Genomic DNA, 55,278 nt, shown 5'->3' with positions numbered 1-55,278 from the left:
CTCGGTCTGCTGGGCACCGCAGCGGCCGCCTATTTCCTGCATGAATGGTGGCTGATCGCGGCGATGGGCGTCGTGCTGATCGGCCTCATCTACGACATCGCCTCGAGCCGGGGCGCGCGTTCGAAAGGAGCCTACGCATGAACCGCAAGACCGTCTCGCTCGCCTTCGCCCTCGCCTTCTTTGCTGCCGCCGGCTACGCGCAGGACACGACCGCGACCGACAGCACCGCAACCGACAGCGGCACCGCGACCTCTACCGACAGCAGCTCGACCGATACCGGCACTTCGGCGACCACGGACACAGGCACGACGTCCGACACTAGCACCGATCAGCAGGCCGACAATCCCGCGGCCAACGAGAACGCACCGCCCGGCCCCGACGCCAATGCCGATCAGCCCAAGCCGGTCGCAGATAGCGTCGCCCAACCGATGCTCGCCAGCGGTCCGCGTGAGCGCAACGGCACCCCGCTGGTGCCCGAGCAACCCGTCTGGAACAGCTTCCACGGCCAGCTTTCCGCGCAGAAATATTCGCCCCTGACCCAGATCAATCCCGACAATGTGGGCGATCTGGAGAAGGTCTGGCAGGTCCATACCGGCGACGTCTCGGATGGCTCGGGCGACAAGCCCGCGACCGTCTGGTCGGCCACGCCGATCTTCGCCAATGACACGCTCTATATCGGCACGCCCTTCTACCGGGTGCTGGCGCTCGACCCGGCCACGGGCGAGCAGAAATGGGCCTTCGACACGAAATCCAAGCTCGAGGCGCTGACCCAGCCCGCGCTGAAGAACCGCGGCGTCGCCTATTGGCAGGCCGAGAACCCGGTCGCGGGCAAGGTCTGCCAGAAGATCGTCTATATCGGCACGATGGATGCGCAGCTCTTCGCGCTCGACGCCGATACCGGCAAGCCCTGCCCCGATTTCGGCGATGATGGCGTGCTGAACGTGGACAAGTGGAACACGGTCAATGACAGCTTCCCGCTTTCCGTGCTGCAGCCGCCGACGGTTGCGGGCAATCACCTGATCCTCGGCTGGGCCGGGCAGGACTGGGAGTCGGCCGAAGCCCCTCCGGGTGCGGTTTTCTCGGTCGATGCACAGACCGGGGAGCTGCAATGGTCCTTCGAGACCCTGCCCGAGAACATCCGCCGCAAGACCGGCACCGCGAACGTCTGGACCGCGATGTCCGTCGATCCGGGCCTGAACATGGTCTATCTGCCGGTGGCCTCGCCCTCGCCGAACTACTGGGGCGGCAACCGGACCGAGCAGATCCCTTATGCCACCTCGACCACCGCGCTCGATCTCGACACGGGCAAGGTCGTCTGGTCGCGCCAATGGGTGCATCACGACATCTGGGACTATGACATCAACTCGGCGCCGACGCTGATGGACATCACGGTCGACGGCAAGGAAATCCCGGCGCTGATGCAGGGCACGAAGATGGGCTTCCTGTTCGTCGTGAACCGCGAGACCGGCGAGGATGTCTGGCCGATCGAGGAACGTCCGGTGCCGCAAGGCGACGGCACGGTGAAAGGCGAGGTCTATGCCAAGACCCAGCCCTTCCCGACCAAACCCGCGCCGCTTCTCGACCAGTCGAAGAAGCCGGAAGTTTGGGGCATCGCCGATCTCGTCTCGGGCGGGGCCTGCTCGAAGCTGTTCGACAACCTCACCTATGAGGGGATGTACACCCCGCCCACCACCAAGGGCGAAGGCACGCTGGCCTATCCCGACAGTGCGGGCGGCGTGCAATGGGGCGGCGTGGCCTTCGATCCCGACGCGCAGATCGCGGTCGTGAACACGAGCCACATCGTGCAATACATCAAGCTCTGGGAGCGTCAGGACTACGAGCAGAACGCCGGTGGCTCGGGCAACGAGAACGGCTTCTACCCACAGAAAGGCGCACCCTACGGCATGAGCCTCGGCAACGCGCTGAACTCGCTCGGGATGCCGTGCTGGAAACCGCCGTTTGGCGAGCTGGTCGCGATCGACATGCATACCGGCGACGTGAAATGGCGCAAGCCTCTGGGCAGCTCGCAGAAATACGGGTTCTTCATGCCGGAGAGCATGGGCTCGCCCACGATCGGCGGTCCGGCGGTGACCAAGTCGGGGCTGATCTTCATCGGCGCGACGATGGATGCCAAGGCGCGCGCCTATGACATCCAGACCGGCAAGGAGTTGTGGTCCTCGCAGCTCGAAGCTCCGGTCGTCGCGAACCCGGCGATCTACGAGTATAAGGGACGCGAATACGTGGCCTTCATCTCGGGCGGCAACTCGATCCTGAAGCCCACCGTGGGCGATATGGTGGCCGTCTACGCGCTGCCGGAGAACTGATCGCGGCGCGAAAACACATCGCGGGCGGCGTGGCACGACCCACGCCCCCGCCCCCTGACGCGCACCGCGTCCGCTACGCCCTCACCGCAACGTGAGGGTTTTCTCACAGGAACTCTTCCGCCCGCGCGGTGTTCCCCATTAAGCTGGTTTGAACGCCCGCCTCCCCAGACGGCTGCGCCAAACCTGAATTCCGGATAAGGGGGACACCATGAAGGTTTCATTTCACGTCAATGGCGAGGCCCGCGCGCTCGACCTCGATCCGCGCGTGACGCTGCTCGACGCGCTGCGCGACCATCTCCAACTCACCGGCTCGAAAAAGGGCTGCGATCATGGCCAATGCGGCGCCTGCACGGTGCTCGTCGACGGGCGGCGGGTGAATTCCTGCCTGAGCCTCGCGGTGATGCATGAAGGCTGCGAGATCACCACCATCGAAGGGCTCGGCACGCCCGACAACCTCAACCCGCTGCAACAGGAATTCGTCTCCTGCGACGGCTATCAATGCGGCTATTGCACGCCGGGGCAGATCATGTCGGCGACGGGGATGCTGGCCGAGGCCGCCGAAGGCGCGCCTAGCCATGTCAGCGACAGTCTCACCGGCAAGGCCGAGTTGAGCGACGCCGAGATTGCCGAGCGGATGAGCGGCAACCTCTGCCGCTGCTCGGCCTACCCCTTCATCCGCGAGGCCATCTCGCGCGCGGCCGAAGCGGAGGAGAAGTGATGAGACCTTTCGACTATCTTCGCGCAAGCGGGCTCGATGACGCGGCCTCCAAGGCGGGCGAGACCGCGCAGTTCATCGCGGGCGGTACCAACCTGCTGGACCTGATGAAGCTGCAGGTGATGACCCCCGAGACGGTCATCGACATCAACACTATCGACGGGCTGGACAGGATCGAGGCGCATGAGGGCGGGCTGAAGATCGGGACGCTGGTGCGCAATGCCGATCTCGCCGCCGATCCACAGGTGCGCCGCGCCTATCCGGTGCTGTCGCGCGCCCTGCTGGCCGGTGCCTCGGGCCAGATCCGCAACAAGGCGACCACGGGCGGCAACCTGCTGCAACGCACGCGCTGCCCCTATTTCTACGACCCGGCAATGGCCTGCAACAAGCGCGACCCCGGCGCGGGCTGCGCCGCCAAGGGCGGTATCAGCCGCATGCTCGCGATCCTGGGCACCTCGGCCGCCTGCAGTGCCGCGCACCCCTCCGATATGGCGGTGGCGATGCGCGCGCTCGATGCGCAGGTGGAAATCCGCGGCACCGATGGAGCAACCCGCACCGTGGCGATGGACGAGCTCTATCAGCTGCCCGGCGAGACGCCCGAGATCGAGACCTGCCTGAAGCCGGGCGAGATCATCACCGCCGTGATCCTCCCTGCCCCGCAGGCAAACGCCACGCAAAGCTATCGCAAGATCCGCGACCGGGCGTCCTATGCCTTCGCGCTGGTCTCGGTCGCCGCCGTGGTCGAGATGGAGGGCGACACGATCAAGCAGGCCTCGCTGGCCTTCGGCGGCATCGGGCCGCGCCCCTGGGCGGATGCGCAGGTCAATGCGATGCTCAAGGGCGAGACCCCGTCGGAGGCGCTGTTCGGCAAAGCCGCCGATACGCTTCTGGCCGAAGCGGTCACCGATCAGGGCAACGACTTCAAACGCGAAATGACCCGCCGCGCGCTGATCGCGGTGATGCGCGAGGCGACGGGCATGGCCCCGGCCTCGACCGGAACGGACAAGGTGGAGGCGCTGGCATGAGCGACACGTTCACGATGAATGAAGCGCAGCCGCGGCTGCTCGACGAAACCAAACAGGGTCTGGTGGGCGCGCCGCTCGATCGCCCCGAGGGCAAGTTGAAAGTGACCGGCACCGCGACCTATGCGGCCGAATTCGCGCCCGAAGGCATGGTCCATGGCGTGATGCTGCGCGCCACGATCACGCGCGGCAAGGTCACCGGCTTTGATGAGACGGAGGCGAAGAAGCTGCCCGGCTATCTGGGCCTGTTCCGCGGCCCGGAATTCGTGCGCAACCCGGCGCAGGGCATGGCGGGCGCCGCGCCCGTGCAGCCCGGCGACCACGTCGATTATCACGGCCAGCCGATCGGGCTCGTCGTGGCCGACAGCTTCGAGACCGCGCGCGACGCCGCCGCCCGGATCAAGATCAGCTACGAGCAGAACCCCGGCGCGCCGGTCGATCCGGCGGGGGTGGAGCTCGAGCTGAACGAGAAGCGGGAAACCATTCAGGGCGACCTCGACGCCGCGATGGAGAAGGCCGCGCAATCGGTTGATCTCGAATATACCACCGCAGGTCATGTCGCTGCTGCGATGGAGCCGCATGCGGGTATCGCCGAGTGGAAGGACGGTCGCCTCGTTCTACATGGCTCGCTGCAAATGATCCGATTCAACAAGGAAGAGCTGGCCGATGCGGTGGGCGTGGAATCCGACAAGGTCCATATCCTCGCGCCCTATGTGGGCGGCGGGTTCGGCTCCAAGCTGGGCATTTCCGCCGAGCATGTCGGGGCCGCGATCGCCGCGCGCGAACTCGACCGTCCGGTGCGCGTCGTGCTGAGCCGTCAGACCGTCTTCGATGCCATGCTGCGCCGCACCGAAACGTGGCAGCGCCTGCGCCTCGCCGCCGACAAGGACGGCAAGCTGACCGGGATCGGCCACGAGGATCGTGTGTCCAATCTCGAAGGCGAAGGCTTCGCCGAGCCGGTCAACGCCGCGACCCGCTTCATGTATGGTGCGCCCAACCGGGTGATGCGCCAGCATATCTCGCGCAACCACCGCACGCCCTCGGGCTCGGTCCGCGCGCCGGGCGAGGCGGTCGGCACTTTCGCGCTGGAAACCGCGATGGATGAGCTGGCCGAGAAGCTGGGCCTCTGCCCGGTGGAACTGCGCCTGCGCAATATCCCCGAAAAGCACCCCGACACCGGTCAGGCCTACTCGGCCCGCGCGCTGGAAGACAGCCTGCGCGAAGGTGCGAAACGCTTCGGCTGGGATCAGCGCCCCGAGACCGGAACGCGTCGCGAAGGCGAATGGCTGATCGGCATGGGCGTCGCGGCTGCGGGGCGGTCGAACTTCCTCGTGCCATCGGCGGCGCGCGTGACGCTCAGCGCGGACGGTGCGCTGGTCGAGACCGACATGACCGATATCGGCACCGGCAGCTACGCCATCCTCGGCCAGATCGCGGGCGAGATGCTGGGCCTGCCGATCGACAAGGTTTCGGTCCATCTGGCAGATAGCGACCTGCCGGGGGCCTCCGGGTCGGGCGGCTCTTTCGGGGCGTCGTCATCGGGGTCTTCGGTCTTCCTCGCTGCGCGCAAGATCCGTCAGGAGCTTGCCGACAAGCTCGGCTGCAAGCTCGAAGAGTTGAGCCTGGGCAATGGCGAGGTCTCGGGCGGCGGCAAGACCGCGAAACTGGTCGATCTGCTGAGCGATCCGATCAGCGCCGAGTGCAAAATCGAACGCGGCCAAACCGCGAAGAGCCACTTCTCGGCTGGCTTCGGCGCACATTTCGCCGAAGTCGCGGTCAACGAGGTCTCGGGCGAGGTGCGGGTGCGCCGGATGCTCGGCGTGCTCGGCATCGGCCGCGTGCTCAACGAGAAGACCGCGCGCAGTCAGGCCGTCGGCGGCATGGTCTGGGGCGTCGGCTCGGCCCTGCACGAAGAGCTTGGCCACGATCCGCGCACCGGCCATATCGTCACCCGCGATCTGGCGAATTACCACGTCCCGGCCCACGCGGATATTCCGCGCGAGATGGAGGTGGTTTTCCTGCCCGAGCGCGATGACGAAGCCAACCCGATCCAATCCAAAGGCGTGGGCGAGCTGGGCATCTCGGGCGCAGGGGCCGCGGTGATCAATGCGATCCACAATGCGACGGGCGTGCGGCTATACGACTATCCGGCCACGCCCGACAAAGTTCTCAAGAGGTTTGCCAATGGACGGTAGTCCGCTTCGCCAGCGTGCGCGTGTCGAGACCCGGTTGGGCATGGCGGAAATGCCGTTGCCCGCGCCGGGACGGCTCGCCGCGCTGGCCATTCTCACTAGGATCGAGGGGGCGGGCTATCGTCCCCTCGGTGCTGCGATGAGCCTTGACGATCGGGGCAACATTCGCGGCCATCTCTCGGCGGGCTGTATCGATGCCGATATCGAACACCACCTGAACAAGGTCGCGCAGGACGGCTGCGCGCGGCATCTGCGCTACGGCGAGGGCTCGCCCTTCATCGACCTCGTGCTGCCCTGTGGTGGGGCGCTCGACATCACGGTGATCCCTGCCCCGCCCGTGGCCGATCAAGAGCGCATGGCCGAAGCGATTGACGCTCGGATGCCGCTGTCGCTGCACCTGTCGGGCACGCAGGGCACCCTGACGCTCGAGCCCCAACCCGAAACCGATCTGAGCCTGCACCTCGTGCCCGAGCCGCGTTTCGTGATCTTCGGCACCGGGGTCGAGGCCGAGACCTTTGCGCAGCTCGCCGCGGGCGCAGGCTATCAGGCCGATCTCATCATGCCCGAGCCGGTGATCCTGCCCGGCGTGACGAGCCATGAGTTCCGGCGCAGCAATCCGCTTGGAGACATCACGCCCGACCCGCGCATGGCGGCGCTGTTGTTCTTCCACGATCATGATCGGGAAATCCCGATCCTCGCGCAGCTTCTGGAAAGCGACGCCTTCTTCATCGGCGCGCAGGGCAGCCGCCGCACGGCACGCCAGCGCGCGGTGGCGCTGCGTCGCAAGGGGCTGTCGGAGGCCGCGATTTCGCGGCTGCGCGGTCCGGTCGGCCTGATCGAACAGGCACGCGAGCCGCGGCTGCTAGCAGTTTCCGTGCTGGCCGAAGTGCTGCAACTGGCGCGGGTCTGACGCTTGGCGCGCAAGATCATAGGCGTGGTCCTGGCGGCGGGCGCGTCGCGGCGCTTCGGCGCGCGCGACAAGCTGGCCGCGCGCGCGGACGGAGAGGCCGCGCTTGTGCTGCGCTCGGCCAAGACGCTCCGGGGTCTCGGGCTTTTCAAACGCGCCGCGATCACCCGCACTCCCCAGCTGCCGAAAGAGCTCCGCGGCGCGGGGCTCGACCTTCTCTGCATCGGAGCGGGTCGCGCCCAGAGCGCGAGCCTGCACCGCGCGATCCGCGCCGCTCAAGCCAGTGGCGCGAGCCATCTGCTGATCGTTCTCGGCGATATGCCCGAGGTCTCGCGCGCGCATCTGCGCCAGCTTCTCAAGACACCCGGTCACCATCCGGCGATGGCGACTTCAGACGGTCGCCTCGCGCCGCCGGCGCTGATCCCGCGCAGGCTGTTCGCTGCTGCTTTGCGGCTGACGGGCGACCGCGGCGCCGGGGCGTTGCTGCGCCGCGCCCCTGACCTGCGGCGGGTCCCGCTGCCGCCCGGCACGCTCCGCGATATCGACCGGCCCGAAGATCTTCGCAAAGCCCCGCACTAGGCGCGAGACGCGGGACCTGCGCACTCACGACAACTCACGCCCCAGTGCGAAATCGCGAGCGTCGCGTGATCCATATCGCTGCATTCCCCGTATCTCCTGCATGATCCACCACGGGATCTACCCACGATCCAACACAGGGAGAAAGAGAATGCTGAGAAGAACCTTCATGGCCGCAGTCCTCGCCGGAACCGCGCTCGTTTCCGCCCCCGCCTATGCCGACAATCATGGCGGAATGGATATCGTCGACACCGCCGTGAACGCAGGCAGCTTCGAGACGCTCGTGGCCGCCGTGCAGGCCGCCGGACTGGTCGAGACGCTCAAGGGCGAAGGCCCCTTCACCGTCTTCGCACCCACCGACGAGGCCTTTGCAGCCCTGCCCGAAGGCACTGTCGACGACCTGCTCAAACCCGAGAACAAGGACACGCTGACGTCGATCCTCACCTATCACGTCGTGCCCGGCAAAGTGATGTCCGGCGATCTGAGTGATGGGATGATGGCCGCGACCGTGCAGGGCTCGGAAGTCACGGTGAAAACCGACCCCGCCGTGATGGTCGATGATGCCAGCGTGACCCAGGCCGATATCGAGGCCAGCAACGGCGTGATCCACGTGATCGACAAGGTGATCATGCCCAAGTGACGGGCTTGAGTAAAAGCCCCAAGTGACGGGGAGGTTTGCCGGAAGGTCCCCCTCTCGGCAGACCGCTCCCGGGCCGTTCGCGCAGCTTCGGATGCGCGGGCGGTTTCTTTTTTAGGAGTGTCCGCGGGGGCGCGGATCTGGGCCGGTCAGGCGCGGGCGCTCAGAAGAGTGCCGCTCCCGCTCGGATCACCGCCACCCGCGACCATCTCGCTATCCGCTGGCTCATCATCGGCATGAGTGACCGGCGCTCCGGAAATTCGCGACAGGTTCTGCGCGATCGCCTCGATCGCGGCGTGGCACGCGTGATCGCAGTCATGCTTGGGCACGAAGATGCGGGTCAAAGCGTGCGCCTGCATAATGTAGGACAGCACATGCGCGATGGCGCCTTGTTCCTCGGGATCAAAGAGCGCTTCATCTTCATAGGTCAGGAACGACGCACAGATCGGCGTCGCGCCGCAAGCACCCAGCCGGGCGACCAACGCACCGCGCCCGCCGCCTTCCTGGGACAGGCAAACAATGTGCGAGCGGTCGTGCTTGAGCGCCTCCGCAAACGCCCCATGGCACTCGAGATCGCAATTTCCGGGGTGCAGCATCAGGACGAGCGCGCCCTCCTCCGACGCGGTCGTCTCCATATTTCGTGACATCATAGTCATATCAGGCCTCCTCCTTTGAAGTAGAGCGATGCGCGGCGGGGTCGAATTCCCGGCCCTCTTCGCCGCGAAGCCATTCGGCGGCGCGTCCGGTAATGCGCAAAGCGGGTGTGCAGGCGGCGAGCTGATCGAGGAAGCTGCGCGCCCAAGCGCCGGTATCGGTCGCGTGGACAACTTCCATGCAGGCGGCGTGGCGCGCGCGGCGTTCCTCCAGCGGCATCGTCAGAGCGCGGCGGATCGCGGTGGCGGTCTCGTCGACGTCATGCGGATTGACCAGCAGCGCCTCGGTCATGTCCTCGGCGGCGCCCGCGAAGCGCGACAGCACCAACACGCCCGGATCGTCCGGATCCTGCGCTGCGACATATTCCTTCGCCACGAGGTTCATCCCGTCGGCAAGCGGCGTCACCAGCGCAGCGCGTGCGCCGCGCAGCAGCCCCGCGATCTCGTCGCGCGGTACCGGGCGGTGCAGGAAGCGGATCGGCGCCCAATGGACCTCGCCGAAACGCCCGTTCACCTGCCCCGCGATCTGCTGCAGGTCGGCGGTGATCTCCTGATAGGCCCGCACGCTTTCGCGCGACGGTGGCGCGATCTGCACCAGCGAGGCGCGCGGCCCCGTGTCGTAGCTTTCCAGATACCGCTCGAACGCCCGGAAGCGTTGCGGCAACCCCTTGGAGTAGTCGAGCCGGTCGACGCCGATCACATAGGCGTCTCCGAACAATTCGTGCGCGGGCGGCGGCGCGCAGTCCTGCGCCGCCCGGGCGAAGCTCTCAGCTGAAATGCCAATCGGGAAAGACCGGACGGACACCTCCTGCGCGCCGAATTTGATCGCGCCGTTGGGCAGCATTTCTGCCCGTGGATCGGCGCGGAACATCTCGAGGCATCGCGCCACGTCGGCCCGCGTCTGCAGGCCGACCAGGTCGTAATGCGCCAGCCAGCGCGCGAAGGCGGGCGGGTCGGGCAACACGTCGAGATCGGTGATGTTGGGAAAAGGAATATGCAGGAAGAAGCCGATGCGGTTGGTCACGCCCAAACTGCGCAGCTCCTCGGCCAGCGGGAAGAAATGGTAGTCGTGAATCCAGATGTGATCCTCGGGCGAGATCACCTCGGCCATCTGCTCCGCGATCCGGCGGTTCACACGCAGATAGCCCTCGTCGAAGCTGCGATTGATCTCGACCAGATCGGTGCGGTGATGCGCGATCGGCCAGAGCACGGAATTGGCGAAACCGAGATAATAAGCCGCGCGATCCGCATCGGTCAGGCGGAAGGCGAGCTTGTCATATTGCGTCCCGCCCATATCGATGAGTGTGGGTTCTTCGGGGCCCGTCTCGGGATGCGCCCCGATCCAGATGCCGCCTTTCTCACGCAGCGCCTCATGCAGCGCCACCACGAGCCCGCCCGAGGGCGTGGCCTCGGACGGGATACGGTTGGACACGACGATGAGGCGGGCGGACATGATAAGAGAGACCTCCGGATTGGGCGGCTGAATGCGTTTGTCCCTGTTGGGATATTTCGACCGGGCAACGTCTCCTCGGGTCCAGAAGTTCCTCTGCCCGAGGGCGAATTCAGCCCTTCAGGCGAAAAAGTTCATATCTTTAACATAAGACAAACAACCGGCTCACCGGGATGCATTTTTTACACATTTTCAGTCGCTTCCGCGATGTGTTGTGACATCTCGCCCAGCTCGCGCGGATACGGCGCAGGACACATGGCGGGTGACATTTTCTCCGCCGCAACGCGTTTTGGGCACGGAACCACGGCGCGGGCGACAGGTTGGCTGTCACGGAACACAAGCCGCGACGGAGAGCACCATGTCAGACCCCGGACCGCATCGCGCCGACCATGCGGACCCCAAGCCGACCGGCCTGCGCGCAAAGGCCTCGCGCGAGCGGATGGCCTTCTGGCTGCCGATCGCGATCTTTGCGCTTCTGGTGCTGATCGCGCCCGATATTCTACTGCTCGTCTTCGCGGGGCTTCTGGTCGCGGTCTTCCTGCGGATGGGCGGCAATGCCATCGCGCGCAGGCTGCATATCCGCGAAGGCTGGGGCCTCGCGCTTTATTCGATCATATTGGTCTGCCTCGCGGTTCTGTTCTTTCTCTATGCGGCGCAGGGCCTTTCCGATCAGCTCGACCAGCTTACGACCGCCCTGCCCAAGGCAATGAAACAGGTGCAGGACTACATCGACTCGCATGGCTGGCTGCATTCGGTCACGCGTTCGATCGACCTCGGCTCGATCGCGCCGTCGAGCAAAGGGGCCGCCACGACCGTGATGATGTCGATCGGCGTGATCGGGAACGCGATGCTCATCCTGTTCATCGGTGTGTATGGCGCGGTGGAGCCGCAGCTTTATCGGCGCGGGATTGCAGCACTCTTCCCCGCCTCCAAGCGGGACTGGGTCGTCGCGAGCTTCGCGACCGGCTGGGCTGCGCTGTCGGGCTGGCTTTTTGCGCAGCTGATCTCGATGACGGTGATCGGCCTTCTGACCTTCGTCGGGCTGTGGCTGCTGAACGTGCCGCTGGCGGCGATCCTTGCGATCCTCGCGGGGCTTCTGACCTTCATCCCCAATATCGGCCCGGTGCTATCGGCGATCCCCGCGCTGGCGATGGCACTGACGTTGAGCCCCATCACGATGCTCTGGGTGGCGCTGCTCTACCTCGCGGTACAGGCGCTCGAGAGCAACCTGATCACGCCGCAGATTCAGGAAAAGGCGATGTCGCTGCCCCCGGCCCTCGTCATCGCATTCCAGCTTTTGATGGGCAGCTTCTTCGGCCTTCTCGGCCTCGCGCTGGCAACCCCGCTGCTGGCCGTTCTGATGATGATGACACGGCGCCACTACCTGCCGCTGGTCAGGCCCGAGACCGCCTGACCTGACCCACCTTTCCAGTTTCCGGAGCCTCCCGTGACCATTTTCCTGATCCTCCTCGGCGCCGCCATCGTTGCGATCTCGCTTTGGGACATTCTGCTCTGCGCGCTTGGTGCTGGCCAGTCCGGGGCAATCTCGCTGGCCATCGCACGGTTCGGCTTCAAGCGCATCCGCAGCTTCGGGCACACGCGGCTCGCGCATCGCATCTGCGGCCCGGTGACGATGGCATGGCTCGGCGGCGTCTGGATCATCATGGTCGCCTTCGGCTGGAGCCTGATCTTCTTCGCCGCGACCCGGTCTCTGGAGACGACCAAGGGCCTGCCCGCGGCGAGCTTCGGTGACAGCCTCTCTTATGCGGGGCATCTGCTCTCGACGCTGGGTGGCGGCTACGCGACGCCTGCGGGGACCGGCTGGTCGCTGATCTCGGTGATCACGGGGGTGACAGGGATGCTGGTGCTGACGCTCGCGGTAAGCTTCGTCTTCTCCACCACGCAGGCAGCGGCGCAGGGGCGTGCAGTCATGGCTCTGGCCGAGGTCTTCCCGCCCGGCTCCGACGAGTTCACCGGGCAGTTCCTGCCGCAATTATCAAGCTACGTGGCACAGGTAAAATCCATCCCCTTCGCGCTGTTCTACAGCACCGCGAGACCCGAGCGCCGCCTGCCGCGCGGCATCTATCGGCTCTGGCACGACGACCGCCTGACCGAGGACCAGCGCCGCGCGCTGCGGATCATCTTGCATGAGTTTCCCGGGCTCGAAGGCGTCCCGCCCGAGCAGTTCGACGACACGCTTCTGCATTGGGCCAAGCGGCATGATCTCTGCCCGCAGGACATGACGCGCCGCGCGTGATGATGGGCGCGAATGATGTGACCGCAGACCGGCCTTAGCCGAAGGGCGCGATCTCGAAACCGGCCCCAGTCAGATGCCCGCGCAGCGCGCGCGCCATCGCCAGCGCCTCTGCCCCGTCGCCATGCAGGCAGACCGTGTCGATCTTGCAGGGGATTTCCTTGCCGGACGCGGTCACGATCGCACCTTTGCGCAGCATCGTCTCGATCCGCGCGCCGACCTCTTTGGCGTCATGCAGAACCGCACCGGGTTTCGAGCGCGCCACCAGCGAGGCGTCATCCTCATAGGCGCGGTCGGCGAAGATCTCGCCCGCCCAATTGGCCTGCAAGTCGCGCGCGACCTGTTCCATCGCGGTTTGCGGCAGCACGACGAGGATGATCTCGGGTTGCACCTTCAGCGCCGCGGCATAGCAGGCCCGGGCGATCTCGGCGTTCTCCGAGGCCATGTTCGACAGCGCCCCGTGCAGCTTGAAGTGCCGCACCGCGCCGCCCGCCGCGCGGGCCATCGCCTGCGCCGCGCCCAGCTGATAGGTCACCAGATTGGTCAGTTCCTCGGCGCTGAGGTTGAGGCGACGACGCCCGAAACCCTGCAGATCGGCAAAACCCGGATGCGCGCCGATGCCGACGTCATTGGCCACCGCCGTCCGCATCGTCTGCGCCATCACATCCGGGTCGCCCGCGTGAAACCCGCAGGCGACATTGGCCGAGGAGATCACCTCCATCAGCGCCGCGTCGTTTCCCATCACCCACGGGCCGAAGCTCTCGCCGATATCGGCGTTCAGGTCGATCTTAGCCATTCTCTTCCTCCAACTCGCGCCCTGCTGTCACGCCGCTGATCAATTGGTAGCCGAGCAGGTCATGGATGTCGTGCGGATCGCGGATCAGCGGACGCAGCTTGGCGCGTTGCGCGTGAAGCTGCGCCTCCCAGCGCGGCGCCAGCGCGTCGGCCTCGTCCAGCGTCACCGCTTTGAACCGCAGCTTCGTCCCCGGCGCAGCCTGGGCTACGCGCGGCAGATCGCAGGGCAGCACGGTGCCGATCCGAGGGTAGCCGCCGATGGTCTGGCATTCGGCGAGCAGCACATAGGGCGTGCCCGCGCCGGTCATCTGGATGTCCCCCTCGAAGATCACATCCGAGGCGAGCCCCTCGGCCTTGTCCGAGGTGAGCGCAGGCGCATCGCTCTCGAGCGCCACACCCTGACGGTTGCCCTGCCGCGCGCGGGTGAATTCGGTCGTGGTGAGACGCGCGAAGGTATCCTCGTCGAACAGGCCCGTCTGCGGCCCCGGGATGATCCGCAGCGTGCCCCCCGAGAAACGATCCTCCTGCGTGAGAACCAGCGCGGGCGCGTCGGGCTCGGGGTCCGTGCCAAGCGGCAGGCACGCGCCCGATTCCAACACCGATCCGATCCCGGCGGCGAGATGCGCCGAGCGGCTGCCCAGCACCTCGGGCGTCTCGATCCCGCCCGCGAAGGTGAGATAGCCGAACATGCCTGCGCGCGCGGCACCGATCGACAGCACCTCGCCCGGTTCGATCTTGTGGCTCGCGCCCCAGCGCAGGGGGCGTCCATCAAGCTCCGCCTGCATCGGCGCCCCGGTCAGGGCGATCCGCGTCGGGGCCGTGACCTCGAACCGCCCGCCGCTCACCGCCATCTCCAGCGCGGGAAGCGGACTGCGCGACCCCAGAAGCGCCGCCGCCTCGACCAGTGCCAGCGGATCGACCGCGCCTCCGCGCGAGATGCCTTGCGCCATGCGGCCGGGACGGCCCATGTCTTGCACGCTCACGCTTGGCCCGAGGGCACGCAGGATCACCGATCCGCCGCTCATGACCGCACCTCGCAGCGCGCGCCGCCCATCGGATCGCCCGCTTTCAGCAGCGCGTCCATTTCGGTGCCGGAGACCGGCGCGAGGCGAACCTCGTCGCCCGCATGCAGCGGCACCGGGTCGCTTTGGTCGGGACGAAACACGTCGAATGCGGTCCGCGCGATCTGGTGCCAGCCGGTGGGCGAGGCATTCGCGAACAGCACCAATTGGCGCACTGCCACGCAGAGCGCCCCCTTCGGCACGCGCGGGTTCAGCGCGGACCGGCGCGCGAGATTCCAATGCTCGGGCAGCAGGCCGAGATAGGGCTGACCCGGGGCGAAGCCGATGGCGAGGACACTCAGCGGGGTCGCGGTGATCTCGTCGATGGCCGCTTGCGGGGAACGACCCGCAAGCTTCGCCGCCTCTTCCAGATCGGGGCCGTGTTCGCCGCCGAACGCCACGGGCAAATGCCAGACGCGCTGCGCGGGATGCGGCGCCGCACTTTGCCAATCGGCCTCGGAAAGCAGGATCTCCAGCCGCTGGGCCATCTCGGCCCGCGTTACCGCCTCCGGATCGAAACGCAGCAGAACCGACACGAGGCTCGGGACGACCTCGCGCAGACCGGCCAGATCGCTCTCCGTCACGCGCTGATGAAAGCTCTGCGCCGCCGCGATCGCACGCGGCTCCGCGACCAGCGCGAACCGCACGAGCAGCCCGTTCCCGCCAGCCGGCAAAATCTGCGGCCTATGCGCTTGGGCCGTTCCGGGCCGCAATGCTTCTTCGAGCATCATGTCAGGGCATCTCCACTGGCTCAGACCGCGATTTTGAAACTTATCGTTGACTTTGATTTCATTTTACTGACAATTTGTCAACGTTATGAAAAGGAGGCGGACACGAATTCCGCCGCGACCCGACAGGAGAGAGATATGATCAGATTTGCTGCAAGCTTCGCGGTTGCGCTGGGGCTGGGCACGGCCGTTCAGGCGCAGACCTGGGACATGCCGACGCCGTATGGCGACACCACCTTCCACACCGTGAACATCCGCGATTTCGCCGAGGACGTGTCGAAAGCGACCGACGGCAAGCTGGAGATCAAGGTTCATTCCGCGGGCTCGCTCTTCCCGCATTCCGAGATCAAGAACGCCGTGCGCTCGGGTCAGGTGCCGCTCGGGGAGTTCTTCCTCTCGACGCTCTCGAACGAGGATCTGGCTTTCGGCGTCGACAGCCAGCCCTTCCTCGCCACCAGCTACGATCAGGCCGAAAAGCTGTGGGAGGCGCAGAAGCCCGTCATCACCAAGCTTCTCGACAAGCAGGGCCTGATGCCGCTGTTCTCGGTGCCGTGGCCAGCGCAGGGGCTTTATACCAATGGCGAGATCAAATCCGTGGACGACCTCGCGGGTCTGCGCTTCCGCGCCTATAACCCGGCGCTGGAAGAGTTTGCGACGCTCGCCAAGGCCGCGCCCGTGCAGGTCGAAGCGGTCGACATTCCGCAGGCCTTCTCGACCGGTCAGCTGCAGGCGATGATCACCTCGCCCTCGACCGGCGCGAATTCCAAGGCGTGGGACTTCGTCGACACCTACACCAAGATCGACGCCTGGCTGCCCAAGAACATCGTCGTGGTGAACAAGCGCGCCTTCGACCGTCTGAGCGAAGACGAGCAGAAGGCGGTGATGGATGCCGCAGCCACCGCGCAGACCCGCGGCTGGGAGATGTCTGAGAAAGAGGCCGCCGAGAAGACCGCCGTGATGAAGGAAAACGGTATGGCGATCGTCGATCCCAGCCCCGAACTCGAAGCCGGGCTGAAGAAGATCGGCGACGAGATGCTGGCGAACTGGAAAGAGAAAGCCAGCCCCGACGCGCTTGAGGTTCTCAAGGCCTATCAGGGCAACTGAGCCCGCCCGATCCGGCCCTTCCGCGTCCCGCGCGGGAGGGCCTTTTTCGATGCTCATCCCCACTTCAAGCGTTCGGAGCTTTCGCCATGCGTCGCCTGCTCGATCAGGTCTATCTTCTGTCCGGAGGGATCGCGGCCGTCTCGATCCTCGCGATCTGCCTGCTGGTCACGGCACAGGTCGGGCTGAACGTACTCGCCCGTCTGGGCGGTCCCGCCCTCTCCTACACGATCCCGTCCTATGCCGATTTCGCGGGCTATTTCCTCGCGACGGCAAGCTTCATGGCGCTGGCCCACACGCTGCGCCACGGCAGCCATATCCGCGTCAATCTCGTGCTGACCCGCCTGCCCGCGCGCGGCCAATGGGTGGCCGAGATCGTGGCGCTCGCGCTTGGCTTCGTGGCCAGCGTCTACGCTGTGTGGTTCGCAACCTCGCTGATGCTCGAGAGCCTGCATTACGGCGATATGTCCACCGGCATCGTCGCGATCCCGATCTGGATCCCGCAATGCACGATGGTGGTGGGGCTGGGCCTTCTGGCGCTCGCTTTCCTCGACACGCTGATCGAGAGCATCCGCGCCAAGCGCCCCGTGCTCGTCGATGATGTTTCGGAGTAAACCATGTCCGATCCGATGACCTTCGCAATTCTTCTGGGGCTGCTTCTGGTGCTGCTTGCGGGCGGCGTCTGGGTGGCGCTGTCGCTCTTGATCGTGGCGCTGGCGGGGCTGGCCTTCTTCTCCGGCGCGCCGACCGGGCTGGTGATGGCGACCACGCTTTGGGGCCACAGCCATAGCTGGCCGCTGGCGGCTCTGCCCCTGTTCATCCTGATGGGCGAGATCCTGCTCCGCTCGCGGCTGTCCGAGGATATGTTCTCCGGCCTCGCCCCTTGGCTGGGTCGCGCGCCGGGCCGCTTGCTGCATGTGAACGTGCTGGGCTGTGCGATCTTCGCGGCCGTTTCGGGCTCGTCGGCGGCGACGGCGGCCACGATCGGGCGCATGTCGGTGCCCGAGCTCACCCGCCGCGGCTATCCCGAGAGTCTGATCCTCGGAACGCTGGCGGGCTCGGCCACGCTTGGCTTCCTGATCCCGCCCTCGGTGATCCTGATCGTCTATGGCGTCGCGACCGAGCAATCCATCGCGCGGCTCTTCATCGCGGGCATCCTGCCGGGGCTGATGCTGGTCAGCCTGTTCGGCGGCTATGTCGCGCTGCGCGCCTGGATGAACCCCGCCGCGATCCCGCGCGAGGACATCACCCTGAACCTGCGCGAAAAGCTGCGGGCCTCGCGTCGCCTGATCCCGATCGTCGTCCTGATCGGCGGCGTGATCGGTTCGATCTATACCGGCGTCGCCTCGCCCACCGATGCCGCCGCCGTGGGCGTGGTCTTCTCGGTGATCCTTGCGATGGCGACGGGCAGCTTCCGTTGGCGCGACTTCAAGGAAGCGCTGTTCTCGGCCACCCGCACCAGCGCGATGATCGCCTTCATCCTGCTGGCGGCCTCGGTGCTGTCGGTCTCGATGGGCTTCACCGGCATCCCGCGCAACCTCGCGGCGTGGATCGGCACGTTCGGACTGTCGCCCACAGCCCTGCTGGCGGTGCTGACAGTGTTCTTCATCCTGCTGGGCTGCTTCCTCGACGGGATCTCGGTCGTGGTGCTGACCACCTCGATCATCCTGCCGATGGTGGAGGCCGCGGGGATCGACCCGCTGTGGTTTGGTATCTACCTCGTGCTGGTCGTCGAGATGAGCCAGATCACCCCGCCCGTGGGCTTCAACCTCTTCGTGATCCAGGGGCTGACCGGCTACAACATCCTCAAGGTCGCCCGCGCGGCATTGCCCTTCTTCGGGCTGCTGTTGCTGGCGGTGCTGCTGATCACGCTGGTGCCGGGGATCGTGACCTACCTGCCCTCGCTGATGGGCAACTGACCGAACCGACGCGCGGCCTCAGAGCGAGGAGGCCGCGCGGCTCGCCTGATCGTAATAGCCCGAGAGCACGCGCAGGGCCGAGGCGATCTCGCGCAGATCCTCACCCGCCATACCGCCTTTCTGGATCGGCTCGAGCAGGCATTCCTCGCGCACTTTCCGATAGCGTTCGCACAGCTCGCGCCCGCTTTCCGAGGTGCGGTAGAACACTTCCTTGCCGCGCTTCTCGGAATCCAGCAGACCCAGCTTCAACAGCTTGCGCAGCGCATAATTGACCGTATGCGTATCCTCGATATTCAGGAGGAAGGTGATGTCGTTGAGCCGCTTTTCGCGGTCGCGGTGATTGGTGTTGTGCAGCACGAGGATTTCGAGCGGCGACAGCTCCATCCCCGAAGCCGCCATGCAGCGCTGCATCCATCGCGCGAACGAGTTGTAGGCGATGATCATCCCGTATTCGAATTCCGAGGCTTCCCAGCCCGGCCCTTCGGCCAGATGGCGGGATGAGACGATGCGGCGTTCTCCTGCGGGCATGAGCGGCGCTCTCCTTTCGTGCGTTTACGCCCTCACCTTATAGACATTTCGCTGACATTCTATCCTTGAGAGAAATTCGGCGCGCGCTTTTGCAGGTTCGCCATCACCATTTCCATCTGCGCGGGACCGCCGATGATCTCCGCCTGCAACTCGGCCTCCAGCGCCAGCCCATCGCCGGACGGCATCGTCCATGCCTGCTCCACCATCGCCTTGCTCGCCGCCAGCGCCTCGGGGGAGCGCAGGGTAAATTCGGCGGCCATGTCGCGCGCCGCTTGCAGCGGGGCCTCGGCCACGCGCGTGATCAGCCCCAGCTTCTGCGCCTCACCGGCCTCCAGCACCCGGCCCGTCATCATCAGCTCTTTCGCGACATCCGCGCGGGTCAGTTTCGACAGGCTCTGCGAGATGCCCATATCGGGGATCAGCCCCCATTTCGCCTCCATGATCGACAGCCGCGCATCGGGCGCCGCGATCCGGAAATCCGCACCGAGCGCAAGCTGCATCCCCGCCCCGAAGGCCACCCCCTCGATCGCGGCGATCACCGGCACGGGCAGATACGCCCATCGCGTCACCGGGCGCTGAAAACGGTTCGCACCCTGCGCATCGCGTTCGGCCATCTGCGCCTTCACCCCCGCCAGATCGGCCGCGAAGCTTTGCATCACACTCAGGTCCAGCCCGGCCGAGAAACAGCCGCCCGCACCGCTCAGGATCACCGCGCGCAGGCCCTTTTGCTGCGACAGGCTCTGCGCCGCCTCGGCCAGCGCGTCGAACATCTCCAGCGTCCAGGCGTTCTTCTTCTCGGGCCGATTGAGGGTCACCTCCGCCACGCCTTGCGCGCTTACCGAAATCTGCACCGGGTCGGCCATGTCATCCTCCTCGCTTGGGTCTGCGCACTATGCAGACCCGCCGCCCCCTCGCAAAGCGGAACGCGGGGTCATAGGTAGGAGATCAACAGGCGCGCGCGGCGTTGGACAGCGCTGCGCGGCGCGCTAGCTCTGCCCCGACGGAGGTTCCCCATGCAGCAATTCTCACTTCTCGATCTGTCGCCCGTGCCCGAAGGGAAAACCGCAGCCGACGCGCTTGCGGGCACGGCCGATCTGGCACGGATGGCCGAAGACGCGGGCTATCACCGCTTCTGGCTGGCCGAGCATCACAACATGCCCGGCATCGCCAGCGCCGCGACCTCGGTGCTGATCGGCCATGTCGCCTCGGTGACCAAGACGATGCGCGTCGGCGCGGGCGGCATCATGCTGCCCAACCACGCGCCGCTGGTGATCGCCGAGCAGTTCGGCACGCTGGCCACGCTCTATCCCGACCGGATCGACCTCGGTCTGGGCCGCGCGCCCGGCACCGATGGCGGCACCGCCCGCGCCCTGCGCCGCAACATGTCGCCCGAGGACACGTTCCCTGCAGACGTACAGGAGCTGCTCGCCTATTTCAGCGACGAGGCAGAGAACTTCCGGGTACGCGCCATTCCGGGCGCAGGCACCCATGTGCCGATCTGGATCCTCGGCTCGAGCCTCTACGGCGCGCAGCTCGCCGCCTATCTCGGCCTGCCCTATGCCTTCGCGTCGCATTTCGCGCCCGACATGCTGGGCGATGCGCTCGACATCTATCGCCGCGATTTCCGGCCCTCGGCCTATCTCGACAAGCCCTATGCGATGATGGCCGCCGGGGTGTTTGCCGCCGACACCGACGAGGAGGCGCAATATCTGCGCTCGTCTCAGGTGCTGGCCTTTGCGCGGCTGCGTTCGGGCAAGCCCGGCAAGCTGCCGCGCCCGACCGAGGATCTGTCCGAGGTGCCGCCGCAGATGATGGTTCAGGTGCAGCGCGCGCTGTCCTGCTCGGCCACCGGCTCCAAGGACAAGGTGCGCGATGATCTGGCGCGCCTGATCGCGCAATACGAGCCCGACGAGCTGATGGTGACCGGGATGATCCACGACGCGGATGCGCGTCAGAAGTCCTTCAAGATCGCCGCCGAAGTGCTCAGCGAGTTTCGCGAGCAACCCGCCGCCGCCTGAGGCACGGTTCGACACTCAGACATGCAAAGAGGCGGGCCCGAAAGCCCGCCTCTTCTCGTTTCAATCCGTTTCGCTTCAGTGCCCGGTGATCGCCGGGAAGGCCACCAGCAGCCCCACCGCGAGGATCTGGATCGCGATGAAGGGCAGCAGCGAGCGGAAAATCTCGCCCAGAGAGATGTCCTTCGGTGCGACCGATTTCAGGTAGAACGCGGCTGGCCCGAAGGGCGGCGACAGGAAGCTCACCTGCATGTTCATCGCGAACACCACGCCGAACCAGACCGGATCGTAGCCGAGATCTTTCACGATCGGCACGAAGATCGGCATCGTCAGCAGCGCGATCCCCACCCAGTCGAGGAACATGCCGAGGAAGAACAGGATCGCCATCATCGTCAGGATCACGATGATCGGGGTGTCCGAGACGCCCTTCAGCAGCGACGACACGAAATCGATCCCGCCCATCAGGTTGAACACGCCGACCAGAGCCGAGGCGCCGATACCGATCCAGACGATCATCCCGCAGGTCGCGAGCGTCTGCAGCGCGGCCCCTTTGAGCATCGAGAGCGTCAGCTCGCCCCGGATGATGGTCGAGAGCATCACGCCCGCCACACCAAGCGCCGAGGCCTCGGTGACCGAGGCGATCCCGCCATAGATCGAGCCCAGCACGAAACCGATCACCAGCACCGGCAGGACGAGGCCTTTAAGCAGTTTGATCTTCTCGGACCACGGACGGTCGTCGGGCTCCGGCAAAGGCGCCAGATCGGGGTTCAGCTTCACCCGGATGATCACGAAGATCACGTAGAAGGCCGCGAGCATGAAGCCCGGAATGAAGGCCGAGGTGAACAGGTCGCCGATCGAGACATTCGCGGTCAGGCCGTAGATGATCAGAACGATCGAGGGCGGTACCATCGTTCCCAGCGAGCCGCCCGCGCAGATCACGCCGATGGCGAGCTTGCGGTCATAGCCCTGACGGATCATCTGCGGCAGGGCCAGAAGGCCCAGCAACACGATCTCGCCGCCGATGATGCCCGACATCGCCGCGAGGATGACCGAGACGAAGATCGTCTGCACCGCCACTGCACCGCGCATCCGGCCGCCGACGAGTTTCATCGCCTCGAACAGATCGCGTGCGATGCCCGATCGGTCCAGAAGCGCCGCCATCATCACGAACATCGGCACCGAGACGAAGACGAAGCTCGAGACGAAGGAATAGACGCGGCTGGTGATCAGCGGCACGGCCATCGGCCCGAACCAGCCAAGCGCGAAGATCAGCGCGACGAGCAGCGTCACGAAGGCCAGCGGCATGCCGGTCAGCAGAAGACCGATCAGCAGCGCGAAGAGAAGAACCGTGCCATAGCCGATGCCCAGCGCAGAGAGGTCGAAACTCAGCAGATGTTCGATCATTTACCCGCCTCCGATGCGAAGGCGCCGCGCAGGTAGTTCACCGCCATGACGATGAATTGCACGACCATGAGGCAGAGCACGACGAGAAGGAAAATCTTGAGATAGGCCGGGAATGGCGGATCCCAGGCGCTGCCCGAAGTCTCGAAATGGACCTCGCCACCGGGACGGAAGGTCGCCTTCATCACCATGCCATAGGCGGCCCAGGCGAAGAAGCCAGCCGCGAAGAGGCAGATCAGCGAGATGATCGCGTCGAGAACTCGCTTCGCCCGGCCGGTGACCATGTCGTAGATCAGGACGACGCGGATATGGCTGTTGCGCACGACGCAGTAGAGCCCGCCATAGACGAAGGCCATCGCGCAGAGGAAGATCGTCGTCTCATGCGCCCAGATCGTCGGGCTGTCGAAGCCGTAGCGCAGCACGACCTCGTTCAGAAGGATCAGCGCGGAGGCGATGATGCCAAGCGCGAAGACGATGCCCACCGCGTTGATCGCGCGGCCGAGGATGCCCGCCTCGGGGATGGTCGCCGCCTCGTCCTCGTTTTGCACCGGTTCCGGCGTGTGCGGATCATGTGCGGGGTGATCCACCCCGGTCTTATCGGGTTGTGACATTGCAAAAACCGCTGCTGTCAGGAAACAGGAAAAGATGCGGGGCCGCGATCGCAGCCCCGCACCGATAGGGTATCAGAGAAGGTTGTTCTTCTTCAGATAGGCGGTCAGGACGTCATAGACGTGCTGCGCCTTGTCCGACTTCTTGGCAACCTTTTCCCACTGGGTGATCGCGATGCGGCGGAACTTGGCGCGCTCCTCATCCGACCAGTTGTGGATGTGGATCTTGCCGCCCGCTTCGGCCTTGGCCACGGCCTTCTTGTCGGCCGCTGCGAGATCGCTGACCTCGTTGGTCGCGAATTCCTTCACCGACTCCTGGAAGGCTTTCTGCAGGTCGGGCGACAGGCTGTCCCATTCCTTCTTGTTCATCGCGACGCCCACGAGCGGCATCGAGTGGAAGCCCGGATAGACCGGGTTCGGCGCGATGTCGTTGAGGCCCTGCGCCTGGTTGGTCGAGAACACGGTGTAGTCGGCCGCATCGATCACGCCCTTGTCGAGCGCGGTGTAGACTTCCGAACCCGGCAGGTTCACCGGAGCCGCGCCAGCCGCCGCGAAGACGTCCTGCACGAGACCTTCCGGCGCGCGCATCTTCAGACCCTTCAGATCCGCCACGCCGTCGAGCGGCACTTTCGAGACGAGCGACTCGAGGCCCGTCGTGGTCGAGCCAACGTAGTGCACGCCATAGGGTTCGAACAGGTCGTTCGCGAGTTGCTGGCCACCGCCATTGTTCATGAAGTCCAGCAGCTGATCGGTGCTCGACCATGCGCCGACCGGGTTGCCCAGAAGCGAGAAGGCAGGGTCTTTCCCCGCGAAATAGGAGATGTCGGTGACGATACCGTCGATGATGCCGGCGCCGGTCGCGTCCAGCGTCTCGTTATGTTCGACGACGGAGCCCACGGGCATCATCTCGACCTGAATCTGGTTGTCGGTGCGCTCCGCGAGGTCCTTCGCCCAGTTCTGCTGCAGCTCGAAGTTCGGGTTACCCGCCGGGTCCGAGCTTTGGAACTTGTACTTGTGGGTTTCGGCATTCGCGGCGCTGGCCAGCGCCACGATAGCGACGCTCGCGAGGGCGATTTTACGGATCGGTTTCGTCATGGTGTCCTCCCTTAAAAGACGAAATCAAACTTGTGGGGCCGTGAGGCCCCAGGCGTTCAATATCTGCGCACAAAGCGCCTCTGGCGCTTCGCGGATATCGCAGCTCAGCGGGGCCTCGTCGGGCCCCGGCATTTCCAGATCGGCCAGCTGACTGTCGAGCAGCGCGATCGGCATGTAGTGGTTTTCGCGCGCGGCCATCCGCTGGGCGATCAGGTCGCGCGGCCCGGTGAGATGCGCGAGATGCATCACGCCGAGGCTCTGGCGCAGGCGATCCCGGTAGGAATGCTTGAGCGCCGAACAGGCGAAAACGACCGTCCGGCCGTCGCGCCCCGCCTCGATCACGCCCTTCGCCACGAGGTCGAGCCAGTCCCAGCGCATCTCGTCGTTGAGCGGCAGACCGGCGGCCATATGCGCGACATTCTCGGGCGGATGGAAATCGTCAGCATCGAGGAACACGCCGTCCACCGCTTGCGCCACGCGCTGCGCCACCGTCGTCTTGCCGGTGCCGCAAACGCCCATCACAAGGACTGGTATCGCGTTTGCGCTGCTGCTGCTTGCCATCTTGCCTTACCGGGTTCACAGGTGTTTCTTGGACACAGAGGCGTAATGTAAGCGGTTACATTCGTCAATCGCGCTTTTCGAAGAGAGACGCGCCCCAGGGGAGAGGCAATGAATAAAAATAAGGAAAACAAGTCAGTTACGATGCGCGACGTCGCCGACCATGTCGGTGTAAGCGTTGCCACTGTTTCGCGCACCCTGCGCAATCCCGAGGTCGTCTCGCCGGCCGTGAGGGACAAGATCGCCGCCGCAATCGAATCGCTCGGCTACCTGCCGGACCCTGCGGCCCGCGCGCTCGCCTCGACGCGGTCGGACATTATCGGGGTGATCCTGCCCTCGGTGTCGAACAACGTCTTCGCCGATGTGATGGACGGGATCTATTCCGCGGTCGAGGGTACGCATCATTCGGTCCAGCTTGGTTATTCGCGCTACGCGCCGCTGTCGGAAGAGAACCTGATCCGCGTCTTCCTGCGCCAGCGCCCCGCCGGGCTGATCGTGGCCGGGGTCGATCAGACCGAGGCCGCGCAGGCGCTGTTGCGCGAGGCGGGCTGTCCGGTCGTGCAGATTATGGAGACCGGCAGCGCCCCCTATGACCGGATGATCGGGTTCTCGCATTACGACGCCGCCCGTGCCGCCACCGCGCATCTGATCGCGCAGGGTTACCGCCGTCCCGGCTTCCTTGGCGCGCGGATGGACCCGCGCACGCAGCGCCGCCTGCACGGGTTCCGCGACGAATTGCGCGCGCATGGCATTGAGGAAGGCAAGCGCATCCAGACGACCACTCGCCCCTCCTCGGTGACGCTGGGCAGCCATCTACTAGCGCAGTTGATGGATCTCGCCCCCGAGACCGACGCAATCTTCTGCATCAATGACGACCTCGCCCTTGGCGCGATGTTCGAAGCGCAGCGCCGCAACCTGCGCATTCCCGACGATCTGGGCATCTGCGGGTTCAACGATATGGAGATGATGGCCGCCGCGGAGCCCTCGATCTCCTCGGTGCGCACCTTCCGCCGCGAAATGGGCGAGGGCGCGGTGCAACTGATCCTCGATGCGCTCTCGGGGAGTGCCACGCAGGAAAAGATCGTCGACCTCGGTTTTCAGATCGTGCAGCGTCGATCCACGCGCGGGCGCTGAGCGGGCTGATGGCACTGACCGCCTCGACCTCGGATTACGGAATGCTGTGGAGTTCGGTTGTCCTCCTCGCCCTCGTGGCGGTCGCGGCCTATCTCGCAATCGAGCGGGTCGAACGCGCGGTGCTGCGCCGCGACGGGGCCGAGCAACGCGCCAGATAAGATCGGGAGAGACACGACATGACGCCAGCCGTTTTCGCCATTCCGGGCGACATCACGCAACTCACCGGCGGGTTCATCTACGAGCGCAAGCTGCTCGAGGCGCTGCGGGCCGAGGGCCGCCGCGTGGAGCATCTGGAACTGCCGCCCGGCTTCCCCGATGCGACGCCCGAGGAGACCAAGACCGCGCGCCGCCAACTGACCGCCATTCCCGCGGATGTGCCGGTGATCCTCGACGGGCTGGTCTTCGGGTCGATCGACCCGGAGGTGCTCGACGCGATGACCGCGCCCGTGATTGCGATGCTGCACCATCCGCTGGGGCTCGAGACCGGGCTGACCGAGGATCGCGCGCGCCATCTGCTGAAACGCGAGGCGGAGAACCTGCGCCGCGCCGCCCATGTCGTCGTGCCGAGTCCGCATACCAGCGCCATTTTGCAAAAGGAGTTCGGCGTCGCGCCGGAGCGAATCTCGATCGCCCTGCCGGGCTTCGACCGTCCGCCGGTGCTGGAGAGCGCGAAAGCCACGCCGCCGCTGATCCTCGCGGTCGGGCTATTGGCGCCGCGCAAGGGGCATGACGTGCTGATCGACGCCTTGGCGGAGATCGCCGATCTGGACTGGCGCGCGCAGATCGTGGGCAGCGCGCAGGACCCGGAGGTCGCCGATGCGCTCGCGGCGCGGATCGCACGGCTCGGGCTGAGCGAGCGGGTGCAGCTTGCAGGACGGATGGAGCGCGACGCTCTGGACACCGCCTATCGCGCGGCCTCGATCTTCGCGCTGGCGACGCGCTACGAGGGCTACGGGATCGTCTTCGGCGAGGCGATGCAGCACGGGCTGCCCATCGTGACCTGCCGCACGGGCGCGGTGCCCGACACGGTGCCGCCCGATGCCGGGTTTCTCGTGCCGGTCGATGCGCATCTCGACTTTGCGGAAGCGCTGCGACAGCTTCTCCAAGACGCAGAATTGCGGGAGCGAATGGGCGCGGCCTCGGCGGTGGCGGGAACCGCCCTGCCGGATTGGCGCGACACCGCGGCGATCATGGGCGCGGTGCTCGACAGCCTTTCCGCGTAACGAAAAGAGCGGCCTCGCCTCCTTCCTCCGGGCGCGCGAATTCGCGGATCGCGCCCTCGGTTCCGACACGATTTTTTGCCTTATGTGATTGATCCGAAAAGGAACGTGCAGCCTGCGGGTCCGTTTCAGCCTCGTAATTTCAAAAGGAGGCATCTCATGAAATCCAAGACCCGCACCCTCACCGCTGGTATCGCCGCAACCCTGATGGGCACGATGGCGCTCGCAGGCTCGCCCGCCAATGCGATGGACCACGCGAAAGGCGTTCAGCCGCGTCCGGATCTCGACAAGCACGTGGCCGCTGCGCTCCAGCAATGCGCCAGCCTCCAGGAGACCTGCCAGCAGGTCGCGACCAATTCCGCAGCCGTTCTGGTCTTCCCCGAAGTGACCACGGTCGACCTCGGCATCGGCGGTTCGGGCGGCTCCGGCGCGCTGATCGAGAATGGCAAGGTTCAGGGCTATTACGACATCGGCAAGGCGTCGGTCGGCCTCCAGCTCGGCGCCAAGCAGGCGAGCCAAATCTACGTCTTCCCGACCAAGAAATCGGTCAGCGAAGTGCAGAATGGCGGCGAATGGCATGTCGGCGCGGGCGCGGGCATCACCGTCGTCAACGCCAATGCGACCGCGAATATCGAGACCGGCAAGCCGCGCGTCTATGTCTTCGACAGCTCGGGCCTGAACGGCGGCGCGAAGGTCAGCACGCTGCGCATCTGGAAAGACGGCGACAACAGCTAATCGCAGGCGTCTTCCCCATCCGGGGGAGGCCCGCGATGAGGAAGGCCCCGGGGTTTGCTTCACCCCCGGGGCCTTTTGTTTGTCCGACGAAGTGGTGCGGCTCAGGCCTGGCGCGCGTCGCTGATCGCCTTGCGCAGCGTGTCGGCATCGACGGCACCGGGATAGACGTCGCGCCCGACGATATAGGCGGGCGTGCCACGCAGACCGATCGCGACCGCCTGCCCGTCATTGCGCGAGAGCAGCGCGTCGATCTCCTTGCGGTTGGCCTTATAGCCCGCCATCGCCTTGTCGGGATCGACACCGGCCTCGGAGAGCGTCTTGTCGATCAGGTCGTTCGACAGCTTGCCTTGCGTCGCCATCAGCGCCTCGAGGCCTGCTTCGTATTTACCCATGCTCTGCGCGCCCAGCACCAGTTGCGAGGCATAGACCGAAGGCGCGCCGAAGATCGGCCAGTCCTTCATCACGACGCGCAGATTGCCGTCCTCGCGCATCACCTTCTCGACCACCGGGTGGTTCGATTTGCAGTAGGGACACTGGTAGTCGAAATACTCGACCAGCGTGATGTCGCCATCCGGGTTGCCAAGCGCGGGCGCCTTGGGATCGTGGAACACCGCTTCCGGCGAGATGTCGGCCTGCGCGAGGCTCGCCGTCGGCAGGATCAGCGTGGAGCCCGCGGCGACGCCTGCGAGGGTGAGGAAATTTCGGCGATCGATCATGTGTCGTCTCCTGTGGTTTGGGGGAAATCTTCAGGGGAGTAGGGAACGGGCGGCAGCGGCTGGCCCGGCGGCACCGTGCCCTTGCCGCTCTCGGCACGGGTCAGCACGACGACATGGGTGCCGGAGCGGACGCGGTCGGCGAGGTCGATGATGTCCTGATTGAACAATCGGATGCAGCCCGCCGAGGTCGCCTTGCCGATTGAACTGTCATCCATCGTTCCGTGAATGCGGTAGAGCGTGTCCTTGTTCCCCCGATGCAGGTAAAGCGCCCGCGCGCCGAGCGGATTGTCGAGGCCACCGGCGAGCCCGTCCTTCACCGGGCCGTATAGCTCGGGGTCTTCCTTGATCATGCTCTTGGTCGGCGTCCAGCTCGGCCAGTCGCGCTGATAGGGGATATGTCCCTCGCCGGAAAAGCCGCGCCCGTCCTCGCCCACGGCGACCGTGTAGCGCAGCGCGCGGTTGTTCTTCTGCACGAGGTAGAGCTTGCGCGCCCAGGGGTCGACGACGATCGTGCCGGGCGGTTCGTCGGTCCAGTAATCGACCTCCTGACGGGCTTTCTCTTCGCTCAGCAGTTTCGGGTCCACCGCAGGGATCGTGCGCCCGTCATTCTCCATCGCGCCGTAGATCGCCTTCACGCGCGCGCTCAGCTGCGGCGCTTGCGGCGCGGGTTGCGGGGCCGGGCTGGGAGGCTCGGGCGCGCAGGCCGCGAGGGCGATCAACGCGAGCGGGGCGAAGCGGATAAGGTTCATTGAGCGATCTCCGAGAGCGAGGTCGTGAGTTTCGGCGCGGTCACATCCCCGATCAGCCGGGTGCCCTGCGCCTCCGAATGGTCGGGACTGAGGAAGATCAGCGTCGGCGGGCCGATCACGCCCAACTGCTTGAGAAGCGCCTGCTGCGGCGCGCCGGTCTTGGTCACATCGACCGCGATGGGCGTGACGTGGCGCAGCGCGGCCTGCACCTGCGGGTCGGGGATCACCTCGCGCGCAATGGTCGCGCATTCGGTGCACCACTCGGCCGTGGTGATCAGCATCACCGGCGCGCCCTTCGCCGCGGCGAGCGCGGAATCGAGCGCCTCGGGCGTCTCGACATGGGCGAAGTCATCCTCCGTCAGCACGTCCGACGTCGCGGCCATGACTGTCTGGCCTGCCGTGAAGGGTGCAAGCGGCCGCAGCGGATCGGCGGCGCCGCTTGCCGCGCCGATACCTTCGAGCGCACCGGCCAGCAGCGCTGCGACACCCAGCGCGCCGCCCACGCGGCGCAGGCCCGAGCTTTCCGGTCCGAACCGGTCGCGACCGCCCAGGGCCACGCCTGCGCCGATCAGCAGCAGCGCCCAGAGCGCGAGGATCGCAGGCCCCGTGACGACGCGGCTCAACAACCAGATCGCCACGCCAAGGAAGACGAAGCCGAAGGCGCGGTTCACGCCGACCATCCATTCGCCCATGCGCGGCAGGATCGCCGAGCCGAAGAGCCCCACGGCCATCAGCAACACGCCCTGCCCCAGCCCCAGCGCAAACAGCGCCGAGGCCCCGAGCCCCGCATCGCCCGTCTGCGCGATATAGAGGAAGGCCCCTGCCAGCGGGGCCGTCACGCAAGGCCCGACGATCAGCGTCGAGGTGAAGCCGAGGATCGCCGCGCCTGCCAGCGTACCGCGCGGCCCCTGAACGGAACTGACCTTGTTGGTCAGCGCCTGCGGCAGGCGCAGCTCGAACAGGCCGAAGGAAGACAGTGCGAGAACGGCGAACAGCAGCGCGAGCGCGATCACCGTCGCAGGCGCCTGCATCAGGAATTGCAGGTTCTGCCCGGACCACGCCGCGACGATGCCCAGAAGCCCGAAGGCCACCGCCATCGCCAGCACATAGGTCCCGGTCAGCGCCAGCCCGCGCGCAGGCGTCAGGTCTTTGCCTTGCGCGCCAAGCATCCCGGCGACGATCGGCACCATCGGCAGCACGCAAGGCGTGAAAGCCAGAAGCAGACCGAAGCCGAAGAAGGACGCCACGACCAGAGCCCAACCGCCCTTCGCCGCGATCCCCGCGACGAGGCCGTCATCGGAGGAGAGGCTCAGGCTGTTTCCGCTCCCTTCGGAGGCGGATGCGGGGGACGAAGGGCTCTCTGCCTCGGAACGCGCTGCAGGCGCGGAGGACGCGTCGCTCTGCGCATAATCCGGCACTCCGGCGGCCTGGTTCGATTGCGCCGCGCCGGATGCGGGTGCAGTCGCGGCCCCGCCCGGAGGCACAATCTCGCGGCTTTGCGGCGGGTAGCACAGCCCCTTTTCCTCGCAGCCCTGCCAGTGCAGCGTGAACGGGCCGGAAATGTTGCTCACCACGGCCTCGGTGCGATCGTGCCAGACCTCGACCGTGCCGAAATTCGGATCGTCCTTCATCTCGCCCGGCTGCGTCTCGATCACGGGCGCATCGCCGCCCTCGGCGCTCACCGTCAGATGCTCGCGATAGAGGTAATAGCCCGGCGCGATATCGAAGGAGACCGCAAGCGTTCCGTCCTCCTGCCACTCGGTCTCGACCTGAAACGCCTCTTCGGGCGACAGCGGACCGCTGCCTCCCTTGGGCTTCAGAAGATCGAAGCTCTGCGCCGCCGCAAGGCCGGGCAACAGCAATGAGACCAGAAACACGCCCCAGAGGGCGCGCAGCGATGGACGGGAAAGAGCCTTTGCGTTCATGTTGGCCGGATCGCGGGCGAAGCTTAAGTCAGTCTTAAGATTCGTGCGGTGTATCCGCCGCGAAGGAGAAAAGATGCGCATACTCGTCGTCGAAGATGACAGCATATTGGCGGATGGCCTGCGGGTCGGGCTCGGCATGGCCGGGTTCACCGCCGATGTAGTGTCCTGCCTTGAGGACGCCCGCGCCGCGCTGGCCGGGGCGGAGTATCGCGCGCTCGTGCTGGATCTGATGCTGCCCGATGGGTCCGGGCTCGAACTGCTGCGCGAGTTGCGCGCGGGCCGCGCCGGGCTGCCGGTGTTGCTGCTGACCGCGCGCGATCAGGTCGAGGACCGGGTCGCGGGGCTGGATGCGGGCGCGGATGACTATCTCGGCAAGCCTTTCGATCTCGACGAGCTGGCCGCCCGGCTGCGCGCCCTTTCGCGTCGGTCGGACGGGCGGGCCGCGGCGCAGATTTCCCATGCCGGGCTGGAGCTCGACCCCGGCACCCGCAGCGCGGCCTTCAACGGCCAGCCGCTGAAACTCTCGCGCCGCGAATTCGCGGTGTTGCAGGCGCTGGCCGAACGCCCCGGACGGGTGCTCGCAAAATCGGACCTCGAAGACCGGCTATACGGCTGGGACGAAGAAGTCGAGAGCAACGCCGTCGAAGTCCATATCCACCATCTGCGCGCCAAGCTCGGGCGCGATTTCATCGAAACCCTGCGCGGCATCGGCTACCGGCTGCGCCCAGAGGAGACCTCGCCATCTCGCTCCGCCTCCGCCTCTTCCTGATCCTCACCGGCGCGACGCTGGCCGTCTGGCTGTCCGCCGTCTTCTGGATCGAGCACTCCACCCGCGCCGAGGTGACGCGGGTGCTCGATGCGCGGCTGGTGGAGGCGGCGCGGATGGTCTCGTCGCTGGTCTCGAAAAACCAGATCGCGCTGAACCGCGACAACCCCGCGCAGGTCGCGCTGCCCGAGAGCGACAGCTACGAGCATCAGCAATTCTGCCAGATCTGGTCCTTTACCAATGGGCTTGTCGGACGCTCGAACGGCGCGCCGCGTGCGCAGATCGTGCCCGCCGACGCGACCGGGTTTCGCAATGTGACGCAGGAGGGCAAGGCGCTGCGGGTCTATACGATCGTCGATCCCGATTTGGGCGGGCAGGTCACGGTGGGCGACAGTCTCGCGATGCGCAACCGGCTGGTGCGCGACGTGATCGCCGGGTTCCTCTGGCCCGCGCTGGTGATCCTGCCGGTGATGTGGGGGCTGATCTGGTTTGCGATCTCGCGCGGGCTGGCCCCGCTCGACCGCTTCGCCCGCGATCTGGAGGCGCGGCCCAGCGAGGATCTGCGCGCCCTGCCCGGCACGGCGCGACAGCCCCGTGAAATCCGCCCGCTTGCAGGCGCGCTCGACGACCTTCTGGCCCGGCTCGCCGCCGCCCGGTCGCGCGAACGCGAGTTCATCGCCTATGCCGCACATGAGATGAAAACGCCGCTCGCCGGGCTGAAGACGCAGGCCCATATCGCGCGCCATGCGCCCGATACCGACACGCGCGAACACGCGCTCGCCGCGATCTCGACTTCGGTGGACCGGACCGACCGGATGGTGCGCCAACTTCTCGATCTGGCGCAGGTGGACAGCCGCGAGGCACGTGCCACGTCGGTCGAGCTGAACGGGCTCCTGCGGCAGGTGCTGGGCGATCTGGCGGGGCTGGCCACGCGGCGCGGCGTGACGCTGGAACTCGACAGCGCGCCGGACGCGCCGACGGTGGAAGGCGACCCGCTGCTTCTGTCGCTCGCCCTGCGCAACCTGATCGAGAACGCGGTGCAGGCGAGCCCGGACGGGTCGGCGATCAAGGTCAGCGTGACCACCTCCGGCGATACGCTTCTGGTCGACATTCACGACCACGGACCGGGCCTGCCGCCCGAGATCGCGCAGCAGGCAGGGCAGAAATTCGTCAAGGGCAAGGGCGCGGATGCGAGTGGCTCGGGCCTCGGCCTTTCGATCGCGCACGACGCGCTGACCCGTCTGGGCGGCGCGCTCAGCTTCGAGATGCGCCCGGACGGGCATCACACGCGGGTCGATCTGCCTGCCGCGTGAGGCGTGGCGTCGCTCCGGCGCGTCGTGCATCGCCTCGCAATACTGCGCGACATCGAGCTTGGTATGACCCGCACTCGCGAAGCCGATTTGGTCACGGAATGAACTGCGACGGGGATGCTGACCCGCGTCAGTCAAAGCCGGCCTTTGCCGGATAGCGCACGCGGCCATGTCCGCTTCTTATGCTCGCCCCGCGCGGGCACTACCCCCCTGCCGCCTCCGCATAGGGCCGCACCATGTCGATCAGCGGCACCTGCGCGCGCATCCGCACGCTGAGAAGCGCGGTACCGCTGATCTTGCGCTGCACGAAGAGCGTGTGCGCGGGCGGCAGGTGCCAACTGGATCGGTCGGCCATGATCGGGGCGGCGGTCGCGCGCAGCGCCTCCACGAAGCTGCGATCGGAGAAGTCGAACAGCGCGCCGGGCGCACGGCTATCCGCGATATGGGCCACCAGGATATCGATCATCTTGTCAAAAGCAGCGCCATGCCGCGAAAGCTGCGCCTCGGAGACAAAGCCGATCTCCAGCAGTCCCGCCCGCAAACCCGCACGATCCTCGGCCAGCACCGCTTGCAGCAGGCGGCGATAGGCGGCGGCGGTCTCCGGGCCGACGGAGCGCGCAGCCCCGAAGTCGAGAAGCACGATCCGCCCCTCATCGGGCTGCCAGCGGAAATTGCCGAAATTCGGATCGGTCTGCATGTAGCCGAAGGTGAACACCTCGCGCAGCAGCAGGTCCAAAAGCGCGCTCATCACCTGATCGCGCTGCGGCTGATCTGCCTCGGTCAGCGTCTCGATCGGGCGGCCGGGTAGGAAATCCATCGGCAGGATCGTCGGACGCAGCAGATCGTCGATCGGCTCGGGGAGCACGAAACGCGGGTCATCGGCGAGCAATGCGCGATAGCGGCGCATCTGCTCGGCCTCGCGCAGATAGTCCGCCTCCTCATGCAATTGCCGCTTCGCCTCGGCCAGAAGCGGCGCGAGATCGAGCCCCGCAGGCAGCAGCCCCGAATAGCGCAACAGCGTGGCGACATTGTCGATATCGGCGTCGATACTGTCGGCCACGCCGGGATATTGCACCTTCACCGCCAGTTCGCGCCCCGAGGGCAGAACCGCGCGATGCACCTGCCCGATGGAGGCCGCCGCGATGGGCCGGGATTCGAACCGGGCGAACCGCTTGCGCCAATCCGGCCCCCATTCGGCGATCAGGATACGGTCGAGCTGTTTCGGCGGCATCACATCCGCCGCCTCGCGCAGCCGCGCCAGTATCTCGGTCAACTCGGCGGGCAGCACATCGCCCGCATCGAGCGAGATCATCTGGCCGAGCTTCATCGCAGCCCCGCGCAGCCGTCCCAGCTGGTCGCTCACCCGGCGCGCATTGCCCGGTGTCAGCACCAGATCGGAAAGCTGCGGCCGCTCGCCCCTGGCCCAGCGCTTCGCGCCCTCGCCGAGCGCCCCTGCGGCAACCCCGCCTGCCATCTGGCCGAAAGCGGCGAGACGGCTGATCCTTCCCTTGGGCACACGGCGCGCGCGGTCTGTCATGCGGGGTCTCCTGTCACGTGGGTATTCAGGATACGCAAGGCTGGGCGTTTCGGCCCAGTCGTATCCGACACGCGCGCGGAAGGCATCGCGGGACGGGGCGGGCTGGACGTTTGTCGCGCGGGCACATTTCCCTTACGAAGTGGCTGGCAGGCGTGAAGAGGGGCGCGGTCACCGGGTTGTGCGCGTCACGCCCGGAACCCCGCCAAGGCGCCTCGCATTCGGCCAGAAACACCATCACGAACAGGAGCAGAGCATGGCAAAAATCGCATTTCTAGGCATGGGCGCGATGGGCTCGCGGATGGCGCGGACCCTTCTGGATGCGGGCCACGATCTGATCGTCTGGAACCGGACGCCGGAGCGCTGCGCGCCGCTCGTCGAGGCCGGAGCCACGCAGGCCGACACCCCGCGCGACGCCGCAGCACAGGCCGAATTCACGATCTCGATGCTGCGCGACACCGAGGTCTCGCGCGAGGTCTGGTGCGACCCGGAAACCGGCGCTTTCGCGGGACTGCCCGAAGAGGCCGTCGCGATCGAAAGCTCGACGATCACGCCCGAGGGAGCGATCGCGTTGGGCGAATACGCCCGCGAACGTGGTCTGAGTTTCCTCGAAGCACCGGTCTCGGGGACCCTGCCGCAAGCCGAGAACGGAGTGCTGGTCTATTTCCTCGGCGGTGAGGCCGAGACCGCCAAGCGGGCGCATGACGTCCTCGACCCGCTCGCCAAGGCACAGCACCATGTCGGCACATGGGGCATGGCTGCGCGGATGAAGCTCGCGACGAACGCGATACTGGGCGTTCAGGTCGCCGCCTGGGCCGAGATCATTCCGATGCTGGAGCGCGGCGGCATGGACATCGACCTCGCGCTGAAGGCTCTGTCCTCCACCCCGATCTGGACGCCGAACGCGCCCTATATCACCGGCACGATGCAGCGCTCGGATTTCACGCCGCAATTCCCGGTCGATCTGATCTCGAAGGACTTCCGCTATGCCATCGCCGAAGGCGGCGAAGCGCGGATGCCGATGACGGAGGCCGCAAAACGCCTCTTCGCGCGGGCCAGCGAGGCCGGTCATGGCGCAGAGAACATGACCGGCGTCGTGCAGGTGAACCGCGACTGACGCGCCCTCAGCCTGCCGCCTGCGGGATCAGGATGCGGTCGAAGAAATCTGCGACCGCGTCCACCGCGTCGAGCGGCAAGACCTGCGCGACATATTGATCGGGCCGCAGCACCAGCAAGGCACCCTGCGCCCGGTCGATGCCGCGAAGGTCGAAGATGTCGGGGCCGGTGACGGCGGGGCAGAAGGCCTTCTCGTAATCGACCAGCCCGTAGCGCCCCTTCTTGGGACGCAGGAGCGCGGGCAGCGCCTCGATGCGCATCTCGCGATGGGGCGTCTGGAAGACCGCGCGCAGATCGATGACGCTGTCGATATCCGCGCCCTCCGGCGTGAAGCGGTGAATGAGCCCTTCTGGCCCATCGAGCCGGTCGCATAGCTGCGCGATCGGACCATCCGCCTCGCCGGTGTCACCCGTCGGCGCAAACGCCAGCAGCCGCCAGCGCCCATCCGCCTTGAACGCATGGCCCAGCTGCACCGGCTTCGCATCCGCCAAGCGCACCACCGGCGCGGAGTGGAAACGCTTGCCCACGACCTGCCCGGCGGCCAGCGCCTGATGCGCCGCACCGCCGATCAGAAGCCCCGGCGCGTATTGCGTCTCGACCCCGGCGGTATAGCGCCCGTGTTTCTGGAAATAGGCCTGAAACTGCGCCTCTTCCTCCTTGGTCTGCGGCTTCGCGCTGAACAGCCGCGCCATGTCGCGGTCGAAATCGATCAGTTCCTGCGCCTTGGCCTGACGTTCCTCGGAATAGCTCTGCAGCAGGTCTGGCCGCGCCTGTCCGCGCAGCACGGCAGCCAGTTTCCAGCCGAGGTTGAACGTGTCGGCCATCGAGACGTTCATCCCCTGCCCGGCCTTCGGGCTATGGGTGTGGCAGGCATCGCCCGCGATGAAGATGCGCGGCTCGGACGCGCCGTCGCCGTCCCTGTCGCTGTCGTCGAACCCGTCGCAGACACGCTGGCCGATCTCATAGGCCGACCACCATGCGACCTCCTTCACCTCCAGCGTATAGGGGGAGAGGATCGCCTGTGCCTTCTCGATCAGCATCTCGGCGCTGACATTGCGATCTGCGGCGCGCTCGTCGCCATGCAGCGCGTCGAGCTCGATATAGAGCCGCACCAGATAGCCGCCTTCGCGCGGGATGATCAGGATGCTGCCCTCGGTTGCCGACTGGATCGCCGCCTTGAGCCGGATATCGGGAAAATCCGTGACCGGCAGCACATCCATTACGCCCCAGAGCTGGCGCGCGGATTCGCCGTGCAATTCGTGCCCGATGGATTTGCGCACCGTGCTGCGCGCCCCGTCGCAGCCGACGACATAGCGCGCGCGGATCGTCTCGGTCTCGCCCGGCGCATCGAGGCAGTCGAACGTCGCGACGAGCGGAAAATCGGGGTCGTCGGTGCGGGTGAGCGTGGTCAGCGCGCGGTCGTAATCGGGGGTCAAACGGCGCGCGCCGTTGCGCATCGTCTCGAGGTAGAAATCATGGACCCGCGCCTGATTGAGGATGACATGCGGCATCTCGGACAGGTCATCGGCCACGTCCTGAATCCGGTCGGCGCGCTGCAGCCCCTCGCCTTGCGCACCGGGCCGCCAGAAGGCGACCTCGTTCACCCAATAGCCCTCTTTCATCACCTTCTCGGCGAAGCCGAAAGCCTCGAACATCTCGACCGAGCGGCAGGCGATGCCGTCCGCCTGCCCGACTTCGAGCGGGCCGGGTTTGCGCTCGGTGATGCGCACGGAAATCTCGGAGAAGGCCGCAAGCTGCGCCGCGAGCGTCAGCCCGGCGGGGCCGCAGCCGACGATGAGAACGTCGACCGCGTCGAGCGCCTCACCCGCCTGCGGATGACGCGGCGCGATGGCCGGATCGCCGGTAGTGAACCCGTTCAGATGAAACTGCATAGCGCGCCCTCCCAATTGATATGCATACTTACCATTAGCGGAAAGGCTGGCGTCACGTCAATATGGTAAGTATACATATCGAATAGGACCCCAAAACCGGAGCGCCCTCGATGAAACGCGATCTCGAAACCCTGCCCGGCCACCTGATCCGGCGGCTGAACCAGCGCTCGACGGCGGTGTTCCAGAAGCGGATCAAGGACGCCCCGGTGGAACTGACCTCGGTGCAATTCGCGGCGCTCGACGCGCTGTCGCGCGAGCCGGGAATGGATCAGGCGCAGCTGGCCGCGCGCATCGCCTATGACCGCGCGACGATCGGGGACGTGGTGAAACGGCTGGTGCAGAAGGGGCTTGTCGCGCGGGCCGTCAGCGAGACGGATCGGCGCGCCCGCAGCCTGCATCTGACGCCGGAGGGGACAGCGGCCCTGGAGGGCGCGCGGCCCGTGGTGACGCGGCTGCAGGCGGAGATTCTGGAAGGGTTGAGCGAGGAAGAGGCCGCGCAGTTCATCGCGCTCGCCCGCAAGGCTGTCGCCTCGCAGGACTGAAAAGGGAGGCGGATCACGCCGCCTCCCCCAGTTCTTTCCGTCCGGACGGGCTCAGCCCTTCTTCAGGTCGAGCTTGTCCATCGGCATCGAACGCACGCGCTGCCCGGTCAGCACCGAGACCGCATTGGCAATCGCCGGCGGCACGGCGGGCAGCGGCGGCTCGCCCACGCCGCCCATCTTCGCGCCGCTCTCGATCACCTTCGCATGGATGCGCGGCGCACGCGCCCCACCGAGGATCGGGTAGTAGTCGAAGTTGCGCGCGGTCGGCTCGCCGTTCTTGTAGGCGACCTCTTCGATAAGCGCCTCGGAGGTGCCGAGCGTGGCCGCCCCCATGATCTGCGCCTTGATGATCGCCGGGTTCACGATGCTGCCCGGATCGAGCACGTCCCAGATGTCATGCACGACGATCTGGCCGTCCTGAATCGAGACCTCGGCAATCGCCGCCGCCTCGCTGCCGAAGGGCGAGGCCATCGCGACACCGCGGGCGCGGCGGGTGCCTTCCTCGGCATCGAAGGGACCACGCTTCCAGCCGCCCGACAGATCGCCCACGGCTTTGAGCAGATTGGTCAGACGCTCGTTCCCTTCGAGCAGCTTCATGCGCAGCTCATAGGGGTCCTGACCGCCCGCATCGGCCATCTCGTCGAGGAAGGCCTCATAGAAGAAGTCGTTCATCGAATGACCGACCGAGCGCCAATAGGCGAGCGAGGTCGGGTTCTCGACAAAGTTCTGCGCGATGCGGCGGTTCGGGATCGCGTAGCTCTTGCCGGTGAGCCCTTCGACCGCCATCGCGTCGACCTTGTCGGGGTTGTGGCCGTTGAGCGCCTCGGTCGGGCCTTCACAGGCGGAGATCGCCTCGAGCGCCACCGGCATGCCCTGCTCGTCCAACGCACCACGGAAGCGCACCGCCGCCATCGGGCGCAGCGGGTCACGCAGGAATTCCTGCTCGCGCGTCCAGATCACCTTGATCGGCTTGCCGACCTCTTTTGCAAGCTGGACCGCCTGCGGGAAGGGGTTGGCCGCCGGGTACAGGAAGTGCCGCCCGAAGAAACCACCGAGCATCGGCGAGTTGACCTTCACCTGCTCGGGCTTGATCCCGGCCGCATCCGCGATCTGAGCCTGAAACTGCTCGGGCGCCTGATTGGGCAGCCAGATGTCGAGCGTGCCATCCTCGTTGAACCGCGCCAGCGTCGAGGCAGGCTCGATCTGGGCGTGGTGCAGGTATTGGCTCTGATAGGTCGCATCGACCGTCTTGGCCGCCCCGTCGAAGCCCGAGGTGATGTCGCCTTCGCTCTCGGCCTCGGTGCCGTCGCCCTTGGTGTTGGCCAGTTGCTTGGCGAAATCCTCGGTCGAGAAATCGGCGGGCATGTAGCGGATCTTGGACTTCTCCTCCTCGCTCGGTTCCTGCCAGTCGACCTTGGCGGCTTCGACCGCCGTCTTCGCATCCCAGAAGCGCTCGGCCACGACAGCCACCGCCCCGTCGAGCTTGTGCACCGACATGACGCCGGTCATGCCCTTCACCTCGTCGAGGTTGCTGATGTCGCCGGGCTTGAGACCCAGACGCGGGGCGTGCTGAACGGCGGCGTGCAGCATCCCGTCGACCTTGACATCCATCGCATACATCGCCTTGCCGGTCGATTTCTCGTAGACGTCGACGCGCTTCACGGGCTCGCCGATCCACTTGAAGTCCTTGGGATCTTTCAGCGTCACGGTGTCGGGGCTGGGCACCTCCTGGTCGAGCGCATCGCCCGCCAGTTCACCATAGCCCAGCGACTTGCCGGAGGCCTTGTGGACCACCTTTCCCGGCTCGGTCGACAGATCCGACACCGGCGCGTCGAGCTTCTTCGCCGCCGCTTCCAGCATCATCTGCCGTGCCGCCGCGCCCAGCTTGCGCATCGTGTCGTAGCTGGTGCGCACCGACATCGAGCCGCCGGTGATCCGCATCTTGCCATAGACCACGAGGTAATCGCTGCCCGCAGGAGCGTTCTCGACGATGAAGCTATCGGGGGCCACGTCCATTTCCTCGCCCACGATCTGCGCCATCGCGGTGAAGACACCCTGCCCGCCTTCGTTGAACGGGCTCAACAGGCGGACCTTGCCGTCGGGGCGCAGCTCGAGGAAGGCCGGAACGTTCGAGCCGGGCGGCATGTCCTTCGCGGCTGCGGCCGCCTTGTTGGGCGCGACGCTCAGGCCGAAGCCAAGCACAAGTGAGCCCGCGGTGATACCGGCCGAGGCCAGCAGGAAGCGGCGGCGCGAGACGTTCTCGGGCGCGCCGGTCGGGTAGCCGGGATCGGAGATTTTGGGATCGTGGTCGTTCATTGCGCATCCCCCGCTTTCGCTGCATCGGTGCCGGCAATCGAGGCGATCGTGTCGTTGATCGCGTTATAGGTGCCGCAGCGGCACAGGTTGGTCATAGCTGCCGTGATGTCATCTTCGGTGGGCTTGTCGTTCGACTTCAGCAGCGAGGTCGCCGCCATCACCTGACCGGACTGGCAATAGCCGCATTGCGGCACTTCCTTGTCGACCCAGGCCTCGACGACACGCTTGCCGACGGGGTCGTTCTCGATCTCTTCGATGGTGGTGACTTCGCTGTCGCCGACGGCGCTGACGGGCAGGACACAGCTGCGCTGAACCGTGCCATCAAGCAGCACCGAACAGGCGCCGCATTGTGCGATCCCGCAGCCGAATTTCGTGCCGGTCATGCCGAGCTCATCGCGGATCACCCAAAGGAGCGGGGTATCCGGGCCGGACTGCACGTCGACGGACTTGCCGTTGATTTTCAATTTCATGAGTTTCTCCTCGCCGTTTTATCGGTGAGCGCTCGCGCGGCGCTGGTTAGCCGCCCTTCACCTAGGGCACGAGCGGCGCGAGGCACTAAATTTTCGTAAAAACGTCGCGAGAAGATGGCACCGCCGGGGGTGCCGATACGTCAGCGCGGCGCGGCGTCCTGCCCTCGTTTCGATCCCGTGAAGGCAGGGAAACCGCGCGCCGCGCCGGTGGTCTTTGGAAGGCCTGCGCTCAGCCGCGCCAGGTGCGGACGGGGCCGCAATCGACATGCACGAAATGCTCGCTCGGATAGTAGCCGACACCGCCGCCACGGATGCGCAGGGCCACTTTGTGCAGCGTGCTGGTCGATACATTCGGATGCGTCAGATCGAGCGCTTCGCCCCGCATGTGGTAGCTATGCGTCGCGCCATGCACGAGACGGTTCGTCTTCGGCGTGCGGTAGCCCGACACCAGCATCAGCGGCGTGCTCTGCTCGAGTATGTTCTGCATGTTATAGGCGATGTTGATCGTGCGATTGTCGATCTTCACCTCTTTCTCCTGACGCCAGTCGCGGGCGATCCGGTAGAACTCGCGCATCGCGTCGTCGTCATACTGCCCCTTCGCGAAATAGACCGCGTCGAAATTCTCGTTGGTATGCGGATTGTGGAAGCGCAGGCGGCGCTCGTCCGTCTGGCCTGCCTGTGCCGGGGTGACGATGTAGGGGGTTGCGAGGGCGCCCGCCGCGCCCAGGAGAAACCCGCGACGGAGCAGTCCTGATGCCTTTGCCATGATTGTTGTCCCTTCGAATGCGTGTCGAAGGGCGCAACTTCGAAATTTCGGGGACGAACAAAAGGGCCGCACGCGGTTCCATCGATGGAACCGGCAGCCAAATGCCGAGAGCTCAGCAGGGAGTTGCCGACGGACGCCTCTACCTCAAGGTCATCTGAACGGATGTTACCTCTTGAAACCCGCGCAGCCCTTGCAGGTCACGCAGACGCGAGGGAGCGCGATGGTGGCCTCACATGCGGGAGAGGCCGGATTTCGAGGGCCCGAACACGGAACCTCGCCTCGCACCCCACGCGATTCGCACTGTGAGGGCGTAGCCATCCCCAAGGTGCAGCAACGGCTCGGTGAGCCTTTCGGTCACCGTTAAGTCTCGCCCAACGCGGAATGTCGACATAGGTTCCGGAAGAAATCGAGCGGGCTGTGGCATGGGCGGCACAGATGCGCGGGGAACAGCGCGCAGGCACAGATGGATGGCAAGAAGGCAGGGCCTCACATCTGCAGCAGCGCGGCCACGATGCAGACCCACCTGCACGCCGCCGCGACGACGGCGCGCAAAGTGGTCACCGCCGGATCCGCTCCGGAGGCTTAGACCGCTGCGAAAAGCGGCGCGCCGATATAGGAGCCTTTCGGCGCGGCAGGCGGCACCCAGAACAGCCCCGATCCGGTGTGGGAGATGTACTCGTTCAGCAGGTCCGACGCGCCGAGCCGCCGTTGCAGCGCCTCGAAATGCGCGGGGTCGTTCTGGTAGCTGATGAAGAACAGCCCCGCATCGAGCCGCCCGACCGCATTCAGCCCGCCGGTGAAGTTGTAGCCACGCCGCAGGATGCGGATGCCGTCATTGGTCTCATGCGCCGACAGACGGATATGCGCATGCGTCGGGATCACCGGTTCGCCTTGCGCGTTCTTCGCCTTGAAATCGGGCGTGTCGAATTCGTCCGTCCCGGTCAGCGGCGCGCCGGTGAGCTTGTGCCGCCCGAAGACGTCGTTCTGGTGACTGACCTGCGCGTTGTCCCAGTTCTCGATATGCATCTCGATCCGGCGCATCACCTGATAGGTCCCGCCATGCTGCCATTCGGGACCGTCATTGGCCCAGACATGCTGCGCGAGCTGCTCGGGCGTGGTGATGTTGCGGGTGCCGTCGCGATAGCCAAAGAGATTGCGCGGCGTCTCCTGCCCCGCGCCCGCGGAGGCGCGCCCGAAGCCGAGCTGGGTCCAGCGAACCGTTGCGGCGCCGGTGCGTTTCGCGATCCGCGCGAGGATGCGCACCGCGTGATAAGCGACCTGCGGATCGTCGGCGCAGGCCTGTAGCGAGAGATCGCCACCGCTGATCTCGGGGCGCAGCGCGTCCGACGGCAGATCGGCCAGCGGGCGCAGATGCGGCGGGGCCTTCGCCGCCAGCCCCATCTCCTTGGAGAAAACGCGCGGGCCAAGGCCCACGGTCACCGTCAGCCCCGCCGGGCCAAGACCGAGCGCCTCGCCGGTCTCGAGCGCGGTGGCCGTCTCGCGGTCGGGCTCTGCCGGACCGACCGGCCGCCCTTCCATCATCAGCCCGATCGAGGCCGACCAGCGCGCGAGCAGCACCTGCAGCGCGCGCGGATCGGTCCCGGTCAGGTCGAAGGCCATGGCCATCAGATGCTGCTGCGGCGGCGTGGCGATCCCGGCCTGCGGCCCGGTGCCGTAGAAGGCGTAGCGCCTCTGGTCCGGGTCGGGCATGGCGTCGGGCGCGACCTTGCCGGTCTCCGCCGCCTGCCCCGCCGTGGCGATGGTGCCCCCAAGCGCTGCCGCGCCCAGAAACAGCCCACGCCGTGACAGTCCTGCCGGTTTATCGTCTTGCCCGCGCATCATGGCCTCCTTCGTCTTCAGCTTGCCGTGGCGACTTTTTCGGCGATCCGCGACAGCGGCTCCTGCAGCATCTGGATCGCACGGCTCAGCTTCACCGCGTCCGATTTGCGCAGCTCGGCATCGTAGATCTTGTAGCCGCCCAGAGCCTCGGGATCGCGGTAGTCTTCGAGCATCGTCTGCACATCCGCAAAGCGCTGCGCGATGGTCTCGGCCACATCCGGATCGATCCGCTTCAGCCCCGGCTCGAGGAAGGCGAACGCCTGATGCGCGCCTTCGATATTGGCCGCGAAGTCCACGAGGTCGATATGGCTATAGGCCTCTTCCTCACCGCTGATCTTGCCGCTTTGGACCTCTTCCAGAAGGGCCGCCGCGCCGTTCGCCAGATCTTCCGGGCGATACTCGATCCCGCCCGACAGATCGGCGAGCATCTTGACGTTCTTCACCAGTTCCGCGGCATGCGCCTTGGTCTCGTCGGTGATCTCGCCACCCTCGAACAGGTCGCGCTCCACCGCGTGGAAGCCGTGCCAGCCGACCGCCGGGTCGAGGTTCGAGGCGCGCATGTCGATCAGGTAATCGAGGTTGCCCGAGTTGTCGGTCGGGTCGGTGCCGGGCAGGACGAAGCCTTCGACGTCGGGCTCGATCCGCTCGTAGAACGGACGCGCCTGCGCATAGGCCGCTTTCGCGCCCTCCACGTCGCCCGCATCCACTTTCGCGGCGAGCCGTTCGCTCGCAGTGACCATCGCATCGACCATGCCTTCGACGTAGTTGGCATAGCCTGCGGTGCCTTCATCCAGGAGATCGCCGATCGCACTTTGCGCGCGCTGCTTGCTCTCGCCGGTCACGGTGAAGGCTACGGTGTCTTCGACAGCGCCCGGGCAATAGATGCGATAGTCGCCACCGTCGAGCGTGACGGTGAAGCTCGACGCGGGGAGACCGGGGGCGAGGTTCTCTTTCTCGCCGAGGATGCGGCTGTCCGACAGCAGCTCCAGCTCGGAGATCGCCGGGGCGGATTCATTGGTCACCGTGAAGGTGATCGGCCCCGCCGCCGCGCTGTCGTGATCGAGGACACACGCGCCGCCATTATCGCCGGTCAGCGTGATCGCGACCTGCGCGGCCCCGTTATTCATCGGCGCATCGGCCAGTGCGGGCTGCGCGAAGAACGCGGTTGCAGCGAGAAGGGGAACGGCGCGACGGCGCGCGCGGGACGACATGTTCATTGTCAGGCTCCTGTATTTGCTCTGCGGTTTTGGCTTGGTCAGAGGGACCTGGCGGGGAAAAACGGTGCGGGGCGCGCGCGGGCGAGCGCAGAGGCCGCCAGCGCGAGCGCGATGAGGAAGAGGATCACGGGCAGCTCTCGGGCCCAGAACTGGTGCTCGATGCGGGCACGACGCAGCGCACGCAGCGCATCGGCGGCGTCCTGCGCGGCGGCGGGGGCCATGACCCAGGCGCCGGTTGCCGAACCGCCGGGCGCTGCATCGACGCGCAGCGTGCGCGGCGTGGTCAGCCCGCCGCCCGAGAGGCGCAGCGTCACCGCGCTACGGCCCCGCGCATCGAGAAGCGCATCGCCTGCAGTCCAGACGGTCACCTGTTCCAGCCGCGTCCACTCGGCCACGAAAGGCCCGGGATTGCGCGCCGGGCTGACGCCCACCGGCAGCCGCCCGCCCGCGAGCTGCGCAAGCGTGGCGAGATCGATCTGGCCGGGGGCGTCCGCGATCTCGGTCTGGCTCTGCACCTGGCGATGCAGGGACGGGAGACCCAGATGCCGCTCCGGCGTGGCCTCAGCGCCCGTCAGATCGACACGGGTCGCGCCCATCTCCAGAACCTGACCCTGCAAGCGCAGATCGGGCCCGGCGGAGGTGTCGATATCGCTTTCCAGCACACGCGGCGCATGATCGGGCAGCGTCACCTGCGGCTGCGGCCAAAGCGCCGCGATACCGACGGCCAGCGCCGCGAAGGCGACCGCGAGAGAGCCGCGCAGCCATTGCGCCGTGCGAGGATCGGGGCGCAGTGCCCGCGGCCAATAGGTCAGCGCCGCGACCGGGATCAGATAGGCGATCCAGCCCAGCACCTCGATCAGGCGCGGATCGGCGGGAATGCCCAGCACGCCGGTGATCAGCGCCGAGCGCACGGTGCCGGGGGCCACGAGCCAGCTCAGATCGGCGATGCGTTGTTGTCCGGCGAGCAGCCAACCCGCCTCATGCGCCGAGCGCAGCGTCTGCAACACCAGCCCCGCCGCGACGAGGATCAGGAACACGCCGGTCCAGCGGAAGAAGCGCCCCAGATTGAGCCGCATCCCACCCTGCGCGATCGCCCAGCCAAGCGCGACCGAAGCGGCGAGACCAAGCGCCGCGCCTAGCCCCGCCCAATGTCCGGTCTGCGCGCCCGAGATCGTGGCGAGCAGGAAGACAGCGGTCTCGAACCCCTCGCGCAGCACGGCGAGGAAGGCCATCGCCGCCAGCGCGACCCGGCTCCCCTGCCCCAGCGCCGCATCGGCGTCGCGCTCGATCTGGCCCTTCAGCCCCGCCGCGTGGCGCGTCATCCAGAGCACCATCAGCGTCACGAAGACGACCGCGACGGCCGCGATCACACATTCGAGCTTTTCCTGCGCGCTATGCGGCAAAGCGGCCTCGACCAGCGCGAGCCCCGCGCCAACGCCGACGGCCAGCGCCACGGCGGCAGCGACGCCAAGCCACATCTCGGTCAAACGCTCGCCCCGGGCGCGCAGGAAGGCCGCAATGATCCCGACGATCAGCGCCGCTTCGAGCCCTTCGCGCAGGCCGATGATGAATGTTGCCAGCATGCTGTGGGCACCCCGTCGATTCCCGAGTAAATTTATTGGGTATTCGTTAGTGGCGCAGATCGACGGGCGCAACCCCTTTTCCGAGTAATTTACTCAGAAACTCGTTATCGCGTTTCTCCGCCCCACGCACCGCGTCGGGGATTTGCAACTTCCGCCGTCTTGGGGCAATTCGTGCGGGTCGTCCTCGCAGCGCCGCGCAATCAGGCGGTCCGGCGCAGCGAAAGAGACGACGCCCCGGGCGCCTGACGCGGCCCGCATGCAACAATTTCGGAGGCCGTATCGTGGCACAATCGCAAATCGGGCTGATCGGCCTTGGCACCATGGGCGGCATGCTTGCCCTCAATATCGCGGAAAAAGGGTTCGACATTTCGGTGTTCAACCGCACCACCAGCGTCACCAAGACCTTCCATGAGAACGCGGGCGAGCTGGCGTCGAAAATCACGCCCTGCGAAAATCTCGAAGACCTCGTGGCCTCGATCGCGAAACCCCGCGCGATCATCCTGATGGTCCCCGCAGGCGACCCGGTCGACCAGCAGATCGCGGCGCTGCGCGCTCATCTCGACGCGGACGATCTGATCATCGACGCGGGCAACGCCAACTTCCACGACACCGAGCGCCGCGCGGAAGAAGCGGCGAAGGCGGGCCCCCGTTTCCTCGGCATCGGGGTCTCCGGCGGTGAAGAGGGCGCGCGCCACGGGCCCGCGATCATGGGCGGCGGCGAGCAGCAGGACTGGGACCGCGTGGCCCCGATCCTCAACGCGATCGCCGCGAAATTCGACGGCACGCCCTGCGCCGGGTTCATGGGCAAGGGCGGCTCGGGTCATTTCGTCAAAGCCGTGCATAACGGCATCGAATATGCCGATATGCAGATGATCGCCGAGACCTATGGCGTGATGCGCGACGGGATGGGGCTGAACTCGCAGGCCTGCGGCGAGATCTTCGCGAAATGGGACGAAGGCGCGCTGAAATCCTACCTGATCGAGATTTCCGGCAAGGTCGCCCGCGCCACCGATCCCGAGACTGGCGAGCCGATGCTCGACATCATCCTCGACCGTGCGGGTCAGAAAGGCACCGGCCGCTGGACCGTGATCGAGGCGCAGCATCTGGCCGCCCCCGTTCCGGTGATCGAAGCGGCGGTGATGGCGCGCAACCTGTCGTCGCGGCTCGATGCCCGCAAGCAGGGCGAGGACATGTTCGGGGCCGCTCCCGAGGCGCTGCCCGAGGGCGCGCTGAGCGCGGAGGATCTGGAGAACGCACTGATCGCGGGCAAGATCCTGTGCTACGCGCAGGGCTTCGAGCTGCTGCGCTCGGCCAATGCGCCTTTCGACTGGGATCTGCCGCTGCCCGACATCGCGCTGGTCTGGCGCGACGGCTGCATCATCCGCTCGGCGATGCTCGACGATATGGCGAGCGCGCTGAGCGAGTCGCCCGATCGCAACCTGATGTATGCGCCCTATTTCGCGGATCTGCTGAAGGCGCATCACGGCGCGCTGCGCAAGGTCGTCAGCATCGCCGCAGCCCACGGGCTTGCGGTTCCGGCCCTGTCGATGGCGCTGAGCTATTTCGACACGATGCGCACCGCGCGCGGCACCGCGAACATGATCCAGGGCCAGCGCGATTTCTTCGGCGCGCATGGGTTCGAGCGCACCGACCGCGAGGGTGGCGACTTCCACGGCCCCTGGGCAATGTAAGCGCGCCCTCTTCGCTGAAAGATCACCGCCCGCGGCTCGCGCAGAGTCGCGGGCGGTTTGCGTTTCGCGGGTCTTCAGACGCCGCGAACCGCGCATTGCAATCACGAGTTCGTGTACGCCGCAACCGGGCCTGCCCCGCTTGATCCCCATCAAAGTCCTAAAGCACCGAGATCGTTACCCTCTGCGCATCCAAAACGGAGGCCGGGACTGCTATGACACGGGATTTCGAAGGTAAATCAGCTATCGTTACAGGCGCGGGATCAGGGATCGGCGCGGCAATCGCCAAGGAATTGGCGGCGCGCGGCGCCTCGGTCCTGCTTGCGGATCAGAACGCGGACGCGGCCAAGTCCGTGACCGAGGAAATCCGCAAGGCGGGCGGCACCGCCGAGCCGATGGCGGTCGATGTCACCTCGGCCACGGAGGTCGAAGCGATGGTCGAGAAGGCCGTCGCGACCTTCGGCAAGCTGGATCTGGCCGTGAACAATGCGGGTATCGGCGGTCCGCAGGTGCCGTTCGGGGAGTATCCGCTCGACGGCTGGAAACAGGTGATCGACGTCAACCTGAACGGCGTGTTCTACGGGATGCGCTTCGCGATCGCCGCGATGCTGAAATCGGGCGGCGGCGCGATCGTGAACATGTCCTCGATCCTCGGCTCGGTCGCATTCCCGAGCGCCTGCGCCTATGTCGCGGCGAAGCACGCGCTTCTGGGTCTGACGCGGGCGGCGGCGATCGATCACGCAGCACAGGGCATCCGCGTCAATGCGGTGGGCCCTGCCTTCATCGAAACACCGCTTCTGTCGGGGCTGGCGCCCGAGGTGAAGGACTCGCTGGTCGCGCTGCATCCCGCCGGACGGCTCGGCACACCAGAGGAGGTCGCGGCGCTGACCTGCTTCCTGCTGTCGGATGCCGCGAGTTTCGTGAATGGCAGCTATCACCTCGTCGACGGCGGATATACCTCGCGATGAGCACGACGGAGGGGCGGATCATCGCGGTGCGCGGGCCGGTCATCGACGCAAGTTTCGATGGCCCGCTGCCGCCGATCCATTCGATCCTGACGCTGACGGATGACGACATGCCGGGCAGCTTCGAGGTGCATGGCCATCTCGACGCGCATCGGGTGCGCGCCATCGCGCTGCAATCGACGCTCGGCCTGTCGCGCGGGCGCAAGCTGCGCGCCACGGGCAAGCCGCTGGAAGTGCCGGTCGGCGAGGCCGTTCTGGGGCGGCTGATGGATGTGACGGGGGCGATGCGCGACGGCGGCGACCCGCTGCCCAAGGGCACGCCACGCCGCCCGATCCACGGCACGCCGCCGCGCCTGTCAGGCAGCGGCGCGGTCACCGCTTTCGAGACCGGCATCAAGGTGATCGACCTGATGCTGCCGCTCGCGCGCGGCGGCAAAGCCGCGATGTTCGGCGGCGCGGGCGTGGGCAAGACGGTGCTGGTGATGGAACTCATCAACACGATGGTCGAGAAATATCAGGGTATCGCGATCTTCGCGGGCGTGGGGGAGCGCTCGCGCGAGGGTCACGAGATGCTCGCCGACATGACCGAGTCCGGCGTGCTCGCGCGCACCGCGCTGGTCTATGGCCAGATGAACGAGCCGCCCGGCGCGCGCTGGCGGGTGCCGCTGACCGCCGTCTCCATCGCCGAGGATTTCCGCGACCGCGATCACTGCAACGTCCTTCTGATGATGGATAACGTCTTCCGCTTCGTGCAGGCGGGCAGCGAGGTCTCGGGGCTTCTGGGCCGCCTGCCCTCGCGCGTGGGCTACCAGCCCACCCTCGCGTCTGAGGTCGCGGAGCTGGAGGAGCGCATCGCCTCCGCCGCCGGAGCCTCGGTCACCGCAATTCAGGCGGTCTACGTGCCTGCGGATGACTTCACCGACCCCGCAGTCACCGCGATTTCGGGGCATATGGACAGCTCAATCGTTCTGTCGCGCCAGCTGGCATCGGAGGGGATTTACCCCGCGATCGACCCGCTCGCCTCGTCCTCGCAACTGCTCGACCCCGAGATCGTCGGGGCGGAGCATTTCAAGCTGGCGGGCGAAGCGCGGGCGCTGTTGGCGCGGTTCCGCGAATTGCAGGACATCATCGCGCTTCTCGGCGTCGAGGAGCTGGGCGCGGCCGACCGGCTGGCGGTGCGCCGCGCGCGCAAGCTGCAACGCTTCCTCACCCAGCCCTTCGTCGTCACCGAGGCCTTTACCGGCCAGACCGGGCGCTCGGTGCCGCTGGCCGATACGCTGGAGGGATGCCGCGCGATCCTCGCGGGCGAGGCGGACGACTGGTCGGATCAGTCGCTCTACATGATCGGCGGGATCGACGAGGCCCGCCAGCGAGAGGAGGCCGCGGCATGAGGCTCACCATCGCTACGCCTCTCGAAATCGTCGTCGATGCCAAGGACGTCACCGCGATCCGGGCCGAGGACGAGAGCGGCGGCTTCGGCATCCTGCCCGGCCATGCCGAGTTTCTCACCAGCCTCAGCATCTCGGTCATCTCGTGGGAGGTCGACGGCCAACGGCACTATTGCGCGGTGAAGGGCGGTGTTCTTATGGTCGAGAATGGAAGCGACGTCTCGGTCTCGACCCGCGCCGCGGTGACCGGCGATCTGCCCGAGCTCGGCGACACGATTCTGAAACGGTTTCAGGCCGAGGATGACGCCGCGAAGACCGAACAGGCCGACTCCACCCAGCTGCATCTGCTCGCGATCCGGCAGCTGGTGGCCAGCCTCGACGGCGCGCAGGCTCGGAAGGATTGGACATGACCCACTCGCCGGAAGACCCGGAACAGACGGAGGAGCCGATGGAGAGCGCCGCGCGCCGCCACGCCGCCCGGATCGAGAAAGCCCGAGAGGAAGGTGACATCCCGCTGGCAAGACGGCTGGGCCAGATCGGTGTGCTCGGATGGATCGTGGTGCTGCCGATGCTGGCGGGGGCCGCGGGCGGCAGATGGATCGACCGGAGCGCTCAGTCGGGCATCTTCTGGACCGCCGCACTGATGATGGTGGGGCTTGTCGTGGGGTGCTGGCTGGGCTGGCGCTGGGTGCAGCAGCAATGAGCGCGGTGGAGTTTCTTATTGGCGCAGGCGCTCTGATACTCGGCATCGGCGTGGGCCTCTTGCATTTCACCCTGCTGCGGGCGGGCACGGATGCAATGCTGCTCGAAAGCAAGGCGCTGAAGGCGATCGCGCTGACCGTGCTGCGCTTCGGGCTGACCATCGCGGTCCTCGTGGGCTGCGCGCTTCTGGGCGCCGTGCCGCTGCTGGCGGCGGCGCTCGGGATCGGCATCGGGCGAATGCTCACCCTGCGCCGCGCGAGGTCCGCATGAATTCGCCGCTGGAGACCACCGTCCTGTTCTGGATCGGCCCCGTGCCGATCACGCAACCCGTCGTCACGACATGGGTGCTGATGGTGGTGATCGTGGCCGGCTGCTACGCGCTGACCCGGAACCTGAGCCTCAAGCCCGGACGGCGCCAAGCGGCGCTGGAACTGCTGGTGACGGTGCTCGACACCCAGATCCGCGAGACGATGAGCGTCGCCCCCGACCGCTACCGCACCTTCCTCGGCGGACTGTTCCTGTTCATTCTGATCGCGAACTGGTCCTCGCTGATCCCGGGCGTCGAACCTCCGACCGCCAATCTCGAAACCGACGCGGCATTGGCGCTGCTGGTCTTCGTTGCGGTGATCGTCTACGGCATCCGCGCGGGCGGCGTGCGTGGCTACCTGCGCAGCTTCGCGATGCCGACGCCGCTGATGATCCCGCTGAACCTCGTCGAGACGCTGACGCGCAGTTTCTCGCTGCTGATCCGCCTGTTCGGCAATATCATGAGCGGGGTCTTCGTGATCGGCATCGTGCTCTCGCTCGCGGGGCTGTTCGTGCCGATCCCCTTCATGGCGCTCGACCTGCTGACCGGGCTCGTTCAGGCCTACATTTTTACCGTCCTCGCCATGGTCTTCATCGCGGCGGCAGTGGCGGAATCCCAAACCTCCCACGGATCCGGAAAGGACTGACTATGGAATATATTGAAGTGGCGAGCGTCATCTCGGCCGCCGCGGCGGTGGCCTTCGGGGCGCTTGGTCCCGCGCTTGGCGAAGGACGCTCGGTCGCGGCTGCGATGGACGCGATCGCCCGCCAGCCCGAGGCCGCGAACGCGATCTCGCGCACGCTCTTCGTCGGGCTCGCGATGATCGAGACGACGGCGATCTACTGCCTCGTGATCGCGCTTCTGCTGCTGTTCGCCAACCCGTTCATCGGCTGATCATGACACTGGACTGGTGGACGCTCGGGCTGCAGACGCTCAATGCGGCGGTGCTGATCTGGCTTCTGAGCCGGGTGCTTTGGCGCCCGATCGTGAGTGCCATCCAGGCGCGTCAGGCCGAAGCGGACAAGCAATTGAGCGACGCGAGCGAGACCGCGCGCAAAGCCGATGAGGCGAAGGCGCAGGCCGAGGCGGCGCTCGATCAGGTCGGCACGCGCAAGTCCGAGATGCTGGCGCAGGCGCAGACCGAGGCCGAAGCGGCGCGCAAGGCGCTTCTGGACCATGCCCGCGCGGAGGCCGCCGATATGGCCCGCACCGCAGAGGCCGAACGCGCCGCCCGCGCGGAGGAAGCCGAGAAACGCTATGCGGCGCGCGCCGCCGATCTGGCGCAGCGCATGGCCGAACGGATCGGCACGCGCCTGTCGCGGCCCGCATTGCTCGAGGCTTATGCGACAGACCTTCTGGCGCAGGTCGCGGCACTCGACACGGAAGATCGCGCCGCGCTCGGCTCGGAGAAACTCATGCTGCGGATCAGCGAGGCGACAGAGGCCGGTTACGGAGAGGCCTTCGCCGATCGCCTTGGAAAGACCTTGGGCGAAGAGATCAGCCCGGCGATTAAAACCGATGCGGAGCTGATCTGCGGCCTCGCGCTGGAGACCAAGCACCTGCACCTCGAAAGCTCATGGGCCGCCGATCTCGCCCGGATGCGCAAGGAGGTGGCCAATGACACCCAATGATCCCGACGAGTGGCTGGACCGCAGTCTCGAGGCCATCGCGCGCGCGCCGCTCGGCCCCGTCGTGCGCCGCAGCGGCCGGGTGGAGCGTGTATCCGACGGCGTCGCGATGGTATCGGGCCTGCCCGAAGCCCGCGCCGGGGAGCGGCTGGTCTTCGAGGGCGGGCAATCGGGCTTCGTCCATGTGCTCGACGAAGAGACCCTCGCGGCGGTGCTGCTCGACGATATCGCGGGCGTCGCGCAGGGCGATGCGGTGACCGGCACGGGCGACGTGATGCGGGTGCCGGTCGGGCCGGAACTGCTGGGCCGGATCGTCGACCCGCTCGGGCGGCCCCTCGATGGGCTCGGCCCGATCACGACCAGTGCAAAGCATCCGGTCGAACGCCCCGCCCCGGCGATCATCGACCGCGCCGCGGTGGTGGAGCCGATGCAGACCGGCACGCTGGTGGTGGATGCACTCTTCGCACTTGGCCGGGGCCAGCGCGAGCTGATCGTGGGCGACCGTGCGACCGGCAAGACGACGCTCGCGCTCGACACGATCCTGAACCAGAAGGACGGCGACGTGACCTCGGTCTATGTCGCGATCGGGCAGAAGACCTCGTCGGTGGAGCGCGTGATCGAGACGCTTCGGCGTAACGGGGCGCTGGCGCGCACCATCGTCGTGGTGGCCGGGCCGTCGACGCCGCCGGGGATGCAGTGGCTCGCGCCGTTCGCAGGTATGACGATGGCCGAGGAGCTGCGCGACACCGGCGGCCATGCGCTGATCGTGCTCGACGACCTCACGCGCCACGCCGCCTCGCATCGCGAGCTTGCGCTGCTGACCCGCCAGACGCCGGGGCGCGAGGCCTATCCGGGCGATATCTTCTACCTTCACGCCCGGCTTCTGGAACGCGCCGCGCGGCTGTCGGACGCATTGGGCAGCGGCACGCTGACCGCCCTGCCGATTGCCGAGACCGATGCGGGCAATCTCGCGGCCTTCATCCCGACCAACCTGATCTCGATCACCGATGGGCAGATCGCGCTGGATGCCAAGCTGTTCAACCGCGGCCAGAAACCCGCCGTGGATGTCGGCACCTCGGTCAGCCGGGTCGGCGGCAAGACGCAGGCGCGCAGTCTGCGCGACGCGGCGGAGTCGATGCGGCTCGATTACGCGCAGTTCCTCGAGTTGGAGATCTTCACGCGTTTCGGGGGGATGCCCGACACGCGGGTGAAGGCGCAGCTTGCGCGCGGGCGGGCGGTGCGCGCGGTGCTGGCGCAGATCCAGCACGCGCCGCTGCGCCTCGCTGATGAGGTGGCGCTGGTTCTGGCCGTGCAGACGGGGCTTCTCGACGGGTTGGAGCCCGCGCAGATCGACGCCCTGCGCGCGGCGCTGCCCGATGCGCTCGATGCGGCGGGGCTGTCGGGGGCGGATTTCTCCGCCACGCTCAGCAAGGGTCTGCACGATCAGATCGTGGAGTGCCTGAAGGGGCTTTTGCCGGAGCCTTCGAAATGAGCGAGCAGCTTGCCGAGATCGAAGCGCGGATCGGAAGTATCCGCACGCTGGCCTCGGTGATCCGGGCGATGCGCGCCATCGCGGGCGCGCGCGTGCGTCAGACAGAGGGAGAGCTTGCCTCGGTGGATCTGCATGCGGCGACTGTGAGCCGTGCGCTCGACCGGGTTCTGTCGCTCGCGCCCACACCGCCCAAACCCGAAGGGCCGCCGCTCACCGTTCTGTTTCTGGCCGAACAGGGCTTTGCGGGCTCGTTCAACGCCCGGCTTCTAAGCGAGCTGGGCACGCCGCCCGGCGGTCTCGTCGTCATCGGCACGCGCGGCGCGGCGCTGGCCGCCGAGCAGGGGCTGAGCGCGCTTGCGCAGTTCCCCCTGCCCTCGCACGGCCCCGCGGTTCCGCCCTTCGCCGACCGGCTGGCCGAGACGCTGCTGCAACTGGCCGGGCGCGCCCCGATCGACGCCTTCTACGCCCAGACGGAAGATGGCAGCTGGAAAGCCCGCCGCCGCGGTATCTTCCCCCGCCCGACCCGGTCGACCCCGCCGCCAAGCCAGCCGCCCCTGCTGACGCTGCCGCCTGCGCAGCTTTGCGCGTCGCTCTTTGCCGAGCTGCTGCATGCGGAGCTGTGCCGCGTCGCGCTGCATGCCTCGGCTGCGGAAAACACCGCCCGGATGCTCGCCATGGCCTCCGCTCAAGGAATGACCGAACGCAAGCTCGACACGCTGCAACAGACCGCGCGGATTTC

Annotated in this window: 55 protein-coding genes (2 of these 55 cut by a window edge); 33 read left to right on the top strand and 22 right to left on the bottom strand. The window is 66.6% G+C overall.

From position 1 onward, the window contains the following. From AXZ77_RS04620 to AXZ77_RS04585, 8 genes are all read left to right on the top strand, one after another. A protein-coding gene (locus AXZ77_RS04620; RefSeq protein WP_098410234.1) for a hypothetical protein crosses the window boundary here: on the top strand, positions 1-141 show its final stretch. The gene continues 231 nt to the left of window position 1, outside the view; the window shows 141 of its 372 coding nt (coding positions 232-372); the start codon falls outside the window, past its left edge; its stop codon occupies positions 139-141. Beyond that, positions 138-2,324: a pyrroloquinoline quinone-dependent dehydrogenase gene (locus tag AXZ77_RS04615; protein ID WP_098410233.1), complete on the top strand. Its 2,187-nt coding sequence runs from the start codon at positions 138-140 to the stop codon at positions 2,322-2,324. Before AXZ77_RS04620 ends, AXZ77_RS04615 begins: the two co-directional genes overlap by 4 nt. A gap of 208 nt (positions 2,325-2,532) precedes the next feature. Then, positions 2,533-3,042, top strand: a complete 510-nt coding sequence (locus AXZ77_RS04610; protein ID WP_098410232.1) for a 2Fe-2S iron-sulfur cluster-binding protein — start codon at positions 2,533-2,535, stop codon at positions 3,040-3,042. Next, positions 3,042-4,064 carry a xanthine dehydrogenase family protein subunit M gene (locus tag AXZ77_RS04605; RefSeq protein WP_098410231.1) on the top strand — a complete coding sequence of 341 codons (1,023 nt, stop codon included), beginning with the start codon at positions 3,042-3,044 and terminating at the stop codon, positions 4,062-4,064. The genes AXZ77_RS04610 and AXZ77_RS04605 overlap by 1 nt, the downstream gene beginning before the upstream one ends. Continuing rightward, positions 4,061-6,256, top strand: coding sequence for a xanthine dehydrogenase family protein molybdopterin-binding subunit (locus tag AXZ77_RS04600; protein ID WP_098410230.1), 2,196 nt, complete (start codon positions 4,061-4,063; stop codon positions 6,254-6,256). The genes AXZ77_RS04605 and AXZ77_RS04600 overlap by 4 nt, the downstream gene beginning before the upstream one ends. Continuing rightward, entirely contained in the window at positions 6,246-7,163 is a 918-nt protein-coding gene (locus AXZ77_RS04595) for an XdhC family protein (RefSeq protein ID WP_176535963.1), read from the top strand. Before AXZ77_RS04600 ends, AXZ77_RS04595 begins: the two co-directional genes overlap by 11 nt. Before the next feature lie 24 nt (positions 7,164-7,187). Next, positions 7,188-7,739 carry an NTP transferase domain-containing protein gene (locus AXZ77_RS04590; protein WP_176535962.1) on the top strand — a complete coding sequence of 184 codons (552 nt, stop codon included), beginning with the start codon at positions 7,188-7,190 and terminating at the stop codon, positions 7,737-7,739. Positions 7,740-7,887: 148 nt separating this feature from the next. Then, positions 7,888-8,376, top strand: coding sequence for a fasciclin domain-containing protein (locus AXZ77_RS04585; RefSeq protein ID WP_098410227.1), 489 nt, complete (start codon positions 7,888-7,890; stop codon positions 8,374-8,376). 146 nt (positions 8,377-8,522) lie between these two features. Here AXZ77_RS04585 and AXZ77_RS04580 read toward each other — a convergent pair whose 3' ends face one another. Next, on the bottom strand, positions 8,523-9,008 hold the full coding sequence (locus tag AXZ77_RS04580) for a hypothetical protein (RefSeq protein ID WP_098410226.1): 486 nt from the start codon (positions 9,006-9,008) through the stop codon (positions 8,523-8,525). 22 nt (positions 9,009-9,030) lie between these two features. Further along, positions 9,031-10,479 (bottom strand): trehalose-6-phosphate synthase, encoded by a 1,449-nt coding sequence (locus tag AXZ77_RS04575; RefSeq protein ID WP_098410225.1) that lies wholly within the window; start codon positions 10,477-10,479, stop codon positions 9,031-9,033. 355 nt (positions 10,480-10,834) lie between these two features. On the opposite strand from AXZ77_RS04575, the gene AXZ77_RS04570 reads away from it, so the two are divergent. Continuing rightward, entirely contained in the window at positions 10,835-11,890 is a 1,056-nt protein-coding gene (locus AXZ77_RS04570; RefSeq protein WP_098410224.1) for an AI-2E family transporter, read from the top strand. Between the two features lie 33 nt (positions 11,891-11,923). Continuing rightward, complete coding sequence (locus tag AXZ77_RS04565) at positions 11,924-12,733, top strand: hypothetical protein (RefSeq protein WP_098410223.1); 810 nt, start codon at positions 11,924-11,926, stop codon at positions 12,731-12,733. Positions 12,734-12,767: 34 nt separating this feature from the next. On the opposite strand, the gene AXZ77_RS04560 is transcribed toward AXZ77_RS04565, so the two are convergent. Genes AXZ77_RS04560 through AXZ77_RS04550 form a run of 3 tightly spaced genes read right to left on the bottom strand, consistent with a single transcriptional unit; the run spans position 12,768 to position 15,317 of the window. After that, positions 12,768-13,526, bottom strand: a complete 759-nt coding sequence (locus AXZ77_RS04560; RefSeq protein WP_098410222.1) for a LamB/YcsF family protein — start codon at positions 13,524-13,526, stop codon at positions 12,768-12,770. Next, positions 13,519-14,550 (bottom strand): biotin-dependent carboxyltransferase family protein, encoded by a 1,032-nt coding sequence (locus AXZ77_RS04555; protein ID WP_098410221.1) that lies wholly within the window; start codon positions 14,548-14,550, stop codon positions 13,519-13,521. Before AXZ77_RS04555 ends, AXZ77_RS04560 begins: the two co-directional genes overlap by 8 nt. Continuing rightward, complete coding sequence (locus AXZ77_RS04550) at positions 14,547-15,317, bottom strand: allophanate hydrolase subunit 1 (RefSeq protein ID WP_098410220.1); 771 nt, start codon at positions 15,315-15,317, stop codon at positions 14,547-14,549. The genes AXZ77_RS04555 and AXZ77_RS04550 overlap by 4 nt, the downstream gene beginning before the upstream one ends. Positions 15,318-15,452: 135 nt before the next feature. Here AXZ77_RS04550 and AXZ77_RS04545 point away from each other — a divergent pair, with 135 nt between their 5' ends. From AXZ77_RS04545 to AXZ77_RS04535, 3 genes are all read left to right on the top strand, one after another. After that, positions 15,453-16,418, top strand: a complete 966-nt coding sequence (locus AXZ77_RS04545) for a TRAP transporter substrate-binding protein (protein ID WP_098410219.1) — start codon at positions 15,453-15,455, stop codon at positions 16,416-16,418. An 86-nt stretch (positions 16,419-16,504) separates the two neighbouring features. Then, entirely contained in the window at positions 16,505-17,029 is a 525-nt protein-coding gene (locus AXZ77_RS04540) for a TRAP transporter small permease (protein ID WP_078539870.1), read from the top strand. 3 nt (positions 17,030-17,032) lie between these two features. Further along, positions 17,033-18,334, top strand: coding sequence for a TRAP transporter large permease (locus AXZ77_RS04535; protein WP_098410218.1), 1,302 nt, complete (start codon positions 17,033-17,035; stop codon positions 18,332-18,334). An 18-nt stretch (positions 18,335-18,352) separates the two neighbouring features. On the opposite strand, the gene AXZ77_RS04530 is transcribed toward AXZ77_RS04535, so the two are convergent. Further along, positions 18,353-18,862, bottom strand: a complete 510-nt coding sequence (locus AXZ77_RS04530; RefSeq protein WP_075776310.1) for a winged helix DNA-binding protein — start codon at positions 18,860-18,862, stop codon at positions 18,353-18,355. A gap of 59 nt (positions 18,863-18,921) precedes the next feature. Next, on the bottom strand, positions 18,922-19,725 hold the full coding sequence (locus AXZ77_RS04525) for a crotonase/enoyl-CoA hydratase family protein (protein WP_098410217.1): 804 nt from the start codon (positions 19,723-19,725) through the stop codon (positions 18,922-18,924). A 150-nt stretch (positions 19,726-19,875) separates the two neighbouring features. On the opposite strand from AXZ77_RS04525, the gene AXZ77_RS04520 reads away from it, so the two are divergent. Further along, positions 19,876-20,880, top strand: a complete 1,005-nt coding sequence (locus AXZ77_RS04520) for an LLM class flavin-dependent oxidoreductase (protein WP_098410216.1) — start codon at positions 19,876-19,878, stop codon at positions 20,878-20,880. A 75-nt stretch (positions 20,881-20,955) separates the two neighbouring features. Here AXZ77_RS04520 and AXZ77_RS04515 read toward each other — a convergent pair whose 3' ends face one another. The 4 genes from AXZ77_RS04515 to AXZ77_RS04500 form a co-directional block, all read right to left on the bottom strand. Then, complete coding sequence (locus AXZ77_RS04515) at positions 20,956-22,281, bottom strand: TRAP transporter large permease subunit (RefSeq protein ID WP_098410215.1); 1,326 nt, start codon at positions 22,279-22,281, stop codon at positions 20,956-20,958. Then, on the bottom strand, positions 22,278-22,889 hold the full coding sequence (locus AXZ77_RS04510) for a TRAP transporter small permease subunit (protein ID WP_098410214.1): 612 nt from the start codon (positions 22,887-22,889) through the stop codon (positions 22,278-22,280). Before AXZ77_RS04510 ends, AXZ77_RS04515 begins: the two co-directional genes overlap by 4 nt. 72 nt (positions 22,890-22,961) lie before the next feature. Continuing rightward, positions 22,962-23,981: a TRAP transporter substrate-binding protein gene (locus tag AXZ77_RS04505; RefSeq protein ID WP_098410213.1), complete on the bottom strand. Its 1,020-nt coding sequence runs from the start codon at positions 23,979-23,981 to the stop codon at positions 22,962-22,964. 24 nt (positions 23,982-24,005) lie between these two features. Beyond that, on the bottom strand, positions 24,006-24,542 hold the full coding sequence (locus tag AXZ77_RS04500; protein ID WP_218000473.1) for a gluconokinase: 537 nt from the start codon (positions 24,540-24,542) through the stop codon (positions 24,006-24,008). A gap of 108 nt (positions 24,543-24,650) precedes the next feature. On the opposite strand from AXZ77_RS04500, the gene AXZ77_RS04495 reads away from it, so the two are divergent. From AXZ77_RS04495 to AXZ77_RS04485, 4 genes are all read left to right on the top strand, one after another. Next, the gene (locus AXZ77_RS04495) at positions 24,651-25,673 is read left to right on the top strand and encodes a LacI family DNA-binding transcriptional regulator (RefSeq protein ID WP_098410212.1); all 1,023 of its coding nucleotides are present in this window, start codon (positions 24,651-24,653) and stop codon (positions 25,671-25,673) included. Between the two features lie 8 nt (positions 25,674-25,681). Continuing rightward, positions 25,682-25,831 carry a hypothetical protein gene (locus AXZ77_RS19500; RefSeq protein ID WP_176535961.1) on the top strand — a complete coding sequence of 50 codons (150 nt, stop codon included), beginning with the start codon at positions 25,682-25,684 and terminating at the stop codon, positions 25,829-25,831. A gap of 18 nt (positions 25,832-25,849) precedes the next feature. Next, entirely contained in the window at positions 25,850-26,896 is a 1,047-nt protein-coding gene (locus AXZ77_RS04490; RefSeq protein WP_098410211.1) for a glycosyltransferase family 4 protein, read from the top strand. A 156-nt stretch (positions 26,897-27,052) separates the two neighbouring features. Then, positions 27,053-27,628: a YSC84-related protein gene (locus AXZ77_RS04485; protein WP_098410210.1), complete on the top strand. Its 576-nt coding sequence runs from the start codon at positions 27,053-27,055 to the stop codon at positions 27,626-27,628. 101 nt (positions 27,629-27,729) lie between these two features. Here AXZ77_RS04485 and AXZ77_RS04480 read toward each other — a convergent pair whose 3' ends face one another. From AXZ77_RS04480 to dsbD, 3 genes are read right to left on the bottom strand one after another with little or no spacing between them, the layout of a single operon-like run. After that, positions 27,730-28,344 (bottom strand): DsbA family protein, encoded by a 615-nt coding sequence (locus AXZ77_RS04480; RefSeq protein WP_098410209.1) that lies wholly within the window; start codon positions 28,342-28,344, stop codon positions 27,730-27,732. Next, positions 28,341-29,093 carry a L,D-transpeptidase gene (locus tag AXZ77_RS04475; RefSeq protein WP_098410208.1) on the bottom strand — a complete coding sequence of 251 codons (753 nt, stop codon included), beginning with the start codon at positions 29,091-29,093 and terminating at the stop codon, positions 28,341-28,343. The genes AXZ77_RS04480 and AXZ77_RS04475 overlap by 4 nt, the downstream gene beginning before the upstream one ends. Beyond that, complete coding sequence (dsbD, locus tag AXZ77_RS04470; protein WP_255266412.1) at positions 29,090-31,018, bottom strand: protein-disulfide reductase DsbD; 1,929 nt, start codon at positions 31,016-31,018, stop codon at positions 29,090-29,092. The genes AXZ77_RS04475 and dsbD overlap by 4 nt, the downstream gene beginning before the upstream one ends. A gap of 73 nt (positions 31,019-31,091) precedes the next feature. Between dsbD and AXZ77_RS04465 the strand changes: the two genes are divergently transcribed. Together AXZ77_RS04465 and AXZ77_RS04460 are read left to right on the top strand one after the other, a co-directional pair. Next, positions 31,092-31,787: a response regulator transcription factor gene (locus AXZ77_RS04465; protein ID WP_078569603.1), complete on the top strand. Its 696-nt coding sequence runs from the start codon at positions 31,092-31,094 to the stop codon at positions 31,785-31,787. Continuing rightward, positions 31,760-33,097: an ATP-binding protein gene (locus AXZ77_RS04460; RefSeq protein WP_369679785.1), complete on the top strand. Its 1,338-nt coding sequence runs from the start codon at positions 31,760-31,762 to the stop codon at positions 33,095-33,097. The genes AXZ77_RS04465 and AXZ77_RS04460 overlap by 28 nt, the downstream gene beginning before the upstream one ends. A 199-nt stretch (positions 33,098-33,296) precedes the next feature. Here the strand turns inward: AXZ77_RS04460 and AXZ77_RS04455 are convergent, their stop codons facing one another. Then, a complete protein-coding gene (locus tag AXZ77_RS04455; RefSeq protein ID WP_098410206.1) occupies positions 33,297-34,631 on the bottom strand; it encodes an AarF/ABC1/UbiB kinase family protein in 1,335 nt (444 codons plus the stop codon). A gap of 253 nt (positions 34,632-34,884) precedes the next feature. Between AXZ77_RS04455 and AXZ77_RS04450 the strand changes: the two genes are divergently transcribed. Beyond that, positions 34,885-35,745: an NAD(P)-dependent oxidoreductase gene (locus tag AXZ77_RS04450; protein WP_098410205.1), complete on the top strand. Its 861-nt coding sequence runs from the start codon at positions 34,885-34,887 to the stop codon at positions 35,743-35,745. A gap of 7 nt (positions 35,746-35,752) precedes the next feature. On the opposite strand, the gene AXZ77_RS04445 is transcribed toward AXZ77_RS04450, so the two are convergent. Then, positions 35,753-37,636: an FAD-dependent monooxygenase gene (locus tag AXZ77_RS04445; RefSeq protein WP_098410204.1), complete on the bottom strand. Its 1,884-nt coding sequence runs from the start codon at positions 37,634-37,636 to the stop codon at positions 35,753-35,755. A 110-nt stretch (positions 37,637-37,746) separates the two neighbouring features. On the opposite strand from AXZ77_RS04445, the gene AXZ77_RS04440 reads away from it, so the two are divergent. Further along, positions 37,747-38,178, top strand: coding sequence for a MarR family winged helix-turn-helix transcriptional regulator (locus AXZ77_RS04440; RefSeq protein WP_098410203.1), 432 nt, complete (start codon positions 37,747-37,749; stop codon positions 38,176-38,178). Between the two features lie 51 nt (positions 38,179-38,229). On the opposite strand, the gene AXZ77_RS04435 is transcribed toward AXZ77_RS04440, so the two are convergent. The 6 genes from AXZ77_RS04435 to efeU form a co-directional block, all read right to left on the bottom strand. After that, entirely contained in the window at positions 38,230-40,494 is a 2,265-nt protein-coding gene (locus AXZ77_RS04435; RefSeq protein WP_098410202.1) for a molybdopterin cofactor-binding domain-containing protein, read from the bottom strand. Continuing rightward, entirely contained in the window at positions 40,491-40,964 is a 474-nt protein-coding gene (locus AXZ77_RS04430) for a (2Fe-2S)-binding protein (RefSeq protein WP_075776330.1), read from the bottom strand. Before AXZ77_RS04430 ends, AXZ77_RS04435 begins: the two co-directional genes overlap by 4 nt. Before the next feature lie 229 nt (positions 40,965-41,193). Next, positions 41,194-41,730 (bottom strand): DUF882 domain-containing protein, encoded by a 537-nt coding sequence (locus tag AXZ77_RS04425; RefSeq protein ID WP_098410201.1) that lies wholly within the window; start codon positions 41,728-41,730, stop codon positions 41,194-41,196. 582 nt (positions 41,731-42,312) lie between these two features. Next, complete coding sequence (locus AXZ77_RS04420; protein ID WP_098412440.1) at positions 42,313-43,569, bottom strand: Dyp-type peroxidase; 1,257 nt, start codon at positions 43,567-43,569, stop codon at positions 42,313-42,315. Between the two features lie 17 nt (positions 43,570-43,586). Beyond that, the gene (gene efeO / locus AXZ77_RS04415) at positions 43,587-44,786 is read right to left on the bottom strand and encodes an iron uptake system protein EfeO (RefSeq protein WP_218000472.1); all 1,200 of its coding nucleotides are present in this window, start codon (positions 44,784-44,786) and stop codon (positions 43,587-43,589) included. 38 nt (positions 44,787-44,824) lie between these two features. Further along, entirely contained in the window at positions 44,825-46,369 is a 1,545-nt protein-coding gene (efeU, locus tag AXZ77_RS04410; protein ID WP_098410200.1) for an iron uptake transporter permease EfeU, read from the bottom strand. 281 nt (positions 46,370-46,650) lie between these two features. Here efeU and gndA point away from each other — a divergent pair, with 281 nt between their 5' ends. The 11 genes from gndA to AXZ77_RS04355 all read left to right on the top strand — a co-directional run. After that, positions 46,651-48,060 (top strand): NADP-dependent phosphogluconate dehydrogenase, encoded by a 1,410-nt coding sequence (gene gndA, locus AXZ77_RS04405; RefSeq protein ID WP_098410199.1) that lies wholly within the window; start codon positions 46,651-46,653, stop codon positions 48,058-48,060. 212 nt (positions 48,061-48,272) lie between these two features. Continuing rightward, complete coding sequence (locus AXZ77_RS04400; RefSeq protein ID WP_083079550.1) at positions 48,273-49,025, top strand: SDR family NAD(P)-dependent oxidoreductase; 753 nt, start codon at positions 48,273-48,275, stop codon at positions 49,023-49,025. Continuing rightward, a complete protein-coding gene (gene atpD / locus AXZ77_RS04395) occupies positions 49,022-50,413 on the top strand; it encodes a F0F1 ATP synthase subunit beta (protein WP_098410198.1) in 1,392 nt (463 codons plus the stop codon). Before AXZ77_RS04400 ends, atpD begins: the two co-directional genes overlap by 4 nt. Further along, positions 50,410-50,820 (top strand): F0F1 ATP synthase subunit epsilon, encoded by a 411-nt coding sequence (locus AXZ77_RS04390; protein ID WP_098410197.1) that lies wholly within the window; start codon positions 50,410-50,412, stop codon positions 50,818-50,820. The genes atpD and AXZ77_RS04390 overlap by 4 nt, the downstream gene beginning before the upstream one ends. Then, positions 50,817-51,113 carry an AtpZ/AtpI family protein gene (locus AXZ77_RS04385; protein WP_078539904.1) on the top strand — a complete coding sequence of 99 codons (297 nt, stop codon included), beginning with the start codon at positions 50,817-50,819 and terminating at the stop codon, positions 51,111-51,113. The genes AXZ77_RS04390 and AXZ77_RS04385 overlap by 4 nt, the downstream gene beginning before the upstream one ends. Further along, positions 51,110-51,382: an ATP synthase subunit I gene (locus AXZ77_RS04380; RefSeq protein WP_098410196.1), complete on the top strand. Its 273-nt coding sequence runs from the start codon at positions 51,110-51,112 to the stop codon at positions 51,380-51,382. The genes AXZ77_RS04385 and AXZ77_RS04380 overlap by 4 nt, the downstream gene beginning before the upstream one ends. Continuing rightward, positions 51,379-52,065, top strand: a complete 687-nt coding sequence (locus AXZ77_RS04375; RefSeq protein WP_083079541.1) for a F0F1 ATP synthase subunit A — start codon at positions 51,379-51,381, stop codon at positions 52,063-52,065. The genes AXZ77_RS04380 and AXZ77_RS04375 overlap by 4 nt, the downstream gene beginning before the upstream one ends. 2 nt (positions 52,066-52,067) lie before the next feature. Continuing rightward, a complete protein-coding gene (locus AXZ77_RS04370; protein WP_078519861.1) occupies positions 52,068-52,313 on the top strand; it encodes a F0F1 ATP synthase subunit C in 246 nt (81 codons plus the stop codon). 2 nt (positions 52,314-52,315) lie between these two features. Next, positions 52,316-53,050 (top strand): ATP synthase F0 subunit B, encoded by a 735-nt coding sequence (locus tag AXZ77_RS04365; RefSeq protein ID WP_098410195.1) that lies wholly within the window; start codon positions 52,316-52,318, stop codon positions 53,048-53,050. Beyond that, positions 53,037-54,539, top strand: a complete 1,503-nt coding sequence (locus AXZ77_RS04360; RefSeq protein WP_098410194.1) for a F0F1 ATP synthase subunit alpha — start codon at positions 53,037-53,039, stop codon at positions 54,537-54,539. Before AXZ77_RS04365 ends, AXZ77_RS04360 begins: the two co-directional genes overlap by 14 nt. Further along, a protein-coding gene (locus tag AXZ77_RS04355) for a F0F1 ATP synthase subunit gamma (RefSeq protein ID WP_098410193.1) crosses the window boundary here: on the top strand, positions 54,536-55,278 show its 5' portion. It continues 61 nt past the right edge of the window; 743 of the gene's 804 nt are visible here — the first part of the coding sequence; its start codon is at positions 54,536-54,538; its stop codon lies beyond the right edge, outside the window. The genes AXZ77_RS04360 and AXZ77_RS04355 overlap by 4 nt, the downstream gene beginning before the upstream one ends.

It is taken from the genome of Thioclava sp. ES.031 (genome assembly GCF_002563775.1).
Classification (GTDB): Bacteria; Pseudomonadota; Alphaproteobacteria; order Rhodobacterales; family Rhodobacteraceae; genus Thioclava.
Note: the sequence above shows the minus strand (reverse complement) of the source record. Positions and strands in the feature narration are given on the sequence as shown.

What these genes read in the sequence shown, in the direction of transcription:
- AXZ77_RS04615 (WP_098410233.1), top strand. Translation starts at nt 138, where the DNA reads ATGAACCGCAAGACCGTCTCGCTCGCCTTCGCCCTCGCCTTCTTTGCT.
- AXZ77_RS04610 (WP_098410232.1), top strand. Translation starts at nt 2,533, where the DNA reads ATGAAGGTTTCATTTCACGTCAATGGCGAGGCCCGCGCGCTCGACCTC.
- AXZ77_RS04605 (WP_098410231.1), top strand. Translation starts at nt 3,042, where the DNA reads ATGAGACCTTTCGACTATCTTCGCGCAAGCGGGCTCGATGACGCGGCC.
- AXZ77_RS04600 (WP_098410230.1), top strand. Translation starts at nt 4,061, where the DNA reads ATGAGCGACACGTTCACGATGAATGAAGCGCAGCCGCGGCTGCTCGAC.
- AXZ77_RS04595 (WP_176535963.1), top strand. Translation starts at nt 6,246, where the DNA reads ATGGACGGTAGTCCGCTTCGCCAGCGTGCGCGTGTCGAGACCCGGTTG.
- AXZ77_RS04585 (WP_098410227.1), top strand. Translation starts at nt 7,888, where the DNA reads ATGCTGAGAAGAACCTTCATGGCCGCAGTCCTCGCCGGAACCGCGCTC.
- AXZ77_RS04580 (WP_098410226.1), bottom strand. Translation starts at nt 9,008, where the DNA reads ATGGAGACGACCGCGTCGGAGGAGGGCGCGCTCGTCCTGATGCTGCAC.
- AXZ77_RS04575 (WP_098410225.1), bottom strand. Translation starts at nt 10,479, where the DNA reads ATGTCCGCCCGCCTCATCGTCGTGTCCAACCGTATCCCGTCCGAGGCC.
- AXZ77_RS04570 (WP_098410224.1), top strand. Translation starts at nt 10,835, where the DNA reads ATGTCAGACCCCGGACCGCATCGCGCCGACCATGCGGACCCCAAGCCG.
- AXZ77_RS04560 (WP_098410222.1), bottom strand. Translation starts at nt 13,526, where the DNA reads ATGGCTAAGATCGACCTGAACGCCGATATCGGCGAGAGCTTCGGCCCG.
- AXZ77_RS04555 (WP_098410221.1), bottom strand. Translation starts at nt 14,550, where the DNA reads ATGAGCGGCGGATCGGTGATCCTGCGTGCCCTCGGGCCAAGCGTGAGC.
- AXZ77_RS04550 (WP_098410220.1), bottom strand. Translation starts at nt 15,317, where the DNA reads ATGATGCTCGAAGAAGCATTGCGGCCCGGAACGGCCCAAGCGCATAGG.
- AXZ77_RS04545 (WP_098410219.1), top strand. Translation starts at nt 15,453, where the DNA reads ATGATCAGATTTGCTGCAAGCTTCGCGGTTGCGCTGGGGCTGGGCACG.
- AXZ77_RS04540 (WP_078539870.1), top strand. Translation starts at nt 16,505, where the DNA reads ATGCGTCGCCTGCTCGATCAGGTCTATCTTCTGTCCGGAGGGATCGCG.
- AXZ77_RS04535 (WP_098410218.1), top strand. Translation starts at nt 17,033, where the DNA reads ATGTCCGATCCGATGACCTTCGCAATTCTTCTGGGGCTGCTTCTGGTG.
- AXZ77_RS04530 (WP_075776310.1), bottom strand. Translation starts at nt 18,862, where the DNA reads ATGCCCGCAGGAGAACGCCGCATCGTCTCATCCCGCCATCTGGCCGAA.
- AXZ77_RS04525 (WP_098410217.1), bottom strand. Translation starts at nt 19,725, where the DNA reads ATGGCCGACCCGGTGCAGATTTCGGTAAGCGCGCAAGGCGTGGCGGAG.
- AXZ77_RS04520 (WP_098410216.1), top strand. Translation starts at nt 19,876, where the DNA reads ATGCAGCAATTCTCACTTCTCGATCTGTCGCCCGTGCCCGAAGGGAAA.
- AXZ77_RS04515 (WP_098410215.1), bottom strand. Translation starts at nt 22,281, where the DNA reads ATGATCGAACATCTGCTGAGTTTCGACCTCTCTGCGCTGGGCATCGGC.
- AXZ77_RS04510 (WP_098410214.1), bottom strand. Translation starts at nt 22,889, where the DNA reads ATGTCACAACCCGATAAGACCGGGGTGGATCACCCCGCACATGATCCG.
- AXZ77_RS04505 (WP_098410213.1), bottom strand. Translation starts at nt 23,981, where the DNA reads ATGACGAAACCGATCCGTAAAATCGCCCTCGCGAGCGTCGCTATCGTG.
- AXZ77_RS04500 (WP_218000473.1), bottom strand. Translation starts at nt 24,542, where the DNA reads ATGGCAAGCAGCAGCAGCGCAAACGCGATACCAGTCCTTGTGATGGGC.
- AXZ77_RS04495 (WP_098410212.1), top strand. Translation starts at nt 24,651, where the DNA reads ATGAATAAAAATAAGGAAAACAAGTCAGTTACGATGCGCGACGTCGCC.
- AXZ77_RS19500 (WP_176535961.1), top strand. Translation starts at nt 25,682, where the DNA reads ATGGCACTGACCGCCTCGACCTCGGATTACGGAATGCTGTGGAGTTCG.
- AXZ77_RS04490 (WP_098410211.1), top strand. Translation starts at nt 25,850, where the DNA reads ATGACGCCAGCCGTTTTCGCCATTCCGGGCGACATCACGCAACTCACC.
- AXZ77_RS04485 (WP_098410210.1), top strand. Translation starts at nt 27,053, where the DNA reads ATGAAATCCAAGACCCGCACCCTCACCGCTGGTATCGCCGCAACCCTG.
- AXZ77_RS04480 (WP_098410209.1), bottom strand. Translation starts at nt 28,344, where the DNA reads ATGATCGATCGCCGAAATTTCCTCACCCTCGCAGGCGTCGCCGCGGGC.
- AXZ77_RS04475 (WP_098410208.1), bottom strand. Translation starts at nt 29,093, where the DNA reads ATGAACCTTATCCGCTTCGCCCCGCTCGCGTTGATCGCCCTCGCGGCC.
- dsbD (WP_255266412.1), bottom strand. Translation starts at nt 31,018, where the DNA reads ATGAACGCAAAGGCTCTTTCCCGTCCATCGCTGCGCGCCCTCTGGGGC.
- AXZ77_RS04465 (WP_078569603.1), top strand. Translation starts at nt 31,092, where the DNA reads ATGCGCATACTCGTCGTCGAAGATGACAGCATATTGGCGGATGGCCTG.
- AXZ77_RS04455 (WP_098410206.1), bottom strand. Translation starts at nt 34,631, where the DNA reads ATGACAGACCGCGCGCGCCGTGTGCCCAAGGGAAGGATCAGCCGTCTC.
- AXZ77_RS04450 (WP_098410205.1), top strand. Translation starts at nt 34,885, where the DNA reads ATGGCAAAAATCGCATTTCTAGGCATGGGCGCGATGGGCTCGCGGATG.
- AXZ77_RS04445 (WP_098410204.1), bottom strand. Translation starts at nt 37,636, where the DNA reads ATGCAGTTTCATCTGAACGGGTTCACTACCGGCGATCCGGCCATCGCG.
- AXZ77_RS04440 (WP_098410203.1), top strand. Translation starts at nt 37,747, where the DNA reads ATGAAACGCGATCTCGAAACCCTGCCCGGCCACCTGATCCGGCGGCTG.
- AXZ77_RS04435 (WP_098410202.1), bottom strand. Translation starts at nt 40,494, where the DNA reads ATGAACGACCACGATCCCAAAATCTCCGATCCCGGCTACCCGACCGGC.
- AXZ77_RS04430 (WP_075776330.1), bottom strand. Translation starts at nt 40,964, where the DNA reads ATGAAATTGAAAATCAACGGCAAGTCCGTCGACGTGCAGTCCGGCCCG.
- AXZ77_RS04425 (WP_098410201.1), bottom strand. Translation starts at nt 41,730, where the DNA reads ATGGCAAAGGCATCAGGACTGCTCCGTCGCGGGTTTCTCCTGGGCGCG.
- AXZ77_RS04420 (WP_098412440.1), bottom strand. Translation starts at nt 43,569, where the DNA reads ATGCGCGGGCAAGACGATAAACCGGCAGGACTGTCACGGCGTGGGCTG.
- efeO (WP_218000472.1), bottom strand. Translation starts at nt 44,786, where the DNA reads ATGAACATGTCGTCCCGCGCGCGCCGTCGCGCCGTTCCCCTTCTCGCT.
- efeU (WP_098410200.1), bottom strand. Translation starts at nt 46,369, where the DNA reads ATGCTGGCAACATTCATCATCGGCCTGCGCGAAGGGCTCGAAGCGGCG.
- AXZ77_RS04400 (WP_083079550.1), top strand. Translation starts at nt 48,273, where the DNA reads ATGACACGGGATTTCGAAGGTAAATCAGCTATCGTTACAGGCGCGGGA.
- atpD (WP_098410198.1), top strand. Translation starts at nt 49,022, where the DNA reads ATGAGCACGACGGAGGGGCGGATCATCGCGGTGCGCGGGCCGGTCATC.
- AXZ77_RS04390 (WP_098410197.1), top strand. Translation starts at nt 50,410, where the DNA reads ATGAGGCTCACCATCGCTACGCCTCTCGAAATCGTCGTCGATGCCAAG.
- AXZ77_RS04385 (WP_078539904.1), top strand. Translation starts at nt 50,817, where the DNA reads ATGACCCACTCGCCGGAAGACCCGGAACAGACGGAGGAGCCGATGGAG.
- AXZ77_RS04380 (WP_098410196.1), top strand. Translation starts at nt 51,110, where the DNA reads ATGAGCGCGGTGGAGTTTCTTATTGGCGCAGGCGCTCTGATACTCGGC.
- AXZ77_RS04375 (WP_083079541.1), top strand. Translation starts at nt 51,379, where the DNA reads ATGAATTCGCCGCTGGAGACCACCGTCCTGTTCTGGATCGGCCCCGTG.
- AXZ77_RS04370 (WP_078519861.1), top strand. Translation starts at nt 52,068, where the DNA reads ATGGAATATATTGAAGTGGCGAGCGTCATCTCGGCCGCCGCGGCGGTG.
- AXZ77_RS04365 (WP_098410195.1), top strand. Translation starts at nt 52,316, where the DNA reads ATGACACTGGACTGGTGGACGCTCGGGCTGCAGACGCTCAATGCGGCG.
- AXZ77_RS04360 (WP_098410194.1), top strand. Translation starts at nt 53,037, where the DNA reads ATGACACCCAATGATCCCGACGAGTGGCTGGACCGCAGTCTCGAGGCC.